39 protein-coding genes and 2 pseudogenes are annotated in these 48,229 nt (G+C 50.4%); 8 read left to right on the forward strand and 33 right to left on the reverse strand.

Annotation, left to right across the window (positions count from 1 at the left end; genetic code table 11):
* Together B5D58_RS06420 and B5D58_RS06425 are read right to left on the reverse strand one after the other, a co-directional pair.
* Positions 1-272: transposase (locus B5D58_RS06420; protein WP_143779551.1), on the reverse strand; the 272-nt coding region annotated here is incomplete at its 3' end.
* A gap of 179 nt (positions 273-451) precedes the next feature.
* A complete protein-coding gene (locus B5D58_RS06425; protein WP_011111809.1) occupies positions 452-1,474 on the reverse strand; it encodes an Rpn family recombination-promoting nuclease/putative transposase in 1,023 nt (340 codons plus the stop codon).
* 122 nt (positions 1,475-1,596) lie between these two features.
* On the opposite strand from B5D58_RS06425, the gene B5D58_RS06430 reads away from it, so the two are divergent.
* Positions 1,597-1,860 carry an AbrB/MazE/SpoVT family DNA-binding domain-containing protein gene (locus B5D58_RS06430; RefSeq protein WP_011111810.1) on the forward strand — a complete coding sequence of 88 codons (264 nt, stop codon included), beginning with the start codon at positions 1,597-1,599 and terminating at the stop codon, positions 1,858-1,860.
* Between the two features lie 61 nt (positions 1,861-1,921).
* Entirely contained in the window at positions 1,922-2,314 is a 393-nt protein-coding gene (locus tag B5D58_RS06435) for a type II toxin-antitoxin system VapC family toxin (RefSeq protein WP_234989022.1), read from the forward strand.
* An 87-nt stretch (positions 2,315-2,401) separates the two neighbouring features.
* On the opposite strand, the gene B5D58_RS06440 is transcribed toward B5D58_RS06435, so the two are convergent.
* Positions 2,402-3,148 carry a head GIN domain-containing protein gene (locus B5D58_RS06440; protein WP_158297463.1) on the reverse strand — a complete coding sequence of 249 codons (747 nt, stop codon included), beginning with the start codon at positions 3,146-3,148 and terminating at the stop codon, positions 2,402-2,404.
* 526 nt (positions 3,149-3,674) lie between these two features.
* Between B5D58_RS06440 and B5D58_RS06445 the strand changes: the two genes are divergently transcribed.
* The gene (locus B5D58_RS06445; RefSeq protein ID WP_011111813.1) at positions 3,675-4,253 is read left to right on the forward strand and encodes a carbonic anhydrase; all 579 of its coding nucleotides are present in this window, start codon (positions 3,675-3,677) and stop codon (positions 4,251-4,253) included.
* A gap of 236 nt (positions 4,254-4,489) precedes the next feature.
* Here B5D58_RS06445 and B5D58_RS06450 read toward each other — a convergent pair whose 3' ends face one another.
* From B5D58_RS06450 to B5D58_RS06485, 8 genes are all read right to left on the reverse strand, one after another.
* A complete protein-coding gene (locus B5D58_RS06450) occupies positions 4,490-5,746 on the reverse strand; it encodes a putative Na+/H+ antiporter (RefSeq protein WP_011111814.1) in 1,257 nt (418 codons plus the stop codon).
* Positions 5,747-5,801: 55 nt separating this feature from the next.
* A protein-coding gene (gene prfB / locus B5D58_RS06455; protein ID WP_143023722.1) for a peptide chain release factor 2 occupies positions 5,802-6,906 on the reverse strand; the annotation gives its coding sequence in 2 pieces (ribosomal slippage) (positions 5,802-6,824 and positions 6,826-6,906; 1,104 coding nt in all).
* A 39-nt stretch (positions 6,907-6,945) separates the two neighbouring features.
* The gene (locus B5D58_RS06460; RefSeq protein ID WP_234989023.1) at positions 6,946-8,073 is read right to left on the reverse strand and encodes a DUF1207 domain-containing protein; all 1,128 of its coding nucleotides are present in this window, start codon (positions 8,071-8,073) and stop codon (positions 6,946-6,948) included.
* Between the two features lie 157 nt (positions 8,074-8,230).
* A complete protein-coding gene (locus tag B5D58_RS06465; RefSeq protein ID WP_011111817.1) occupies positions 8,231-9,037 on the reverse strand; it encodes a tellurite resistance TerB family protein in 807 nt (268 codons plus the stop codon).
* A gap of 264 nt (positions 9,038-9,301) precedes the next feature.
* Positions 9,302-10,516 carry a catalase family protein gene (locus tag B5D58_RS06470; RefSeq protein ID WP_011111818.1) on the reverse strand — a complete coding sequence of 405 codons (1,215 nt, stop codon included), beginning with the start codon at positions 10,514-10,516 and terminating at the stop codon, positions 9,302-9,304.
* The gene (locus tag B5D58_RS06475) at positions 10,513-12,072 is read right to left on the reverse strand and encodes a Dyp-type peroxidase (RefSeq protein ID WP_234989024.1); all 1,560 of its coding nucleotides are present in this window, start codon (positions 12,070-12,072) and stop codon (positions 10,513-10,515) included. The genes B5D58_RS06470 and B5D58_RS06475 overlap by 4 nt, the downstream gene beginning before the upstream one ends.
* Entirely contained in the window at positions 12,054-13,358 is a 1,305-nt protein-coding gene (locus tag B5D58_RS06480; RefSeq protein ID WP_011111820.1) for a hypothetical protein, read from the reverse strand. The genes B5D58_RS06475 and B5D58_RS06480 overlap by 19 nt, the downstream gene beginning before the upstream one ends.
* A gap of 33 nt (positions 13,359-13,391) precedes the next feature.
* Complete coding sequence (locus B5D58_RS06485) at positions 13,392-13,847, reverse strand: hypothetical protein (RefSeq protein ID WP_011111821.1); 456 nt, start codon at positions 13,845-13,847, stop codon at positions 13,392-13,394.
* A gap of 383 nt (positions 13,848-14,230) precedes the next feature.
* Between B5D58_RS06485 and B5D58_RS06495 the strand changes: the two genes are divergently transcribed.
* Positions 14,231-16,900 (forward strand): c-type cytochrome, encoded by a 2,670-nt coding sequence (locus B5D58_RS06495; protein WP_011111822.1) that lies wholly within the window; start codon positions 14,231-14,233, stop codon positions 16,898-16,900.
* A gap of 102 nt (positions 16,901-17,002) precedes the next feature.
* On the forward strand, positions 17,003-18,949 hold the full coding sequence (locus B5D58_RS06500) for a GMC family oxidoreductase (protein WP_173251266.1): 1,947 nt from the start codon (positions 17,003-17,005) through the stop codon (positions 18,947-18,949).
* 87 nt (positions 18,950-19,036) lie between these two features.
* Here B5D58_RS06500 and B5D58_RS06505 read toward each other — a convergent pair whose 3' ends face one another.
* The 19 genes and pseudogenes from B5D58_RS06505 to B5D58_RS06600 all read right to left on the reverse strand — a co-directional run bounded on the left by B5D58_RS06505 (position 19,037) and on the right by B5D58_RS06600 (position 44,821).
* Entirely contained in the window at positions 19,037-21,898 is a 2,862-nt protein-coding gene (locus B5D58_RS06505) for a peroxidase family protein (RefSeq protein ID WP_011111824.1), read from the reverse strand.
* 55 nt (positions 21,899-21,953) lie between these two features.
* Complete coding sequence (locus B5D58_RS06510; protein ID WP_143023721.1) at positions 21,954-23,621, reverse strand: lipoxygenase family protein; 1,668 nt, start codon at positions 23,619-23,621, stop codon at positions 21,954-21,956.
* Between the two features lie 65 nt (positions 23,622-23,686).
* Positions 23,687-25,288 (reverse strand): peroxidase family protein, encoded by a 1,602-nt coding sequence (locus B5D58_RS06515; RefSeq protein WP_011111826.1) that lies wholly within the window; start codon positions 25,286-25,288, stop codon positions 23,687-23,689.
* A 170-nt stretch (positions 25,289-25,458) separates the two neighbouring features.
* A complete protein-coding gene (locus B5D58_RS06520) occupies positions 25,459-26,961 on the reverse strand; it encodes a tyrosinase family protein (RefSeq protein WP_011111827.1) in 1,503 nt (500 codons plus the stop codon).
* A gap of 32 nt (positions 26,962-26,993) precedes the next feature.
* Complete coding sequence (locus B5D58_RS06525; RefSeq protein WP_011111828.1) at positions 26,994-27,209, reverse strand: hypothetical protein; 216 nt, start codon at positions 27,207-27,209, stop codon at positions 26,994-26,996.
* Entirely contained in the window at positions 27,206-27,751 is a 546-nt protein-coding gene (locus B5D58_RS06530) for a hypothetical protein (protein WP_041356718.1), read from the reverse strand. Before B5D58_RS06530 ends, B5D58_RS06525 begins: the two co-directional genes overlap by 4 nt.
* Positions 27,752-27,806: 55 nt before the next feature.
* Positions 27,807-28,565 (reverse strand): hypothetical protein, encoded by a 759-nt coding sequence (locus B5D58_RS06535; protein ID WP_041357155.1) that lies wholly within the window; start codon positions 28,563-28,565, stop codon positions 27,807-27,809.
* A gap of 181 nt (positions 28,566-28,746) precedes the next feature.
* Entirely contained in the window at positions 28,747-29,454 is a 708-nt protein-coding gene (locus B5D58_RS13865) for a SpvB/TcaC N-terminal domain-containing protein (RefSeq protein WP_011111831.1), read from the reverse strand.
* Positions 29,455-29,972: 518 nt separating this feature from the next.
* The gene (locus B5D58_RS06550; protein ID WP_011111833.1) at positions 29,973-31,331 is read right to left on the reverse strand and encodes a KamA family radical SAM protein; all 1,359 of its coding nucleotides are present in this window, start codon (positions 31,329-31,331) and stop codon (positions 29,973-29,975) included.
* Between the two features lie 528 nt (positions 31,332-31,859).
* Positions 31,860-31,961, reverse strand: a complete 102-nt coding sequence (locus tag B5D58_RS14435; protein ID WP_412458334.1) for a FitA-like ribbon-helix-helix domain-containing protein — start codon at positions 31,959-31,961, stop codon at positions 31,860-31,862.
* Between the two features lie 180 nt (positions 31,962-32,141).
* Positions 32,142-32,357: pseudogene (locus B5D58_RS14070) on the reverse strand (IS630 family transposase); the annotation flags it as partial.
* 25 nt (positions 32,358-32,382) lie between these two features.
* Positions 32,383-37,524, reverse strand: a complete 5,142-nt coding sequence (locus B5D58_RS06565; RefSeq protein ID WP_011111835.1) for a hybrid sensor histidine kinase/response regulator — start codon at positions 37,522-37,524, stop codon at positions 32,383-32,385.
* 73 nt (positions 37,525-37,597) lie between these two features.
* The gene (locus B5D58_RS06570; protein ID WP_011111836.1) at positions 37,598-39,658 is read right to left on the reverse strand and encodes a methyl-accepting chemotaxis protein; all 2,061 of its coding nucleotides are present in this window, start codon (positions 39,656-39,658) and stop codon (positions 37,598-37,600) included.
* Between the two features lie 330 nt (positions 39,659-39,988).
* Positions 39,989-40,633, reverse strand: a complete 645-nt coding sequence (locus tag B5D58_RS06575; RefSeq protein WP_011111837.1) for a PulJ/GspJ family protein — start codon at positions 40,631-40,633, stop codon at positions 39,989-39,991.
* Positions 40,634-40,635: 2 nt separating this feature from the next.
* Entirely contained in the window at positions 40,636-41,016 is a 381-nt protein-coding gene (locus tag B5D58_RS06580) for a prepilin-type N-terminal cleavage/methylation domain-containing protein (protein ID WP_011111838.1), read from the reverse strand.
* A 4-nt stretch (positions 41,017-41,020) separates the two neighbouring features.
* Entirely contained in the window at positions 41,021-41,464 is a 444-nt protein-coding gene (locus B5D58_RS06585) for a prepilin-type N-terminal cleavage/methylation domain-containing protein (protein WP_041356725.1), read from the reverse strand.
* Positions 41,424-41,819 (reverse strand): type II secretion system major pseudopilin GspG, encoded by a 396-nt coding sequence (gspG, locus tag B5D58_RS06590; RefSeq protein ID WP_011111840.1) that lies wholly within the window; start codon positions 41,817-41,819, stop codon positions 41,424-41,426. Before gspG ends, B5D58_RS06585 begins: the two co-directional genes overlap by 41 nt.
* A gap of 54 nt (positions 41,820-41,873) precedes the next feature.
* Positions 41,874-43,094 carry a type II secretion system F family protein gene (locus B5D58_RS06595; protein WP_011111841.1) on the reverse strand — a complete coding sequence of 407 codons (1,221 nt, stop codon included), beginning with the start codon at positions 43,092-43,094 and terminating at the stop codon, positions 41,874-41,876.
* Positions 43,091-44,821, reverse strand: a complete 1,731-nt coding sequence (locus B5D58_RS06600; protein WP_011111842.1) for a GspE/PulE family protein — start codon at positions 44,819-44,821, stop codon at positions 43,091-43,093. The genes B5D58_RS06595 and B5D58_RS06600 overlap by 4 nt, the downstream gene beginning before the upstream one ends.
* A 343-nt stretch (positions 44,822-45,164) precedes the next feature.
* Between B5D58_RS06600 and B5D58_RS06605 the strand changes: the two genes are divergently transcribed.
* Together B5D58_RS06605 and B5D58_RS06610 are read left to right on the forward strand one after the other, a co-directional pair.
* Complete coding sequence (locus B5D58_RS06605; RefSeq protein WP_041356728.1) at positions 45,165-45,386, forward strand: ribbon-helix-helix protein, CopG family; 222 nt, start codon at positions 45,165-45,167, stop codon at positions 45,384-45,386.
* 60 nt (positions 45,387-45,446) lie between these two features.
* Positions 45,447-45,644: pseudogene (locus tag B5D58_RS06610) on the forward strand (IS5/IS1182 family transposase); the annotation flags it as partial.
* 14 nt (positions 45,645-45,658) lie between these two features.
* On the opposite strand, the gene B5D58_RS06615 reads toward B5D58_RS06610, so the two are convergent.
* The 3 genes from B5D58_RS06615 to B5D58_RS06625 form a co-directional block, all read right to left on the reverse strand.
* Positions 45,659-46,000: a hypothetical protein gene (locus tag B5D58_RS06615; protein WP_041356729.1), complete on the reverse strand. Its 342-nt coding sequence runs from the start codon at positions 45,998-46,000 to the stop codon at positions 45,659-45,661.
* Entirely contained in the window at positions 46,001-47,056 is a 1,056-nt protein-coding gene (locus B5D58_RS13950) for an RHS repeat-associated core domain-containing protein (RefSeq protein WP_011111843.1), read from the reverse strand. It abuts the gene before it with no gap.
* Between the two features lie 71 nt (positions 47,057-47,127).
* Complete coding sequence (locus B5D58_RS06625) at positions 47,128-47,763, reverse strand: DUF416 family protein (protein WP_011111844.1); 636 nt, start codon at positions 47,761-47,763, stop codon at positions 47,128-47,130.
* A gap of 187 nt (positions 47,764-47,950) precedes the next feature.
* Here B5D58_RS06625 and B5D58_RS06630 point away from each other — a divergent pair.
* Positions 47,951-48,229: transposase (locus B5D58_RS06630; RefSeq protein WP_143779552.1), on the forward strand; the 279-nt coding region annotated here is incomplete at its 3' end.

Consider the following 48,229-nt stretch of genomic DNA (forward strand, 5'->3'; position numbering starts at 1 on the left):
ATATATTGATTGTCCGGGTCTTCGGTCAAAACATCGAATATCTTTTCCCAAATACCGGCCTGTGCCCACCGCGTAAAGCGTTTGTGAGCAGTTTTCCATTTGCCATACCGCTCCGGCAGGTCATGCCAGTGCGCGCCGGAGCGTAAAACCCATAAAACACCATTTATGAACAATAGATTATCAGCACCATGTCGGCCACGATCCCCAATTTTCCCCGGTATAAACGGCTCTATTCGACACCATTGCTCCCTGTTCAATTCATAGCGTTTCATACATTCCTCACTGAAAATGTTAGACCTCTTTCAGTAAAGCAAAAATTATAGATGTTGAGAATCCGTAAATGTCGATTTGTCCTAGCGTTTTTTCCTGAATATATTCCGGGCTCAGAATAGAGCCCGGAGAACTTCTTCCTGCAAAATCCAGCAAGGAACCCCGCCACTTCCTGAACGGTTCATGCTTCAAACACTTCTTCGACCGTTTGTGCCGTCAGTATCTGTTCTCCCCAGGTCAGCAAGGTTTGCGAGTCCGCTGCCCTGATTCGGGTACGTATCGTCTCATTGATCGGACCAAAACGCCGTTCCAGCAGGCGCAGCAGAAACTCGGCTTCACCTTGCTGCAACCCTTCTTCGCGTCCCTCTTGTCGCCCCTCTTGTCGCCCCTGCTGCAATCCCTGTTGCAATCCCTTTTGTAATCCTTCCTCTATGCCTTGTTGTTTCCAGTCTTTGGTCCATTCCTTGACACGTTCTGCCAGCATGCTGTGTACCTCCTGTAAATCCTGAATTTCATCAAATCTAACCTTCGGCATTCTGCCAGGCAGAAATACCCGTTTTAACCAGACAGTAAATGTCCGCCGTAATCCGCTTTGTTGTGGTGATTGCAACCAGGCGATCAACGCCTGCAACACCTGTTGGACATCTTCCGGCGTACGACTGTTCTCCAGCCGAAATAATGCTGCTGTCAGATTGCGCAGGGTGGCCAGTTCATGATCATGATAGCTGCCTTCATCCAGCAGCAGATAATGTAGCTGTGGCCGATAGCGTTCCAATCCACCCGGGATCGGGATGATCAGTTCACTGATGTCTACCGGTGCCTGCCAGCGGTTATCACCATTGTATAGCACGACCGGCAGCACTGGCGGCAGTTGCTCACCCTTATGGATCGATTCACTTCTGATCAAATCCTGATACAGTAAACCGACGTAGGTCATGATCCGCACTGCCATGAACCAGTCTACCGTGGACTGGAATTCGAGCAGCAGGTAGACATACAGCCAGTCTTTTCCCCAGCGTATGCGCCAGATGATGTCGTCTTCCCGTTCCCGTAAATCGTCACTAATATAGCTACCGCTGACTTTCTCTAATGTAGAAAAATCCAGTTCATTGACCCATTCTTCCCGAACGAAGCCACGCAGCAGATCAGCTACCATCTCGGCATGTGAAAACAATGCTTTGTAACTGTGATCGTGATCCATCATCAGGTAAGTGTAGCAAAGACAGGAAGAAATTATCCTCAGAGTTGATGGTTCCCACGCTGGAGCGCCACTGCCATTAAGAGTAGAATTCTAACTAGGAATTCTTACTTTTTGGGAACCTGGATATGCAAGTTACTGACAAAGGACAAGTTACGATCCCCAAACGCCTGCGCGATGCTGCCGGCTTTCTGCCCGGCAGCCAGGTCACCTTCTCGTTGGAAGGAGGAAAGATCATCATCAGCAAGACCGGCATGGGAACTGACGACCGACGTAAGTCGCTGCGCGCTGCTGCCGCAAAGGTACGCAAAAGCCTGGATGAGCCATTCAAGCAGATGAACAGCGACGACATCATGGCGTTCCTGCGCCCGGATGGCGACGATTGTGCATGACTTGTCCAAATATGACGGCTCGGCGGGTTTCTTAGTCGATACCAATATTTGGATCGACTGCATGGACACCGATAGCCGGTGGCACGACTGGTCCGTGGATCAGCTTCAGATCTGTAGCGAGCAGGCGCCACTGCACATCAATCTGATGATCTACACTGAGTTGCTTATCCCGGGACCAGACATAGATGCTCTGGACACGATGCTTGATATCTACGATACCCTGCGCAGTCCCTTACCATGGTCGTGTGCCGGGCTGGCGGCGAAAGCCTATCTGAACTATCGCCGTCGGGGTGGCACTCGACTCGTACCGTTGCCGGATTTCTACATTGGCACCCATGCGGCTGTTGCCAATCTAAGTGTGCTCAGTCGGGACGTAAAACCTTATCACAACTATTTTCGGCGCTTGCGCTGCGTCGGTCCAGATGAAACAGCCGAGCAGCATACAGACGGATAGAAATAACCAATCAACATACAAGCAAGTACGACATATATGCCCTATTTGCATCATACAAATGACTACAGACAATAAGGGAAATCTTATTTACCGATAGCTGACGCGTGAAACCCCTCGCGTGTTGACTGATCTTTGAGACGGATTGCAGTAAACCTTGAAATGCACGGCACCAGCAAGTGATCCTGCCACTGATTTTTTAGCGCATACAGCTATGTTACCTGCGCCTGTAGCATCAATTTCAACATTATCTACTGTGAAATCTCTTGCTGTTGTATTACCTGCCCCGGATAGATTTAACTTAAGCGTGCTTGCCTGACCTTCGATATTTATACTGCCGGCACCACTTTTTCTGACAGATAAGCCATCAGGAAAGTCACCATAAATATTTGTGCTACCCGCCCCGGAGATTTTGAGTTTTTGAAGTGAGATACTTTCTACAATTACATTGAGGTTATCATTTCCTGGGCCTGGCCTGCGGATGATTAATTCTCCATCGGATGAATTGACCTCAACAGATTCCACATAATTGCTATCTCCGGAAATTATGACTCTGTTTTCACTACTGGTTTTTATTTCAGTATTGAACGCACCCGATAAAACCAGTGATGTATACGGTTCAGGTGAATAGGATTTACTGACTGCTATGCCAGCTGGTGTCATTGCGTTTTGTTCATTATTACTCGAACAATTTACACTTGAATATGAAACACTGTTTCCTGAACGGGAATAGGCGGATGCAGAGCCACTCTCAGCGCAGCTAACACTGGTTGAAGTATCAGCAACGCTTACGTTGATGCAGAGCAACAGCATTATTGAAACGGTTGCTTTCTTCAAGATCTGATTCCGCATAAAAATTTTCCGTATGCTCTAAGGAACCTCTGCACGCATCCTCCATGAGCCGCATTGCAGGCAAAATCATGATGATCGCAAGGAGCGCAACGAAGATCGTAGTTATTCTACGATGCCGAGGCGCGTGACACGGCGAGCGCGTGATTTTGCCACAACCCTTCAGGGCACTGGTTTTGCAGACGGACTGCAGCGTTGAGTTCGTTGTGAAAGGAGTAGCCATTCACTGCCTCACTCGCCTTGCATTCCATCCGCAAAACACAGTGTGCGACCATGTGGGATGTGTGCAGAGGTTCCCTAACCCGATCAAGCTACGATTTTACCGCTACACAGTAGCGCAGTAGGATGTAGTGAGGTACAAACCGCATCCTACTAATTTATATATATTTTTTACCAACCCCGATATATTCCATATAAATATAAATTACAGCTGATTAGCCATAATAACAAAGAGGTTGAAAATAGATTTAAAAAATATCTATGATTAGCAGTTACAAAATTTTATGGAGAGAAAATGAAAAAACAGTCTTGTTCACACACAACCGAAGATGTTCCGTTTCCACAAGCCAATCGGAGGAAATTTCTTCAGCTCGCTGCGCTTGGTAGTAGCATAGGTTTATTTTCAGTGGTATCAGGGATATCGGAAGCCCGTGCAGAAAAAAAAGCAGGTACATTACTTTTAAGTTGTATGGATTACCGCCTGATGGATGAAATTGAACGCTACATGCTCCGTCGAGGGTTGTACCACAACTATGACCATATTGTATTGGCCGGTGCTTCACTGGGTGCTGTTACAGATAAATATCCTGCCTGGAGCAGGACCTTCTGGGATCATCTCGACCTGGCGGTCAATCTGCACGAGATACACACCGTTATGGTGATGGATCATCGTGACTGTGGTGCATATAAGATATTACTTGGAGAAGATTACTCCAAGGATACAGATAGAGAAACGGCAGAACACACTATAAAACTCACACAGCTCAAAGATATGATCAATAAAAAATATCCAAAAATAGAGGTTGAAACACTGTTGATGGGGCTGAATGGTGAAGTAGAAGCTATTCCAACTGCTGTAGCAAAACAGGGGTAAGGAGAATATCTGATATTCAATTTGGTTCAGGTTTTTATTGTTCCAAATCTCTTTTACCACTGAATCCAGCATAGTAGGATACGGTGAGGTACGAACCCGCATCCTACTGTGTTGATCACATTTTTCGAAACAACACACTATTTCCCAGAAGCTAATAGCAGCACACGCCAGCGCACCCTGCGCTTTTCCACTGTCCAGAGCTTGTTTGTTGGGCAGCCATCGTTAATCGCGTTTGATTACAGCAACCGGAATGCCAGTGCCGCAATGAAGGTGGGGATTGCTGCAGTTAGCAACAGCCTGAAGGGGTGCACCGCCTCATCATCGAAATGATTACGCAGGATAGCTATACCCGCCGGGTTGGGTGCATTCGCAATGAGAGTCAGGCCACCTCCTGTCACTGCACCACTGACGAGGGCATATTTGAGATCGTCGGATAATCCTTCGACCAGCGAACCCAGATAGGTCAGTGCTGCGTTGTCGGTCACTGCGGTCAGCAGGGTTGCACCGAGGAACATCTGGTCGCTGGTCATGCTCATCAGCAGCGGTTGCAACCACCACTGCTGCTGGCCGCCCAACACTACCAGCCCCGCCAGAAAAAAGGCAACCAGCAGACCTTCACGCAGAATCAGTCGATCCTGATATTGCTGATAGGCGTGGGTAATTCCCAGAAAAAACAGGAACAGCCCCATGAACATGGCCGGGTGATGAGAGAACATCACGATGCCCGCCAGAAATGCCAGATGCACCCCGGCCAGCACAGGCGGTACAGCCTCATGACGATTGTTCTCGGTTACCGGCAGCAATCGCAGTTCTTCACGGAACAGCAACGTGACACACAGCGCATTCGCCACTACGGCGATGGCTGCCTTCCAGCCGAAAGTCGTCAGCATGAAAGCCGTATCCCAATTCCATTTACTTGCCACCATCAGAACGGGGGGTGCGGCAAAATGTGTCAATGTACCGCCGATGGAAATATTGACGAACAGTACAGCCAGGATGGCGTACTTCATGTGTGCAGAGATCCCTTTCGCGAAAATATGTTCGGCCAGGATCAGTGCAGCCAGTGTCATGGCAGCAGGCTCGGTAATGAACGAACCGAGCAGAGGAATCAATGTCAGGATGGTAAAGCAGAATCCCATACTGCCCGGCAGGGGAATGAGGCGAGTGGCCAAATGAACCGCAGCCATCGCTGTCTGCAGGATCGGGCGGGTACCTGCAATCACCATGATGGCAAAAACGAACATCGGTTCGGTGAAATTGCGGGAATCAACGTAATGTATCGCTGCGGCTTCACCTTCGATGGTGAACAGAGCTACCACCAGCACCAGTGCCCAGAAGCCAAACACCACCTCCACTTCACCCAGCAGATGCCACAGCCCGGCATGTGCAGGTTGGATATACGCCAGTCGCTTGAAGAATCCGGTGCTAAAAGTGTGCAGGATGGCAAGGGCAAATAACCCTGCACCCATCAGTTCGATGAGGGTCGGTGTCATGTTTTATCCTGGAATATCAGCCCGTACCCTCCGTGCTTTGCCAGCAGGTGAAAGGTCATACCCCCTGCTTGAGACTTGCTTCGATGAATGTATCCAGATCACCATCGAGTACAGCCTGGGTATTGCCGATCTCGATATTGGTGCGCAAATCCTTGATACGGGACTGATCCAGCACATAAGAGCGAATCTGGTGACCCCAGGCGATATCGGTTTTGGAATCTTCGATGGCCTGTTTGGTCTCGTTGCGTTTTCTCAGTTCTGCTTCATACAAACGGGATTTCAGTACTGTCATGGCATCAGCACGGTTGCGGTGCTGGGAGCGGCCACTCTGGCATTGAACGACGATACCGGTTGGAATATGCGTGATCCGGACAGCTGAATCTGTTTTATTGATATGCTGCCCGCCCGCGCCTGAGGCACGAAAGGTATCTACCCGCAAATCGGCTGGATTGATGTCGATTTCGATACTGTCATCCACTTCCGGATAGACAAACACGCTGGCAAAGGAAGTATGCCGCCGGTTACCGGAATCAAATGGTGATTTACGCACCAGCCGGTGCACACCCGTTTCTGTGCGCAGATAGCCATAGGCATATTCACCGCTTATCTTGAGCGTGGCACTCTTGATACCGGCTACGTCGCCAGGAGATTCTTCCAGCAGTTCCACTCCCAGTCCGCGCCGTTCACAGTAGCGCAGGTACATTCTTTCCAGCATCGATGCCCAGTCCTGTGCTTCAGTTCCACCCGAACCGGACTGGATATCGACAAAACAGTTATTAGGATCCATCGGATCGGAAAACATCCGGCGAAACTCCATCCCGGCCAGTGTCTGATCGAGTTCCGTGACATCATCGGCAATGCTTTGCAGGGTTTCTTTGTCGTTTTCTTCCTGGGCGATCTGCAGCAGTTCATGCGTATCCCGCAATTGACGATCGACCGATTGCAGAGTATGTACGATGTTTTCGAGAGATTTTTTCTCACGCCCCATTTCCTGGGCGCGATCCGGATCATTCCAGATGGCGGGATCTTCAGACTGGCGTTCCAGCTCCGTCAGCCGTATTTGCTTGGCATCGAAGTCAAAGATACCTCCGCAAATCAAGACTTCTTTGCTTCATGCCTTCCAGCTGTTCGGTCATTGCATTGATTTGTTCGGCTTCCATGACAGTATCCTACCCAAAGCGGTTGATTATACTGTAAGTCTAGTAATGATAGTGTGCGCCGATACCGAGATATTCCACCTTTTCCCTGAAGAACTGGCCGGTAGGGGAATATCCGTTGAAGTATTCAAGCAGAAATTGAAGTTTCCTGTTGAAGGCCTGAAAATTATCGAACTGAATACCGGCTCTGGCAGATATATCAGCATTCCAGTTATTCTGTTCGTAATTCTTGATATCCACGGCAAAAACCGGCCGTACCAATGCAAACTCCATTTGCCACGGACTTCTGAACTCTATACCGTATTGCGCTGACCAGGGCTTGATCGCCGACGGTTCTTTGCGAAAAACCCCACCACCCCCGCCATAAACACGTATTCCATACGGGAATTCATAGGAAAGTCTGAGATCGGCGGCCTCATAACTAAGATTGATACGCTCTATATCAGTGAGTTTTCTCAACAGGAATTCATCGCCAAGATGAGAACTCTGATGATAAATACGGGCAAAAGCGGAAGCATTACCTGCCCGTACGCTGGTATAGATTCCTCCGATAAAATCGGTATTGATGAGATCAGTTGAGGAAGCACCCAGGTTGAAATCACTGAATATACCGGCCTGGAGCCCGACCTCCCACTGCACGATCGATTGCCCGATATTGGCACGGTAAAATGGTATCGTTTCACCGAAGCTGACAGAGCCATTATGATTACCGTCTACATTTCTTCCCACATAATTACGGTAGGCAGCCGAGAAATGATTCCAGCGTGGGTCAGCCAGTAATGGCTTGAATAAATGACCTTCCGGCAGGGGGCCAGTTGCCAGCATCGTTGAGCGTGTTGCCAAAGCGCCTTTATCGACAATCGCCTCATCTGGCTCCGGAGAAGCAAGTGAAGGTTGCTGTGCGGTATATTCCACTATTTCCACTCTGGTAACACCGGGAATCTCCGAGAACAGCTGCGTAATCCTGGTACGGTCTTCTGCCGGCAATTTGTCAGCTGGCAGCGTAATATTGCCATTCCGCACGGTTAATGAAGGGAGATCGATCCCGAACTGAAATTTCAGAATGGCTGCAGCATAACCAGCGATATAGGAATCATCTGATGCCGGTGTCGCAGCACTTACAGGGAAAGTACAGAATATTGCGGCTATGATAATTGACAGAAATCGCACAATATCACCTTGGCAGGAAGAATTTTTGATCCTGATAACAGGCAGGCGTAACGGGATATTCGGGTATCCCCTGCTCTCTGTTAAAACCGGATAAAAAATAACACTCTTCTTTTCCAGCCAGGTGTTTGAAAGACTGCCTGGCTGAAAAGTACACAACTCAGCTTATTTCAGGAGCACCGGTCAGTTGATGCAGCCGGGCAACCGCTGCCGCATCCAGACCCAGCAGTTTTGCCAGCTCGCGAAGGTAGTTCTCTTCCTTTTCGGTATCGACATTGATCGCCAGCAATGAGGCACTGTAAACCTCGGCTGCAACGACCTGATTCGGCACCTCGGCTACCAGCGCAGCCATATCCGCAGGACGACGTAATTCCTCGTCTACCAGTTGTCGTTCGGCCTCGGTAACACCATCCTCACCCACCTTGCCCAGAATACGCGCGTTCTCCTGTTCATCAATGATACCATCCGCCTTTGCGGCAGCAATCATCGCACGCACGATCAAACGCTGGGTATCCGGGTCATCAATTGCTTCCATGGCATATCGATCGATATCAGCTGCACTGGCTGAAGTATTGCCGGCAGCCAGGTGTCCTTTCAGCGCATTCAGTGCCAGAGAACCGAGGATTGCCATAGCACTGCCGCCAAGTGCTCCTTTGCTTGCTTTGACACCCCCACTCAACAATGCTCCTGCGAGCGCACCAATGCCGGTCAGTTGACTTCCAGTCAGCTTACCTGTTTGTTTGCTGCCAAAGAAACCGCGTATCAGATTGAGCAAACCACCGCTGGTCGATGCAGAGTCACGCCCGCTACCATTATCATTGTCATTCAGTAAATTTCCGAGAAACTGCTCCAGTTTGCCACCAGCCCCGTCCAGTTCCAGTGAACCGAGAGCCTGATCCAGGCGCGAACGACTTTGTCCTGAAATACCCTGTTGCAGAAACTGACCGATAATGTTTGCAAAACTCATAGTTATATACTCCTTGTGGTTGGCCCTACGTGTATGAAAACGATCAATTACACCGACGGCCACCATTTAGTTTTGCCTGTACCACGATGATGGTCAGTCGACCTTCAACTGCTGTTACGATGGATGATAAATGAGTAAAAATGACTTCTGTTTCTATTTTCTTTTACCGGACGATACTTCAAAGCCAGTCTGATTGGCAAGAATTTTCTCTCTAAGCCAAAGCATCCGAAATCACCTTATGATCAGGCATTCGACAGGGTGCAATTAATCAAATACTTCATCTCCTGTCGGTTCAAGGTGAGTGGTTTCATTCATCTCCTGACGGAATCGGGATAATTCATAATACATTCTAAAACGCGCCCGGTTGATATTACCCAACGGCCGGTGTTCAGGAAGGCAATGCCAGGGATTCATTTTCAGACGCTTGGCAAACTCGAACTGCGCATCCGAATCGAATTTCTGTCTGGGAATATGGATGGTAGCAGCAGGAATGAATGAAGAAAGCTTTTCCGGCCAGCGCACTGAGCTGTCCTCGATAGGCATCAAATGGGGATCAGTTTGTACCTGGATCATGAGATCAAACTCGACATCTTTTTCATTGAGCGTCTTGATCATGTTCTCCCGTAAATAGTTGAACGGTGGTGTGCCAAAAGGCAAGCCAGGAATATGCCTTTCAACCTCTTTCGTTTTTGGCACAAATGAATACATCATTGCCTGGCCTTCACCCAGCAGATAAGGTGTACAGCTCCAGTAGCGCTGTCCCAGCGGATTGTACTGAGTTGCTGTCCACAGGCTCTGCATGAAAAAATCGAGCAAGTGAGAATCTTTCGGATTGAGAAAGTAATAAAGTGTCATATCCACCAGACTCCAGTATTGCAACTTGGCATTTTCCCGCGTGTTGGGCGTAACGAATGTCGCCCCTCCGCTGGTTGCAATGAAGTCTTGCGTCAATTTTTCTTCACTCATCAGTTTCTCGCCCGGCACCCCCATGATTTTCATTGCCATACTCATAAACCCGACATCATTAATATCAGCAGGCACATTCGGGCCCGGTCCGGAATAGCGGATATATGCCGGATAACTGCGCGGATTGGCAAAAATACCTTTGCGGCAATGCTCCGGCAGATCATCCCGGATAGTAATGGTGGCACGCACGATACCGTGTGTTTTGGTATTACCCCCTCGTTCATAACCTCCCGGTTTGAAGCGCCCGCGCATCTGATCCATCATGAGATCGATAATTTTGTTCAGGCTTTCTTCTTCGTCGGGATCAAATCTTTCTTCCGCCAGTTCAAGATCAGAATCCTTGTTCTTGCGTCGCCGATTAATCAGAAACTGGATCAATCTTGAGCCAGGTTCGCGAAAAAGATAATCCCACTGCGGTCGAAACCAGGGTTCCAATCGACGCTCGATGCGCAGCAACAAAATCAGGAAATTATGAATCGCTTTGAGTACCCGGTTTTTGATTGTCATGTTCATGATGAACCGCCGTTTCCGTTAGCAGGTAAAGCTGAAATGTATTTGAGTGCACGCAACCCGGGCATGAAAAAATATCCGCCACCCAGTACAGTCGTAAACTGCGGTAAATGACAGGTTTTTTGCATCGATCCGGATGAAGTGGGGCGATTGAAATGATCCGTGCTGTTACCGTTTATCATCGGTTCACGATTTCCCAGCAAGGGATCCGGCTCCTCCTGCAAGCCACCAAATTTGCCATTCACAATCCAGGCATTCTGGACAAATTCAAACTGTCGCCCTATGTTGGCTACCAGGCAGATGAACTGCAAACCACGTTCAGCAGCAGGTGCATCCGGTTTGACAGCGTCCCCCGGTGCAAGGACAGGGCCATAGCTGCGACCACGCCGCAACAAACGGTGAAAACGAGAAGAAGCAATGAGATCTTCCTCCGGTTTTTGTCCAAACCCCAGGATTTTAACCAACCGGTTTATCAGTGCGATCGCACCGGTACCCGTTACAGCCGTCGGCAAATCGCCTGTCCGGGGATTGGCCCTGCGCACATGAGCACTGACTGGGCAATGATTCCCTTTCGGATCGAGGTCATAGGTAAAATGATTGCCATGATCCTTGGGCAAAATTCCCGGAATGTGCTCCGCAATCAAGGGCGTACCATTCCGTTCTCTGCCCACCATCGATGCGGCAAGCCGCTCCCGCTTCTCCGGGATGGAATCCGATACCTTGTCGAGAAATTGCCAGAAACCGGGAACATTCTGCTCCAGTTGCCGAAGTACCAGATACGTTCCATTGCGGCCAAAATCTTTCCGTGCAGGATCATCTTTGGCATCCGGCAGATTCACGGCAAACCGGTCTTTTTGAAGGTCGATCAACGGTCGTGCAGTGTATTGCCCATATTCATTGGGATAACCAAGCACCATTTCGCCGGCAGCCAGTAAATTGGTGTAGCGGTCATTTGCATGTGAATCCGTATCATGCCGATCTGCCCAGTCAATCGCGGGCTGACTGATCCCATCCTCAAACCCGAAAGGATCAGTTCGCCCCATGTCCGAGGTGGGCAGATACTGCAGCAGCTGAAATGCCTGTGAGAAATACTCGCCTTCTACCGTTGCTTTCCAGGCATCAAGCCCCCCCTTTCTGGCATAAAGCAATAACAAGATATGCGGTACGTCTGCACCCTCCCCCCATTTCCAGTACTTCGGCGCATTGTGTCCAATATCACCGAGCCGACGAGAGCAGTTTTCATTTCTGGTCATGCCATGAACGAATTCATCGGAAAAACCATCAATAATGGATTCATCAATGCCCAATGCACGCAAACCCTGCACGGAAAAAGCGATCTGCAGTGCCGTATCAGGCGGTGGATGAATTGCAATGGCACTGCTGACCGGCGCTGTGCTCAACCATTGTCTGGCGGCACTGGCATCCGCAATTTTCAGCAACATGAAGCAGGTATCAGCCAGCTTTCCGTATCCAAAACGCAGCAATCCCTGTACATCATCGAATTCAAAATTGCCGGATTCTTTCATGTATATACCCCCTCTCAGATCAGGCTGAGCCATTCACGGATTTCCGCATCATCCGACTGGCGAATTTCCACGCCTTGCCGAATACGGCTGTTGCGCACCAGATCAACGGCGGTCAGTCCCGGATAAGCCTTGTACCAGACCTCGGTAGGTATCTGATGCCGCCTTTGCGTGTATTTGAATGCGTGCTCACGCTGCGCGCCTTCCTTAATCATCCACCTTGTCGTCGGGTAGCCGACAGCATTGCTAAAGGTCAGGTTCAGCCCCCAGCCAACCTTGTTGATGAAATCATCCATATAGCTTTCGTGGCTGCCATCGTAATTACTGGCAAAGAAAACGCGATGGTTGTTATCCATGAATACCCAGCGGGCGAAATGGATCGTTTTGATGCGCGCAAGAAAGCCGTGATTGTAAACATGCCTGGCAAACCAGTCGGTCAGCAGGAGGATGAATTTAAAGGTCAACAGGCGGAACAACCCTGGTTTTACATCCCCAAACACGCTGTATTGATTGCTGACATCCCAATCTTCCTGTTCGGAAAGCGCTTCGATATGTGAGTAGGCAGGCCGGATGAAGAGTTCAGGATCAGAGCGCTCCCGCTTTCTCAACCATAATGCAAAGAAGGGAGCAATCACCAATAGCAATGGAGAGAAAAGCAACAGGACCAGCGGCACGCCGATTTTATGCAGCAGATTACGGGTTCTCCATTCACTCGGCGTTGGCTCCGGCGGGGAAAGCACAAGCCTGCCTTTATACTTTTCCATTTCGACATGTGACAAAAGCTTTTGCCGTAGAGTATGAATATTTTCCCGCCCGACCTCTGCAACAATTTTCTGTAAACAGTCAGACAGGCTGTGATGTAGCGCTGCTTCTTCATGGATCTGCCTGACGGTTCGACCCACCCAGTTAACGTAATTGGCGCCGGGGCTGACATTACGCATCTTCATCCACTCCAGCAAATTCTGATTTCCCGTAGAGAAATCATCACAGTGGGAGAAGATTTTTGTCAGCCCCGATTCTGCACGTTCCACGAGCTCTGCCAGGAAAGTGTGCATATCCCCGTCGATGTCACCCAGGAAAGCAAGCATGGGCCGCCATGGCCGTGGTTTTACACCGAACTCTTTAATCTCTTGTAGCGTTTTTGCTTCTATGATCACAAACCGTGCAAAATGCAAGCGATCCAGTTTCCCGAATGGAATCAGGTCATTATCAGGATCAGCATGCCCGGGGATTGTATTCATCGAAGCGAGCAAGGTACGCAAATCCTGCAGTTGCCCAACACGTACCGTCGCAGCAATCATGAAGGCAGATTGAGGTGTCATGGTCTTCTATCCCGAAAACAGTTGGACAGCGCGTTATTGGGTGTCGCTTTGCGTCAGGGCAAAATCCAGGACGCGCGTTTTGCCCCACCAGACTTTTCCAAGATAAACACCAGGCTCAACCTCGCGAATCTCATCGCGAATCACTTTGGCAACGAATGAAGTTTTAGAGTAATCAATGACGATGGTGTCTTGCCCGTCGAGCCAACTCTTATCGCGATACACCTTTGCAACGATAAACGTCAAACCAAACGGCGTAATCTTGTTGACAAGGACACCCGCCTGACCGCCTGGACAAAATAAATCAAATACCTTGCCCTGCCAGGCAAAAAGGCGTGCAAAAGCAGCCACTGTTTTTGAAAAGAATGATCCCGCCAGAATTGCCGTGCCGCGTGTATCGCCTGCCGGAATATTTCCCGGCGTGGCATGACGATAGATTTCATCCAGTTCTTCACGTGATTTCCCCAACCAAGCTCTGACCGTATTATTCATTTCAGTTACTCCTCATGGTTATACCAAAAACAAATAAACAGAATCGTCTGACAACACGTGATCCGAAACAGGATGATCCAGGACAAGCACCTTACCTATTCAACAAGCTGAACCCCCCTCGCAGAAAAGAATCAATCTGTATCGAATTCAAAGACCACACTCACAATAACTTTATTCCTGGTTTACCCAATATGCAATTGTTTGATCACCTCAAAACAGAAAAACAGGATTATGCTGAATAACTATTGGCTATCTAATTTTCTCTAAAATTAATTCAAACATAGTAATACCCTCAGTAGAAAAAGGGATATATTATGAAAGCATACTGCAGTAATGGCTTCAAACTTTAGCTTGCCCTGATCAACATTTAACTGGAGATCATCATGAAAACATGTAGAAATATCTTTTATTTCACCGGGATCAGCTTGGTTTTACTTCTTGCAGGATGTTCAGATGATTTATCTCTGAAAATTGCAGCCGAATGTATCAAAGGTAATCACATCCAGTCCGGATCGGTTCTGGATGAAGCACAGTGTGTAAACAGATCTGCAGAGAGCTTTCCGGGAGCGGATGAAGATTATTTCAAGGATATGGATTATGGAATCAGCCAGACTCCTGATAAGGTAGTCGCTGCCCTTGAGCCCTTCGTGCCCGGCGTTTCACAGAATCCGGACGAGGCTGTCAAATCGATAGTCAGAGGCCGAAACAACTGGATCGTCTGGACGGGTGGCAACGACAAGTTCTGGGATTATATGAGCGTGAAGAGCTTTGGCAGCTTCGATCTGCTGAAAGTGCTGTCGAATCATCCCAGGCTTGTGAAAAATCCGGGATACAGCCGCGACAACCGATGGCACTGGTTTGGTCTGGTCAATGAACCGTGTTTCATAAAAAATACCGACGCGCAAGGCAAACTGGTCGGGCGTGAAGATCGTTTCGGCCTATATCTGGATGTACGAGATCCGACCTGTCCTGCTGATCCGTTTGAAAATGAGGAAAAATATCCAGGCGTCAAAATTGGTGCGCGTGGCAAAACCGTGCCAGTGGGGTCTTATTATGGTTATGCGACTGGTATTGTAGGTCTGCGCCTGTTTCCCAATCCCGATTTCAATGAAGCCGCAAAAAAACGCTGGGATGCCGAAAAATATTATTCTGATCCGAATTACTACAATAATCCCAAACTGGTCAAACCGTACCGGGTGGGAATGGCTTGCAGTTTCTGTCACGTAGGACCCAACCCGACCAACCCGCCTGAAGATCCGGAAAATCCGCAGTGGGCCAATCTCAATTCCAATCCCGGGGCACAGTATTTCTGGTTCGACCGGGTATTCGCGTACGAGGCCGATAAAACCAGTTTCGCCTACCAGCATCTCCATACCAACCGGCCGGGTGCTTTGGATACCTCACTCATCTCCACCGACTACATCAACAATCCGCGTACCATGAACGCTGTTTACAGCCTTCCTGCACGGATGCTGAATACCTTACGCTGGGGTGAAGAAAAATTGAACGGTGGCGAGCGGGATAACAAGCAGTTCAATCATTTCGACGAAATCCCTGCCGACAGCCCGCTCAGAGCCTTTTTCAAAGATCCGGATACGGTACTGACGCCGCGTGTGCTCAAAGATGGTGCGGATTCGGTCGGTGCACTGGGCGCATTGAATCGTGTTTTCATCAATATCGGTTTGTTCAGTGAAGAATGGCTACAGCACATCAATCCCCTGGTAGGAGGAAAGCCGTTTACACCTTTCCCGATCAAAATAGCCGAACAGAATTCCAGCTACTGGCGGGCAACCGAGCAGCAGACGCTGGATGGCGCCTTGTTTTTTCTGGTTGCCACCCCTCCGGATCATTTGAAGGATGCTCCCGGGGGTAAACATTACCTGACCGATGATGAAGAAACTCTGGAACATGGTAAGAAGGTATTTGCCGAGCATTGTGCTGCTTGCCATTCGAGTAAATTACCGGACGAGGCAAACAAGTTTTTCCCTGATAAAGGGTGTGTCGGCCCTGATTACTTGAAGTGCTGGAATCAGTATTGGCACTGGACCAACTCACCCGAATTCAAGGAGAAAATGACAAAGCTGGTCATGGAAGAAGATTTTCTCAAAGAGAATTTCCTGTCCACGGAGTTACGCATCCCGGTAACTCTGCTGGAAACCAATATTTGTGCGTCGATCGCGACCAATGCCATCCAGGGAGATACCTGGGACAATTTTTCTTCGACTTCCTACAAAAATTTGCCTTCGGTAGGAAAAGCACTGATCCATCATCCAGTTACACGCAAACCTGCAGATCACGTCATGCCAGACGGGGGACGTGGTTATATTCGTCCACCTTCCCTTTCGAGCATTTGGTCTACAGCACCATTTTTACTGAACAATACGGTCGGGAAATTTTATCCCTCGGGTTCAGTGGAAGATCGTATGAAATCTTTCGAGATCAGTATCGAGCAGCTGCTATGGCCCGAAAAACGCTACTGCGATCAGAAAGATCTGTACTACTACGGACAGGATAAAGAAGGAAAAGGCTCCTATGCCTATGATTCGGAAGCAGCAGGCAGTTGCGAAGGAAAAACCTATCTGACCCGATCCGGCAAAGAAGTACCGGGTATTATCGACCGGACGACAGAAAGGAGTGAGCTAAAAGTACCGAAAGGTTACCTGCCATGGTATGTCAGAATTCTCCCTATTGGTGATGGGTTGGAGCTTGGTCCATTCCCTGAAGGCATTCCTGTGAATCTGGTTTCCAATACCAATATGGAAATGAACTGGGGGCAGCGGCTTTCTCTTTCGTGGGATCTTGCAAGGGCTATCGGGTGGGATATCTTTGATTTGTGGAAAGCCCAGGAACATCCTGAAAGCATGACTGATGAAGAGCTGCGCAAAATATTGAGCGGGATAGTCGATCCTTTACTGGGCGTTAACAAATGTCCGGATTTTGTCGTTAACCGCGGGCATTATTTCGGCACAGACTACCTCCCGGCAGAAGAAGGCAGAACAGCGCTCGATGATAACGATAAACGTGCTTTGATCGAGTTTCTCAAGACCATGTAATTCTGTAACGGCGGGTAATCCAACATGCAGCCGGAATATCCGCCGTATTTCTCAGTTTACAGATCACGACGCTCTACCCGTTTTCTGCTCCAGGAGATATCTATGATTGAGCCTGCCTCCCCGGAAAATAATCAGATCGATAGTGATAGTGACGAAAAGTTTGACTATGTCGTCATCGGCTCCGGTGCAGGAGGTGGGCCAGTCGCCTGCAAACTGGCTCTGGCAGGATTTCGTGTGCTGTTGCTGGAAGCCGGAGGAGATGATGAGCCCTGTGATTACAGGGTTCCGGCATTTCATGCACGTGCTTCGGAAAATGAAGCGCTTCGCTGGGATTACTTTGTTCATCATTATGGCGACAAAGTCCGGCAGGAATATGATTGCAAGTTCAGCAAAGAAAAGAATGGTGTGCTTTACCCTCGCTCGGGCACATTAGGCGGATGTACCGCACATAATGCCATGGTTCTGATGTATCCCCACAATAGTGACTGGGATTACATTGCCAAACTGATGAATGATCCCAGTTGGCATAGCAGAAATATGCACAAATACTTCCGCCGTCTGGAACGCTGCGAATATGTTCCAAGATGGAAAATCTGGAGTCGCCATGGATTTGACGGCTGGTTGCCAACCAATCCAGCTAACCGCTGGATGCTGTTGAAGGACAAAGTCCTGACAAAACTGACGATCGCCGCAGTGAAAGAATCCCGGCGCATGATGCATCCGCTCAAACGTTTTTTTCTGGGGATTCTGAAATTTATCATTCGCTTCGATCCCAATGACTGGCGTTTGATTCGCAGGATTCCTGAAGGACTGTGCAAAATTCCGATGACGATCCAACACGGCAAGCGGGCAGGTACCAGAGAGTACATCCTGCGGGTTCGGGAACAATGCCCTGACAAATTGATAGTAAGAACCCACTCATTGGTCCAGCGGATCCTGCTCGACGAACATAACAGAGCTTACGGCGTGGTGTATCGTGTGGGCGCTCATCAATATCGCGCTGACCCCCGGCACGAAGAATCAGTTGTCTCCGAAGCCAAAACAGTTTGTGCAAAACGTGAAATCATCATTGCTGCGGGTGCTTTCAATACGCCTCAACTGCTCATGCTATCCGGGATTGGTCCGCGGGAAGAACTGGAAAAACATGAGATCGAGGTAAAAGTAGAACTGCCAGGTGTCGGAAAAAATTTACAGGATCGCTATGAAATCGGCGTGGTAACGAGACTCAAAGAAAACATTCCCCTGATCAAAGGAATGAAATTACGCCCGCCAGAACCTGGAGAAGAGCCAGATCCGCAATACGCGCTGTGGCTCCAGGAAAAAGGACCTTACACCACGAACGGTGCAACGATTGCGCTCATCAAGCGCTCTTCTGCCAAACATCCAGATGACGATCCGGATCTGTTGATTTTTGGATTGCTCGGTAATTTCAGCGGCTACTATCCAGGCTATGCTCGTGATATTACCCGAGATAACAGTCGCTATCCTAATGCGCTATGTAATAAGAATGGCGACCACTCTGATACCTGCAAAGAAAATATCTTTACCTGGGCCATTCTCAAGGCACACGCAAGCAACACGGGATATGTCACCTTACGATCCAGCGATCCGCGCGATGTGCCTGACATCAACTTCAACTACTTTCCTGAAAATGAGGATGACAGCAGTAGCAAGAAGGATCTGGATTCAGTAGTAGAGGGCGTGGAAACCGTTCGCAATATTCTCGAAGATTGCGGGGATCTGGTTGATGAAGAAATTCTACCGGGTGCAAACGTCAGCAGCCGAGATGAAATCCGTCAGTTCATCAAGGATCAGGCCTGGGGGCACCATGCTTCCTGCACCTGCAAAATGGGACCGCGAAGCGATGAAATGGCCGTCGTCGACAGCCGGTTCCGTGTTTACGGAACCACTGGCCTGCGGATTGTCGATGCTTCAATCTTTCCCAGAATACCGGGTTTTTTTATTGTATCCGCCATCTACATGATCAGTGAAAAGGCCGGTGAAGTCATTATTGAAGATGTAAGGAGTAAACTTGGAAACCACAGCTGATCACTTATCAGCTTCTGTAAACCCTGAGCATTTCGAGTTCGATTTTAACGCCGCAATGCACCCTTCAGTGAGATATTGAACGGGTTCTTACCGAGTAAATACTTCATCCCCCTCGGCACCGCGCCGGGGTTTCCATTGAGTGCTGTAGTATTCTCCGCGATCTCGCGCCCAGGGATCGAACAGGTTGACCACACCCTGAAGCTCATCCGCCAGCTCGGGCAACGTTCTCAACAGGACTCGCTTCAGCGGAGAAACCGGTTGCCGGTGACCATTGTACGTCCCCTCTTCCATTATTTCCGGGCCCGGCCCATTGTGCATTACCCACTCCACTCCCAGAATGCTATAGAACTCCGGGCGAAAACTCGAAGTAAAAAACCGGTCGCTGAAGAGTCTGCGTGAAGCATTGAGAACGAACACGACGAACTGGGTTTCTGAAATGGCAAAACCGTGCGGCCGTTTGAATTCCGCCAGCCAGCCGACGACCGTATCGACATCCTCGATATTGTCTACAAGACTGCCGTCGGGATGCCCCAGACAATCGTTAATGGGTGATTTGTCGTCATTCAGCTGGGCGTTTGTGATCAGTCTGGATGCATCGCACCGGTGCTGTCCGTATACCTCACGTAATGTCCGCACGAGCTGCTCCTGTTCGCGACGAACAGACGAATCTCCGGGCACGCGCGGATCGATGAAATCATCGAAGCTGGTCAATTGCTTCAACCCGTACTGCCGACGAAACTCGTTATAGCGCGGAATGCCCCGCTCCCGGTCGCGAATGAGATCGAGTGCAGCAATGTCGATTTGCCGGGTGGATGATTGCAGATGAGGGATCTTCAGGTTTTGCAAAAACCGCGGATGATTCTGGAGCGTCAACGCACCTGCCCGCTGACGACCCATGCTGAGCGCCCAGTTTGCCAGGCCTTTCTGCCGCATCGCCCCGGTGGCTTTACCGCGAAAGGTATCGATGACAGGTATTTTTTGCCGAATGATATTCGGATTGTTATGCCATTCACGGTATTCGATCAAATCCGGCAACAAAGGATGCAGTCGATATACCGTGACGAACTCTTCAGGAAAACTGAAAGGAGAACCAAAATGGTTGACTCCGCCATTGATATCTTCGTTGCGGGTGAGTGTCCAGATATCCTTTCTGTTGCGATCGACCAGGGAATAGAGCGGCGCGCCTTCATAGCGATGATTGCCTAACCCGAAAATACCTGCTCCACCAGCGAAAGCGGCATGAAGACTGTTGCTGATACCTTCGGTATCGTCCAGCTGGCGGATAATTTCTCTCAGTACCTCGGATACCGCCGCATGTTCGTGAAATAACCCATGCCAGTTGGCGTTCATCCCCCGATACAGCGGCTCGTTGTACAGCAGCTGCGTCGTCCACTCAAGGGTATGGATCTTGGCGATCTCGGCGGCAATCACCAGTCGGGCTACATTGAATAATTCGCCTGCCGTGACATCCCGGTAACGAATGATCATCTCAGGGTGCGCCGGGTTCCTCAAGCCGCTGTCAGCATCAGGTGTTTTGGCTGCCTGCTTGCGGAATTCCTCAACAAAAGCATTGTGCTCTCTGGCAAAGACATTATGAAAAAAACTCAATCCAATGGACCAGTTGTCCGGAAAAGCGGCTGCTTCCTGACCTGACCATGCCGGATCGATCGGATCATCCACTTCAAAGGTCGGCAAGTATCCGGATTCATCGCCTCTATCCACGCTTTCTCTTACATGAATCAGCGCTAATTTGGCAGCATCCTCGGGATCCCGTTTCACCCGCTGACTGGAGCGCTCGTCATAGCCATAAAGCTGTGAGGCATCCCACCAGGCTGTCACATGATTACGTGTCGTTTTCGGCGCGCGTGTGCGATAAAGGTGGCCGTCGTGCATGAACGATGCGGGCGGTGTGTCATCATCGATCGGTGCAACATGGATTCTGTCACCCGGCCGGCAGCCCAGCTGGCGGGCTTCCTTCGCTGCCAAAGGCTGTTCGATGTTGTCAATTCGCTGAGTTATACAACCCACCGTCATCCACGCTGACTGGTCAGATTCCTCTTCCACATGAGAAAACCAGTCATGGGTCATGAACTGAATCCAGAAAGCTGCCAGCACATTCAGGGCCGGTGCTTTTTTGTAATCACATGCGAATTTCTCAAGATCGCCAGATAACTCGTCGTCGTTCCGGCATTTATCAGGCTGTGACTGCGTGCGCGTAAACAATTTCCGGCTGATGACCTGCGGATCGGGTTTCAGCAAACCCAATCGATCTCCATGACGATTCCTGGCCATCTCATCGAGGCCCAGATCAGGAAAGGTCGTATCGAACTGGACATTGCGCGCAAAGATCTGATGAGTCGAGCCCATCAACGGATTGTAGATATCGTTACAGATACCGGTAACAGTACGAAAACGAATCAATTCGCCACTGCAAACCTGATGTTCCTGATTATGCTCAACGTCCTTGTAACGAGGATGAGTTGGCGGTAACTGCATTTCCGGCCAGACTTGTAAAACAGGGCCTGCCCTGCCATCACGGCCTGTCACATAAGCCTGGTAAGTACCGCTATTGTCAAAGAGATTGAATTTGATCAGCTCGATCCGCTGCAACTCCAGTTCATAAAGCGCACTGTTGATGCCACGTTCATTCGGACCGAAAAACGAGCTGGCCAATGGCGAAGAAGATAATGACAAGCTGTCACCTGTTCCCCAGAAATTTGGCCAATCCAGCCAGGGATTCCGGTTGAGCGCCACAGCATGATCTCCACCAAGACAATGCGCCCGTCTCCCGGTGACCTTACCGAGAAACCGCTGTTCTCTCGTCTTGGCAACGTGCTGAATGTCACCTTGCATGAGCACAGAGAGACAGGATATTTCAGGTTCCAAAGCATCACATCCGCTCAAAAGCAGTAATCCTGTCAGTACGATAACTATCGGAAAGTGGCTCATCTGAAATCCAGAAGCTCTACCAGGCTATTAGAAATTCATACGAATCCCGCGAGAATCAAACCGTTACCCCATTCGGGATGATTCTTGGATTCATCCGGTCATAGGGAACAGGTCGGCTGCTGTTTCTTTGATCGATTCGTCCTTCTATTTCCTGGAGCCGTTTTCTGAAGCGCTCTATGACATCACGTGCTGCCGGGTCAAATTGCCGCAACGGATACTGGCCGATACGATTGACAGTAAAATTTGTCTGGAAATAAGTCCAGGTTTGCGAATATGCCGCCCGGAATGCGGGTTGAAACTTCAACAGCCCGTCTGCATCCATTTCCGCACCTTTCCCCACCGGGGGAGGTGCATAAGCCGAATGAGGCATATTGGGAACAAAACCCGGATATTTGTACTGGTTGAAATGAATGCACGAATGGAATGCCGTACATAGAAAAATGACATGGCCAATAGTCTCGGCCAGTTCCTGTCTGGATGCAAACCTGGCGGGAAACCCGGGAATTCTGCCGCGATCCCGGGCGCCGATATCATGCGCCCAGGCCTGAATCTCGCAATCTTCAGCCACATCCCCATCCGATTGATAGCAGACATCGATATATTCTGTGGCGAAGTGCTGGATTGCATTCCATAACAACACACCATCATCACGATACGGATAAAAGAGATCAGGGTTATCGACTTCCCGGCTGGCAATATCGTTAGGGAAGGCCGATGCCCTGAAGTCAAAACTTGTCATACCATTGGCCATGCACTGAGTCGTCGCATCATAATCTCCGGCAAACAGCTCACCATACCGGCCGGGGCGCCCTTTTCGATCCCGCAGGAAGGTGTGCTGATGATTGACGTTGAGTGTATGTCGAAGATGCGGATTCAACAGCACACAGAGCGGATGAGATTTATAAAGCTGCCGGCGTGAGGCCATGATAATGGCTTCCATCACATAATGAATGCGGGTGGCATGGGTAACCAGTATATGGTGATTACCATCTGCGACCTGGGCAAACGTTTTGGCTGCCAGCCACAGATTGCCATCGTTTGGAGTATAAATGGGATTGTCAGGCCCGGCATCCTGATACAGCTGGATGGCAATCGGCCGCAATATGCCATCTGCTTGCAGAAACAGCACCACAATCGGGGTTGTGACATATTGTTTACGGCCGCCATCGATTTGTCCGGGATTGCGCTGCAATATCTCCAGATCTGCATAATCCAGGATATACACACGCTTTTGCGTAATTGCAGTCGCATAGTCAGTTTCATCAACATACTTTGCAAAAACACGCTGGATTTCAGATTCCGGTAATTTCTGTGGCAGCGGATGCTGAGAAGTCACGGCGCGCAATACGACAGGATTTACCCCGATGACACGTTGCAGGCCAAATATCAGATCCTGCTGAAAGTTATCGACCAGTGCCGGATTCGGAGGGCTAAACGGATAAAAAATATAGTCGCGGTAGCTTTCCATCGGTTTGCCAAGCAAATAGCGCATATACGTCACCAGCAGACTCGGCAGACTTGGAATCAGCTGCAGCAAATTGATCCCGCCACGCAGCCAGTATCCAGGCCCTGGTATCTCCCGACATGGCAGTTTGCGTACCACAGCAATCGTATTGGCATACTCGTAGGCATATTGATACTGCGCCTGTCTTCGCAGCAGATAATTTTTCCTATTCTCTACCGTGCGTCTGTTTTCTTCCTGTTGTGGCAGCTTGTTCATCATGTGACGCTCCTTTAAAAGGATAAAATTCATCCAGTTCCCGGATTACTTCACTGCGACATCCTCATTCAAGCAACAGCAGAGGTTCTGAAACTTGCAATAACCGTATCGCTGTCCCTGACATTACGTTTAACGATATCTGCAAGCAGACTGGTTTCTTCGATGATCGATTGCCCGACGGACGAGAAGGTCTTTTCATTATGTACGTAGCCCGATACCAGTGGATTGGTCAGAGCATGGGTAAATGCATCGTAACCCACCATCCGCACCATCAGGCGCCCCAGACTAAACCCTTCATCGTGATCTTCCGCAAAGATACCGACCTGCCACTCCAGGTCATCGATGCGATCGTTATACAGTTCCTTCAACTCCCGTTGCAGCGCCGGATCTGCTGTCAATTCCTCAAAACTTCTCAAACGCGGCATGCTGAATGCCTGGCGGTAATCATTGAATGAGCGCAGTTTGGCCTGACGCCCCATCTCTACGCTGCGTTCCATGACACTCCGGTTATCCGCACCCACAGGCAATGGATCAAAAAAGAACTGAGGCGTGTTGTACAAACCGACACGGCCGGCTTTTTGCTGCGAGGCTGCTGATATCATGGTTCCAATACCATATTGGTGTGTGACCAGCGCGGTATTGTTGCGAAACTCATCGAGCGTGTATCGCTGATCACCGACAAAGTAGTATTCCGGCACCATCGAATGCCACCTGTAGAGCAGATTGAATTCCAGAGAAATCCAGTTGGTGCGATACCAGCGCTGCCTTTCCGCCATCCCCGGTGTAGGATCGAGCGTAAAACCAAATTGTGTAAAATGCGAAACATAATCCTGCAACACCACTTTAATCAGCAGCACGATCATGATGTTTCTGGCTGTCTGGAACAGACGTTCATCATCCCAGGTGGGATGCGCTTCTTTGAGCACGTCACAGATCCGATTGTGTTCACGCAACATGATAGTATTCATGAGGGTATAGCCAATCGATGAATTACCATGTTCCAGCCCGGTGGCAAACATACGCTTCAACCGTTCTTCCGGGACATTGTCAAAAACAAATTCCAGAACAGCGCGGGGATGCAGATTCTCAAATTCCCTGTCAGCAAACACCCAATTATCTGCAGTCGTTTCTTCTACATTGAAAAGGTAAGGAGGAAAAATTTCTCCATCGATGACCTGATATTTCAGCTTGCCATCCTTTTTCAACCGCAGCAAATGCGTGATGTCTTCACGCAAGCCATAGATCTGGCACAGATCGATTTCGTGATTTGATGTATTTTTCCGGCGATCGAAAAAATCTGTCCGCAGAAAACTATCGGTGAACCATTGAGCGAAAAAAGAAAACAGGATGCTGGTATCAACTGACGGGATTTCCCTGTTTTCTTTTCTGCGCCACAGATTGACAACACTTTTCAGATCCGGAAGATTCTGTTCTCCTTCCGCTTCCGGCAGATGTCGTCCGGTGAATGTCCGGTCTGTCAATGCCTGCCATGTGGTATAGGGAGCGGCCATGGAGAATGGCCTGGGACGGGGGTTTGTGGCATAGGCCTGCCAATTGATAAAAGTATCGCTGATCCAGCGCCGCAACCACGTTATGCGCGAGGCGACTCGACTGATCCATGGGAATCGGTTCACAAGCCGAAAAATGATCTGAAAAAAGAATTCATTCATAGCGCATCCCCTTTTTGTCAGTGATAACTTACATTTCCTTCAGCTGCTGGAACTTTGGTCTTAGTGTGTATGCGGCTGCCTGGTAGCTGTTTTTTCTCCCTTTCTCAAAGTGCACTCAAAAATGAAAAGTGCGATTCATCAAATCCTGTTCTCAAGACAAAGCAATCAGCTCATCCCTGCGTCACCCGAACAGAATAAGCACCTGTCCCGGATGGCGAGTAGTGTCTTACACGAACGAAATATTCACCCGGAGAAAGTTGACGGCGGATCAGCGCGTTGAAGGAGATGCCTGAATCATCGTTGCTGGCGATTTCCGGTATCTGGCTGTTCGGGCCATGCAAGCTCATGAAGGTATCCGTTGTCCCATTCGTCTGGATGGTATAAAAATCTCCCGTAGTAACATTAAACCGGTACACATCGCTTTCATTCGCTGCAGAAATCGATGCATCGATGCCCACACCATTCACGATGAGCTCGGGGATCGGAACCGGGCCGGGACCAGGGCCTGGAGTGGCACTGACTGCGCGCACGCCAACCGCATAATTTCCCGTACTGTTCGGGCTGTACAGACGAACGCGCAGAAAATAAGTACCTGCAGACAGATTGCGGTTGATTTGTGCATTGAAACCCTCGCCTGCATCATCATCTGATGCCACTTCAAAATTCGGATCATTGGGGCCGAACAGAGTCATGAACGTATCGGATGATCCGAGGGTATACATCGTATGAGCACCGAAGGCCGGGACTTCGAAACGGAAAACATCGGTTTCTCCCGGCACGCCGATAGCAGCTGCTATCGGATCGGCTCCAACGACAATGAGCGGTATTTCCGGCTGAGGTTGCGGCTGAGGAGCAGCATCATCATATACGATACCCAGCGCTGCACTGTCCAGCACATCGATAGGACGCGACCCGACCTGTCCTGAAGGGGTACTACCCATTGGATCAGTCAGATTTTGACCAAAAGGGCCGCCACTGGCTGGTAAATAACCTTGATTCGGGAAGCGCAGTTGCCATTCATGCCAGATTTTATCCACCATACAATGGTGCATGAAAAACACCGGATCATTCGGGGAAGTCATCGGCAGCATGGACCCCCCCACCCAGACATGACCACGGTTGTGCAGATTGGGGCCAATCCAGCCTTCCAGCTGATTACGGAAACTTGGATTGCTGTTCATGTTCCACGGCGATGTATCATAGGGCGTAACGGCCATGACTTGATTGATTGCCGCTTGTGTGGGTAAGGTTGGCAAGCCGTTCTGACCGAAAGCGCGCATCAGCGGACCTGCTGGCAATCCGCTGGAATTGATGACAGTCCATTGCCCGGAGCGGAATGGACCGGTACGGACAACACCACCGGCATCTCCATTGCCACCCAGCAAATCATCATTCCACATGGAGGCATTGGCGCTACCTGATGGCCAGTTCCAGTAAGGTATCCCGAGATTCGGGTTACCCGAAACGCGCTGCAGTTCCAGTTCGAGATCATAAATAAAGCGGCGGTGCCACGGCAAAAAAGCAGAGCATCGGTGAATTGCACTCATATTGGCGTTCGCATGTCTGAGCACGAATCGATCATAGATGCCTTCGGCCTTCAACACGCGAATGGCAGCAACGAATTCTGCCCGTTCTGCAGCAGTCAGTGTATTTGCATCTTTTCTGATAGCCATGAGAATTTCCTCCATGTTTTTATCTGCAGGAATTACTCTTTCACACCGGAGAATTCAACGGTGTCCCGGATGATCGCCCGCGCCAGATCCAGTAATGAATCATATTGGGTATAAGGCAGATATCTCGAAGACCACTTGTTTTTTACTGCATCATGTACGTAACTGATTTCCTTTCCATTGATTGTGAGGCTGGTATCGTCTTCTATATCGATCGTACCGCCTTCAAAAACTTCTGTATGGTGTGTCATTTGTAAACTCCTTTCTGGATGAATGACAATCGATCTGCTTTTACTGCAGTCCTTGCTGCGTCATCGATCACCGTGCATTGCAGGTTTGCGGTAACGATGACATTTTCCATCTCGCGTCCACGTGCACGAATTACAGCAGATATATCAATAAAGTACCCGTCCAGCCCGTCATAATTCAGATGTGCAAACCCCAGCGTCCCGGGAAAATCTGATAGCGCATTCTTCATGCCCGTGGTCCTTGTGGTCAGCAATTCGAGGCTCATTGCTTTTTCGAAAAAGGATGCTGCAAAGTCTCCCGATTTTGTTACATTCTCGACCATGAAGCAGCCCTCGTAGCGTGCCTTTAATTTGAAAGTACCCTCTTTCGATAGAGTCAATATTCCGGAATGAAGCGTTGGGACCCCGGTACAGCCATTCATACTGGCTGACGTAATGGAACACGTCATATTTTCCAGATGGAAGGGCTCCCTCGATATTGCCGTGGTACTTTTTCCAGCCAGCAATACCAGGATTCCCGTCAGGATCACAGCAGCCTGTTTCATCGCATCTTTCCCTGATAGCCCACACGCAGAGACAACCCAACGCTTCATTTTTACGCTATTTCACACAGATACCCGCGCAGTCGGCACCTCCCTTGGCAGGATCACAGTCATCCGAGGGATCATCCACACACTTCATACCTTCGGGGCAGGGAAAACCGGCAATCCCTCCACACATTTGTTTAGGCTTCTGACCATCGTATGCAGCGCTTCCTTTGGGCGGATAATCAACACGTTTTCCCTCTCCACGCCCGGGCAGCTCGGTGGTACCCAGCTTCACGATATCGTGTATCCTTTTCGATTGAACAGTTTCGACATCGATCGATTGAACTTCTCCCTCCACGGGTCGTGCGGTATATACCCCTACCACATCCAGTGGAACAGGACTTTTCACTACCAGAAACCCCTCCAGAAATGCAAAATCTACGCATACCCCATTAATCGGGCAAAAGTAGCCGGCAATGTCAAAGCAATTTACTCCGACAGCACCATCCGGTTGCAGTGTAATTCCCTTGAACGGCGTAACATTGAAAGGGCCTGGTTCGGAGCCCATCTGAGTGGAAAGTGCCACCTTGGCGGCAACCGTGATTTTCTTGCTGGCAGGATTGTGAATATTGATGATAGTACGGTATATGCCTTTCGCCAGAGTACCGTCCTGGTGTGGCAGTAATAACGAACACGCCACTTTTGCAGCATACTGATATTCGGTTTTGATTGTCTCGTATTTTGCTGTTTCTGCCTGAGTACCGATTGGATTAAACAAAAGCCATAACCCGAGAACAATTGAAAAGAGTTTGATCACATTCGATTGTTTCATGATAGCCACCTCACCGAGTGTTGTGCCCTCTACAGATACCATGTTCCTGATGTGTATCGCATCCGCACCGGGCTAATAACAGGCCCACTTCATCTTGCCCAACCCGGGAGACAGAGTGGCCTCTCACGTTACCTGCAAAATATTTTTACCTCCATTTTTCTAAAAAACACATAAAAAGATGTCACTGACCCTGCCCGGCAATACATATCCCCGCACAATCTGCTCCCCCGTGTTCGGGATCGCAGGTATCACCCGGATCATCAACACATGCCAGGCCATCCGGACACCTGATTCCTGCAATTCCTCCGCAAGCCTGGGGTTCTGCTGTTTTACATTCACCCTCATGATCGATAGAAACACCTGCCGCAGCCGCTCCACAGGCATTACCATAAGTTTTTCCGTCACAACCGCAAACCGGATTGAACTCTCTCGTGCAGATTGTTGGCCTGGTTTTACAGACACCTTGCGCATCAGCAACTTTGCACTGGCCGATGCCCAAATCACAGTACTGCTCGGCAGGACAGGCCAATCCCTGGATCGTGCCGCAAACTTGTGGTTGTAATTGAGGTTGTGGGGGGTTGCCTTCCTCACAACCCGCTACGACCAGAGAAACAGAAAGCACGATCAACCAGGTGATCAATGCATTCAGATATCGTGGCAATTCCTTCCTGGTCTTGCGCGTGATCGATGGTGGCGACAGACCCCGGCCAGAACTGAACGCCCCATTGCCGGCACCGAAATCGGAAGAAAAGTAAAGTTGTGGATTAAAACCAGAACAGCCTGATCCGGGTAAACCCAGGGCAGAAGTAAATTGCGTGGGGGACCGCTTTCCTGCCAAAACACACGCATTTCGAGCTTGAGTTCCGGCCTGATTTTTCTGCTGTTTCATGTGTTCCTCCTTCTCCTGGAGAGCTTTGGAACGGATCCCTTGTTAGACAGGAAACTGTTTTCAGGTTTTCAGAATAGTGGTGTATTACTATCCCCCTCTGAAATAATCTACACCTTTTATTTTGAGATGGTAAGCAAATATTGCATTGTCATTGCCATGTGCGATTCTTTGTTGCCATGTTTTTGTCCAGGCATCTGAGCACAATCTACATTGATGTCGCAGATTGGAACACAAAAAATTACCTCGGTAAGATCAGCAATGAAGCAGTTGAAAAGATCGAGCTGATACTGAAATCTGGAATTGCAGGAATGGGCAAACCGGAGATGCATCCGATAACGATTGGAATCAAATGCAATCAGAAAACAACAAAACAAAACCGTCGAATAACTCTTCAAAATCAAATCATTTTATGTAACGTAGGTTATACAGTTTTCGCAATCAGGATTCATCCCGCTGAAAAAAAGCCCCTAGCCACTTCTATTACTATGAGCTTTCTCTCCTACCGGACAAATAGTCGGTTACACCCCCTGCATGGCGTTGTATTCATCAGTGAAGAAAAACTTTTCCTCACCAAAAGCCGGTTTGAGGTCATCAAACCAGGTGGCCTCGGGATCGTATTTGGCAAAGAAAATGCGCTGTACCCAGTCGGGGTTGCGGCCCTGGATAAAGCGCAAGATAAAGATTTTCTCGCCATTCAGCTCAACGATGCCCTGGATTTCCACCTTACCGGGACCGGCACTCATGGACGGGCCGCGTACCGTGCGTGCCAGTCCTGATACTTGCTGGATGGCTTCACGGTAAATCTGGTAGGTGCGTTCCAGCGGTACTTCAAAGTAGCGTTTGGCACCGGTATCGCGCTCGACAAACATATAGTAGGGAATGATGCCCATGCCCACCTGCGTGCGCCACATTTTTGCCCAGACGGCCGGATCGTCATTGATGTTGCGCACAATCGGAGCCTGGGCGCGGATCACCACGCCTGCCGCACGGATGCGCCTGACCGCCTCACGCACAATGGGTGTATCCATTTCACGCCAGTGATTGAAGTGCGCCATCAGGGCCACGTGCTTGCCTGCTTTTACCAGCCGCTCCAGCAGCGCCAGCAGCTCGTGCGCATCCTCGTCGGTGACATAGCGCTGCGGCCAGAAGGTCAGCGACTTGGTGCCAATGCGAATGTTCTGCACATGTTCCAGCGCCGGGCGCAGCATGGCTTCCAGATAAGCTTTCAGGTGGTGGGTTTTCATCACCATGGGATCACCACCGGTCATCAGCAGATCGGTAACATCCTTGTGGCCAGCCAGATACTTGTGCAGGTTGCCGGCTTCATTGCTGGCAAAGCGCAGCTCCTTGTCGCCGATAAACTGCGCCCAGCGGAAGCAGAAGGTGCAATAGCTATGACACACCTGCCCCTGGCTGGGGAAGAACAGCACGGTTTCGCGGTATTTGTGCTGTGTGCCCGGCAGAGGCTCGCCGTGAAAAACCGGCACATTCATTTCCTGCTGTCCGGCAGGATGGGGGTTCAGTTTGCTGCGAATATCGACAGCAATCGCCTGGATCTCGCTGCGTTGCGCATCGCGACGCAATGCTTCGGCCATACGCTCGAAATCCTCCGGTTCCAGCATGTTGCGCTGGGGGAAGGTGAGCTGGAAAACAGGATCTGCCGGTATGTTGTTCCAGTCAATCAGTTCGTCAATCACATATTGGTTGACACGAAACGGCAGAACATTGGCCACTACATGCATTTCGAAACGCTGCTCTTTCGTGAACCTCTCCAGCGGCCTGATTTTGTCCAGTTGCCGCTCGGTATATACCTGGAACCGAGTATTTTGAGTCAATGCTTCATGACCCGGAGCCATTATTTTTATAGCATGATTCATGGGTTTCTCCACTCTACGCAAGTGCCCCTGAAGCCTTGATGCGGCACTCGCTTGGATTGGGTCCCCGCAGGGAAGACAATTACCCGGGACGGCCGGGCAATAAAAAGCAACATCGACAACCCGGGTTGCCGCAATCGCCTGATACATGGAATCAATTCCACAAAGCTCGGAAAGTATCCGAAAAGGCATCTTTCCTGAGAAAGGACGGGAAGGGTAAATTATTTTTTGTCTTGACTCAAATTTTTCTGCACTATTTTTCCTGTCAGACCGATATCATACAGCCTGGTTTTTATCGAGTTGATATCTCCTCTCCTCCCTCTCACCTATGGCCCGCCTTATCGAGGACGATCATTCAAACCTCATCGGTTTGGCCGGAGTCTTGCCGCGGAGCTGGTTGATTTGCTCCGCTTCGGCGTCACAGTCAACCCTCCTGCTTCGCGGGCGATGGATGTTAGCAGAGAACCGAATTTCAGACGGCTCTCAGGTTTTACTGTCTGCTCCAGGATATAACGGATTTCAGCTTCGGCACTATGCGTGCATGGCAGCACGAATCCGAATCACGCGACGTACCACGTCCGGGACATTGCGAATGGTGATGGATGGCATCGTGTTCATCCTGCCGCAATACATGCAAATGCAGCGTTATATATCAATGAAAAGCATCGCTGCTATTTTGATATATGAGCAGCAATTACTTACACGAGCCCATGAACAACTTCAGCAAGATCTATATCGCACCTGGCAAATCAGGTAAGACTATGGTTCAGCAAAACTGGCGAAAGGGGATAATCCGCCTGGGGCATTCTGCATTTAAGTACGTTCGTACCCTGAATTCAGGAAGTAATTTCTGCATTCATATGCTGAGAAGAGCGGCAGTATGCTGCCGATTGTTTTTCACAAAGCATCGAATGACCTTGCCATGGCCTTTCTCAAAAGGTCCTTGAATTTCGCAAAGACCTGTTCGATAGGATTGCGGTCTGGAGAATACGGTGACAGGTAAAGGATACGAGCGCCTCTGGCTTCAATGAGTTGTTCTTTGATCGAATCCATCTCACCCTTTGATCAGGCGTTCGATATGGTACAGCAACTCTTCCTCCTGATAAGGCTTGCCCATGAATTCATTCACACCCAGTTCTTCCGCCACCTTACGGTGCTTGTCCGCAGTGCGTGAAGAAATGATGATGATCGGGAGGGTATGCAGTTGCGGGTTGTCACGCACCGCCCGAATCAGCTCAAAACCATCCATGTGCGGCATTTCGATATCGACCAGCATGATCGCGGGTGTCGTTTCACGCAGCAGCTGCAGTGCTCCCACACCATCCTTGGCAATCAGGATTTCATAGCCCTGCCGCTCCAGCAGGCGACTGGTGACTTTGCGTACCGTCAGTGAATCATCGACGATCATCACGACCGGTGCAATAGCAGAAGGATGGATATCCGAGGCATTGACCGGTGCAACCGGCCCTGCAGACAGCAGCTCCTGCACCTGCTCGCGCTGCAGCAGCCTGATCGGGTCGATGATCAGCACAACACTGCCATCCCCCGTGATGGTGGCGCCTTCGATGCCTGGTGCACGAGACAGTTGCGGACCGACGTTCTTGACCACCACCTCGCACTGGCCGACCAGTGCATCGGCATGAACAGCCAGTCGTTCATGCCCTGCCTGTAACAACACGATACGGTTATGGCGCCGGATTTCAGGAAAAGTATGCGGCACACCCAGCAGATGCGGCAGATAGATCAGCGGGAAGCGATCATCATTCCATGTCAGATGATGTTCCCGGTAAGCCATACCCAGTGTTTCTGAATTCATTTCCAGCACATGTACCACGTTCGCAGCCGGAATGGCATAGGTGCTGTCGGCTGCTCTGACCATCAGCGCCTGCGTTACCGCCAGGGTCACCGGCAGACGCAGCGTAAAGGTGACACCCCGGTTCTTTTCCGAGGTCACGGTAATATTGCCGCCAATCTCGCCCAGCTCGTTTCTGACGATATCGAGGCCGACTCCCCGCCCTGCCATATCCGTCACATTATCCAGCGTGGAAAATCCATGTGTGAAGATCAGCGGATACCACTGTTCATCATTCTGTGCATTTTCCGGATCATCCAGGCCAAGCTGGTGTGCTTTGTCACGGATACGCCCGGCATCCAGCCCGATACCATCATCCCGCAATACCATGACGATTTCGCTGCCTTCCTGATGCAGATCGAGTGTGATCTGCCCGGTTTCCACCTTGCCGGCCTGCAGGCGTTCTTGCGGTGTCTCGATGCCATGCACCAGCGCGTTACGCAGTAAATGTTCCAGTGGAGAGCCTATTTTATCGATCACACTCCGGTCGAGTTCGATATCCTCTCCCTGAATCGTCAGGCTGGCCTGTTTGCCGGTATCTTTTGCCGCCTGTCTGACCACACGGTAGAGACGCTCAGAATAATGTCTGAATGGAACGGTACGAATATGGACCAGATCCTGCTGTAAACGGCGATTCAGATGTGCCTGCTGATCCACTGCCATATCAGCAGCCCGCCGCATTTCACGCAGGCTTTTATGGATGGTGACCACATCGTCCATACTTTCTGCCATCAGCCGGGTCAATTCCTGGAAACGTGTGAAATGATCCAGCTCCAGCGGGTCGAAATCAGCCTCATCGGTTACCGAAGGCAGCGCGCCGGAGGGAATCCGGGTTTCAGCCAGCAACTCGATTTCACGCAACTGACCACGCATACGATCCACACTTTCACCCAGATCCTGCAGAGACTGCTCCAGATCATACAACTGCGCTTCGATGCGGGAACGGATGAGGCTCGACTCTCCCGATTCGTTGATCAGGCGATCTATCAGCTCCGCATCGACCCGCAGAACTGTTTTGCGCACAGGCTGATCGTCCTCTGCAATTACGGGGAAAACGGGAAGATCCGGTCGTATCCCGGTTTCCTCAATCGGCGAAACAGGCTGCGGCACGGGTTGTAGGGAGGATCTCAACTGTTCGATATCATCCAGGATGGTATCGAATCGGCTTTCAAGCCGATCGAGCAGTGCTGCTGGCACAGCCTGGTCGTATGTAGACTCGATATCGCTTTCCATCTGGTGCGCCTGATCACTTACCTGCAGTGCGCCAGCAATGCGAGCACTGCCTTTCAGTGTATGTAATGCACGCAATACCGCCTTGCGTGCAGCCACCTGCTCAGGCTGTCTGCGCCATGCCCGCAGATTCGTTCCAATTTCGGATTGCAGTTCCTGTGCTTCTTCGAGAAACACTTCCAGCAATTCCCGATCCACACCAGTGGATTCAGCCTCGGTTTCAGTCGACTGAACTGGTGAAACCGGCAACGTAACAGCAGATTCCTGTAACAGGACAGGAGCGATTTCCGCCAGAATTTCACTCGCCTGCAGCTCGGCAGATTCAGGTTTGATACATTCAGATTCAGCCGGCTCCGTTTCAGGCATTTGAGCCGACACTTCTTCCAGAAGACGTGCCAGCTCGTTCGTCGTTTCTTCCCCTGCCTGTAATGTTTCAATCGAGGGATACTGATGATTGCGGATGGCCGTCACCATGTCATCCAGCAAATTTACGGCCGCCGTCATGTGAGGCAGTATCTGTGGTCCCGGCATACCTGAAGTCATCAGCAGGCGATTGAACCAGCGTTCCAGCACTTGTCCGGTCTGTGCGATGAAATCCAGCTCCAGTGCGCGTGCGGTGCTGGTCAGAGTATGCGCCGCCAGCATCGACTCATGGGAAATCGACAGAATGGTATTACCTTCGGACAACCCAAGCGCCTGCTTGAGAGTATCAACATGGGTGCTGGCTTCCTTGATGAAAATGCTGAACAGCTCGGCCGGTACTTCGATCTTCCCGATTTGCACCATCGTTTCGGTTACAGACTCAGCTTCCGCAGCAGAGGGAGATACAACGGGTTCCACGGTCCATTCAAGACTCGTTTCCTGCTCAGGCACGGCAGACAGAGGGAGTACAGGAATCGTAGCGTCCATGGCCGTCTGTTCTTCCGTGCCGTACATCATTTCCCTGATCCGATCGAGCAAGTGCTGCGCCCTGATTTCTGCGGTACCGTTCTTTTTCAGGCTGGCACACCAGTTGCAGAACTGTCTGTGGCTTTCCGCCAGCAAATCCAGAAGTTCACCGGTTGCCGGTTTCTGCTCACTCAACCAGCGGTTCATGAGTTGCTCGATACGCCATGCCACTTCGCTCAACGCTTCCAGTTTCACCATGCGGCCACTACCCTTGAGAGTATGAAAGTCGCGGCGAATGGCGGTCAGTGCAGCCAGATCCAGATGATCGCCGTAACAGGCTTCCAGGTGTGCTGCGATACTTGCCAGCACATCAGTGGATTCATCGAGAAAAATCGCCAGCAGTTCGGGGTCGTACAGCTGATCCGTGGCGGCTTCAGATGGCATTTCAGGAGCCGTGAGTGCCGGTTCGGCAGAGATTGCCGGAATATCTGTTGACAGAGATTGCCCGGCCAGCTTCTGATTGAACTGATTGATCGTCGCAGTAAGAATTTCCTCGGAATCCGACTGGGCATTTCTGAGTGCTTCGATATAAAAACCGAGGCCACTCAGCGCATCGGCCAGCAGAATCTGTTCGGCCTGATCCAGTGGCCGATTCGGATCAGTCAGTTTTTCAACGAGATCGCGACATGAATCGAGCAGTGTACCGGCCCGATCCAGTCCGAGCATGAGCAATACCCCGCTGATCTGGTTGAACAGTTCCGGCAGAACCGGCAGATCGTTCCGTATTTCCGGTTCAAAAAAGAAGCGATCGAGGATATCTTCGACTTGAGCCAGGTTGGTGAGCACTTCCTGCGCCACCTGCTTGAGCAGCTTCTTCTCCTGGGCGAGGTGCCCTGCCTGATCCGGGCTGGGCAGATCGGGCAAATCGTCTTCATTTCCCTTTCCGGTGGTCACCGCACGGATGCGGGTAGCAAGCACCTCGACCTGGGCCGGAAATTCCGGTGACAACCGATGGAAATTGTCGATGGCATTCTCGGTCAGCAACAGGGATGAAGCAATGTCGAGCGCAATCCCCTCATTCATGCTCTGCGGGCGAATACGCAAATAGGACAAGGCGCCATGGATGACACCCGCCAGTTTCTCCAGCGGTGGACAATTCACCCGTGCAGCCTGGGTTCTGAACCGTTCGACGAGTGCCAGCAGTGAGGAGAGATTTTCCTGATCCTCGGCGTTGAATCTGCGCCACCGGTCGTTGATGTCCTCCAGCAGAACACGCATATTCTGCAGATCCGAAGCAGTTGCCTCTTCGTCCAGGATGGATTCGTCGAGATGCTCCCGGTTGTCTATCGTGGACAGAGGAATCTGCCAGTCATAAACGCGCCCGATTTCCTGCAGACGCTCACTCACCGGCTGGCTGCGAGCTACCCGATAAAGCAGTTCTCTCGTCAGACGATCAGCAACGGTATGCGATTCCTTGTTCAGATGCCTGATTTCCTGCTCGATCTTGCCGCATAATCTGCGGGCCGATTTATCGGCGGCCTGTACCTGATGAAGCAAACTGTCCAGAAACCCCGAAGAGATCCACCAGAATTTTCGCTGCTCGATGGGAGCGGGCAGTTTCTCGACCGAACGCACAGCTTCTACCATTTTCTGCAGACTGTGTCTGTCTTCCGCATTTTTCAGCCAGCTCAACAGACCTGACTGGAATTGTGCACGCGCCTGTTTGGCGGCCTCCTGCCGGGAGGAATCATCCAGATCCGGCTCCACCGGCTGTAACGGTAACGATTCGCGCACATCCGGGAAAAACAGATCACTTTCGGAAATTTCTTCCAGCCCCTGTATCTGCATGATTTTCCGGTAGACCGGGAACAGTCTGACCGGGTTATCCGTCTCACCATCGATCAGCGCATCCAGATAACGATAAATGGAACGGATTGCCTGCCGGGTGACGGTCAGCACTTCCGTATCCGGCTCGGTACGCCGTTCCTGCAAGGCAGTGAGCAACGCTTCCACATTATGACCGACGAACGCAACGCCATTCAGCTCCAGCATTTCCAGCATGCCATTCAGCTGATGCATGTAGTAGCGGCATTCTTCGATCTGTCTGGTATCGTCGGTATCCGTGGCATAGGAATCAAAATGACGATGGATCAGGGTAAAAATCTGCTCGATGGCTTCTCTGATCCCCATGACGGATGAGATGTTTATCCTGGTTGCAGTGTTCATGATGCGGCCTTATTGAGTCCTGAGGTTGATAACATTTCTGCTTTGTTGGAGCGTGAGTGTGCAGGTTACGCTGTCACACCTTGAAACTGGCGACGGATGATTTCAAGTCAGTGACATGTTCGGTGATCTGTTTGATGGAATCAGCATTCTGCTGGGTACCGCGGGAGGTTTGACGGGTAATGGACAAAATATCCTCCATACTTTTGGCTACCTTGTTGGAAACACGGGTTTGCTTGTGTGTCGCTTCGGTAATTCGAATCACCAGTTGCGCCAGGCGCTTCGACACCGTTTCGATTTCTTCCAGAGCACTTCCCGTGGTATTGGCGCGCCTTGCACCTTCAACCACCCCTGCCGTACTGCGCTCCATCGCAATGATGGTGTCCTGCGCATCCCCCCGGATGTTGCGAATCAGCGTACTGATCTGCCGGGTTGCTTCGGCCGAGTGTTCGGCCAGTCGCTGTATTTCCTGAGCAATGACAGAGAACCCTTTTCCGGCATCACCCGCTGCCGTTGCCTGGATAGAAGCATTCAGCGCCAGGATATTGGTCTGCTCGGTAATATCTGAAATCAAGGTGACGATCTCACCGATCTCCTGGGAGCTTTCTCCCAGCCGCTTGATCCGTTTGGAGGTTTCCTGGATGTAAACCCGGATTTCGTTCATACCGGCCATGGCATCCTGAACGGCATTGGCACCACTCTCTGCTGCATGCAGCGTTTGTCTGGCCACATCCGCGCATTCTTCCGCCGAGCCGGATACTGCCTCCAGCGATTCGGCGATTCCCAGTACGGCAACCGTGGCATCTTCGATTTTGCCTGCCTGTTCCCGGGTGGCATCCAGCAAATCGGATGAAATACTCTCTGCCTGGTGGGAAGCGCTCATTACCTGAGAACTGGCGTGATTCACTTTCCTGACCAGTTCCTGCAATGCCTCGATGGTCAGGTTGATCGAATCGGCAATCGTGCCGGTAATATCTTCGGTGACGGACATCCGGGCAGTCAGATCGCCTCCTGCCGGTATCTCCATTTCATCGAGCAGACGCAGTATCGCCTTCTGGGTGGTTTCGACATTTTGTTCACCCTGGTGGATATGCTTGCGCAAACTGGTGGAAAACAGATGAATGAATACCAGACCGCTGATGATGGTCAGTACGGCCGTCAGATAAAACAGCACGGTTGTGAGCATGCCTGCATTATTGTTGTGCTCAGTGATTGCCTGTTCGATCTGGCTGACCAGTGTCGACAAGCTGTCGCTGGCTGAGAAAGTCTCATGTATTGCATGCCAGGCGCCGGTTACTTCCGGTGTCAGTCTCTGAGCAACACGCAAAAGATCTTCCAGTGCATTGAACTGGACACGAATCTGGGACAGTGTCCCGGAAGAAAGCTGATTGCCCTGCACAGTCGAATACAGCCAATCCCGCCCTTTTATCAACGTTTGGATCATCCCGGTTATCTGTTCAGATTCAACTGACTGCTGATCCGCCGTGCTGGAAACCTGGAACCCGCCCTCTATCAGAGAACGGACACTGCCGGTAATGAACTGGACAAGAATTTTTACGGTTTCGACTGCTACTGCCTGGTTGGATGCGTGCCCTGTCTGTGTCAGTTCGACAGAGAATTCCTGCAACTTTTTTTGCAAACCATGATTGACCAGATCCACCCGTTTCAGAATTTCTGCCAGACTGACCAGAGCCTCCCGGCTTTCCAGAATCTGACGAGCCCGATTCTCCTTGATGTGCAATGTGTTCCGGAATGTCTTGAACAAATCTGCTGGCAGTAGTTCAGCTATGGCCGGGAGAGTTTCCCGCTGATATTCCCCCCCGTATTGCAGCAAGGTTGCGTAATGATTCAACTGGTCGAGGTTATTGCGCAGTTGCACAAAAGCCTGCTCGTTACCGCGCAGCGCCTCCGGAGAAACAATGGTCAGGTGCTGGATATTGGCATGAATACGTCCGACTATTTCAAGCGAAGCAGTATGAGTGCGTGCCTGTTGAGTATCGATGCGCAGCATGATCAGAGCAATCGACAGAAACAGAACGGACAATACTCCGGAAAACCACGACTGGCGGAAGATCTGAAGATATCTGGTTACGGGGAGCAGTACAGTCATATTGTTGGCATTGTTATAACCTGTCATACGCTGGAAATAAACCTCATCTTTAATGGAACTTCTGTCAGAACCACTCCCCCGGCATTCCAGCGAATTCCTGAAAAGCCGATATTATGATGACATAATTCCAGTGCGATAGGATAGTCGCAGCCTTTCGGGTACAAAAATCGGAAGAAATTCGTAAAACTCTTCTTTATCGTGCTTTTGAAACGAAGTGTTTCTATTCTGAAAAGCTGGTTGTGTCATCATCTAATGAAAACAGACAGGACGATGGGTTGCTATTAGCCAGATGAATAAATGGAGAAGATGGCAACAGTCAATTTGCCTCACATGTTCCCTGAAAAAATAATCAGTTCTTCAACGGCAGCTCAAGGATTGAAGATCAAGTTGGCAATTCGCTCCCGCATCGATCCTTGTACGAACAGATAATGATTCCGCTCCAGTTTGTCCAACATAATCTGCCTTGGTCCAGCGTAATGTCACGAGTTCAGGATGTTGTTCAGGTTCTTCAGGTTGTGTATGAAAGCCTCGTGAAGTGTGGTAAAGATACTGCAGCGAGGCACTTTTCAGATCCTTGAAGAGAATAAGCCGGGATTTCGGAATAGTGAACGATGAGCCTGCTTCCGATTTCCACTGTTCAAATACGATCATAAAATTTCCACTATCCGATGGCTCAATGACGATTCTTGTATTCATGCTTCCCCATTGAGAGCGGCCATCGACTGGAACAGCGGCAAATTCGAATACCGATTCGGTCGCGACGATCCGATATCGTTTGTCCGAGGTGACGGGTGGAATGAGGTTCGACAGAGCCTCTCTCACGACTGCAATCGCACGTTGTTCAGTCATCACCTGATCGGCAGCCTGCCTGGATTGCTCCACCCCTCGCTGAATCAGTGAGAATACTTCAGATGTCAGATAGACGAGTCCGCTGCCAATGATCATTGCGATGAGCAGTTCCAGCAGGGTGAAACCTTTTTCTGCCTTACAGGTGCCATGCATCCTCAACGAATCGCTCCGACACTATAAGCCTCAAGCGATACCAATGGTTGACCTCCCTGGAAGAAAACATCGACATGTACACGGCGAAGTGAAAATGGCCCTGCCGTGCCGGCAGAGCGATCTTTCTTTTCCGATGGCTCGATGGTTGCCGTCCACGAGAAGGGTCCATCCTGTCCTTCGAAATGGCCCTCCATTTCTGTGGCGATGACAGCGTGTGCCTCCATCTGATTCTGTGCAACCAATAGTGCTTCTGCACGTAAGGTATCTGCCTTGATTCGATCGAGATTCGTCACGATCGAAGGTAATAGCACACCAAAGAACAATGCCGCCACAGCGAGCGTTATCAGGGTCTCGAGCAGACTGAAACCACGTTGTACCGCCATACAGCTACTCGAGCCTCGAAGTCCCGGTCAACGTATCAATATGAATTCGTATGCGTGCCACTCCAGATACAAGCTCAATTATTCCCCCGCTGGATGATCCGTCGGTAAAGAAAGTGATACCCTCTGTACGTCCGACTTCTCCCGAACAAGTTACCATCCAATCAGTACTTCGGCTTGAGGTAACAGGTGTCGTTCTGTCGGAGGGAGCTGCCAAGGATTCACATGGAATAAATACAGCAGTACCGCTTCGCATCGCACTCAGCCGCGCCTTTCTCAAACGGTGCTCGATACGCTCCGATACAGTCTGCAAATGTCGATCATCCCCGGGTAAGGCTTGAGCGCCGATGAGAGAAAGCAACCCAAGCAACACGATTACCACCAGAAGTTCGAGCAGTGTTACACCGCGCTCACTGTTTATCCCAATTGCCGATATCGGTATCCTCGCCACTGCCCCCTTCCTTATCATCCGCGCCCAGCGAAAAAACATCTACAGGTCCATGTTTACCGGGTAACCGATATCGGTACGAACGTCCCCATGGATCAACCAAATGCTGTTGCTTTCGCACATAAGGGCCACGCCATCTGTTTACTCCCGGTGGAGCCTCCCACAGCGCCCGGAGCCCGTGCTCCATGTCCGGATAGCTTCCGGTATCGATCCGGTAGTAGTTGAGTGCAGTCGTGATGGTTTCCACCTGAAGAGCAGCCGTATCGGATTTCGCGCCGGAAAACATATTCATGACCTGAGGCGTGACTACGGCTGTCAACAACCCCATGATGACAAGCACAACCAGAAGTTCAAGCAATGTGACCCTGATTCACCCTTGGATTTAATTGAACAGAACAATAGAAATATTTCATTATGATCTCAATGCAAGTTGGTTGATACTGAGTATTCCGAGCATGACGCCACCCACGACAAGGCCAACGACGATACCGAGAAATGCAATCGCTAACGGGTTGACGAGAGCAAGCATTCGTTCGAGCTGCTCGGATGTATCTCGCTCGAGAAGCTGAGCCGCGCGTAAGGTTGTCTTTCCGAGCTCCCCGGTGTGCTCTCCTACTTCTATCAGCGCACATGTTTCATCCGGGATAACGTAGATAGCCCCAAGCGTCGTGCCAATCGTACCGCCTTCGCGCAGTTTTCGTGACGCCCCTTCCAGTGCAACACGAAGACGCCTTGAACCCGCAGCCTGGGCGGCCAGCAGCACAGCCTCCGAAGCTTCCACACCACTTTGGAAAAGCATCCCAAGCACGTTGAGTACGCGAGAGACGTTCAACTGGTCAATGATCCGGACAGGTGGAAGCCGCATAATCGAAGCAGCGACCCAATCCCCAAAGCGTACCGATCTGCGATACAGCAAGAACCCGATCGCCAGGATTGCACCCATCCAGAGCAAAGATGTGATTGCATGATTTACTGCGAGATCCGAGAGCCACAGCACAAAACGAGTCATCCCCGGCAAACGGTGCTCCTCGCCCGCAAAAATCGGCTCAAAACCCGGGATCACCACGGTAAGTACGATCAAAAGCGCAATCATCACGGTAACCAGTACGATTACCGGATAGGTCAGTGCATTTGCAATCTCAGCCCGGGTGCTGGCTTGCCGCTGCAAGTAACGCCCTGCTGTTTCCAAACCTTCGGCCAGTCTGCCACCACTTTCCGCAGCTCTGATCATCGATGGCAGATACCGGGGCATGCCCACCTCGATATCCAGGGCATCTGAGAGCGGGCCGCCTGCCTGAATGCGTGGTAACAAGTGTCGAGCCATCCTGGCAGAGGGTCGGTTTCCTTTTTGCCGCGAAACGACTTGCAACGCTTGCTCGATATTGAGGCCCGACCCCACCATCGTGCCGATCTGCTCACAAAAGAGCGCCACATCACGTATAGGTATCCGTCGGTTCAAAGTCACGGGCCGGCTCAGCAGATCATTCAAGCTGCCATCCTGCTCAATGATCCGAATCGGCGTCAGATTTTCACCAATCAATTGAACAGTAAGTTGGCGTTCGTCATCTGCTTCCCGGGTAAAAATACGGGAACCCCCTTCCGGCGTAATGGCCCTCACCGTGAATCGTGTCACTGTCCGACCTCTTCGACGACACTCAACACTTCCTCCAGTGTCGTTTCCCCTTGTATTACCCTATCCAGGCCATGAGACCATAAGGTCGGCGTGTTCTTTCGCCTGGTGATCCCCAGCAGTACCTCCTCTGCGTGTGGTTGCCGGATTGCTGCCTGCTCCTCCAGGCCGATTGGAAGAGCTTCAAAGATCGGTAATCTGCCTGTATACCCGCGTCCGCGGCACGCTGGGCACCCCATAGCCACGGGTAACTGACATGTCTCAGCCTTATGACCAGACACCGATGCCAATGCATGACGTTCATCCCCTGTCGGTTCGCGTGTCGTGCAACATTCTGGACAAATCCGGCGAACCAGCCGTTGTGCACCTGCAAAAACCAGTGTCGACGCCAAAAGATAATCCTCGACCCCGAGATCGAGCAATCGAGTTATGGCCCCGGCTGCCGTATTGGTGTGTAAGGTGGCGAGTACCAGATGCCCCGTCAGAGCCGAACGGATGGCAATATCCGCGGTCTCCTGATCGCGAATTTCGCCGATCATGATCACATCCGGATCGTTGCGGAGTACCGATCGCAGGGCGGCCCCGTATGTCAACCCGATCTCCGGTTTGACCTGCAACTGAGATACCCCGGGAAGCGTGTATTCAACCGGATCCTCAACCGTCACGATCTTTCGTTCCGGACTCCGGATCGCGTTCAAGGCGGCATAAAGAGTTGTCGTTTTGCCACTACCTGTCGGACCGGTGATCAAGACGATACCGTGAGGACGATCGAGGGCTGCGCGCAGTGCCTGCAAGCCAGACGGATCGAGGCCCAGGCTCTCCAGTTCAGGCGACACCGAATGCTGCCCGAGCAGGCGCAATACCATGGATTCGCCATGGAGTGTCGGAAAGGTGGCAACACGTAAATCAAGACTGACTCCTCGCGTCGTAAAGCGGATACGTCCATCCTGTGGCAAACGTCTTTCTGCAATGTCGAGCCGCGCCATGAGTTTCAGTCTCGAGACCACTGATCGCGACCAGCGATTCGACAGCACATCGACTTCCTGCAGAACACCATCGATCCGGTATCGCACGACCAGCGAATCAGTCATCGGTTCGAGGTGAACATCCGATGCACCGGCATCCATGGCCTGAGTGAGTAGCTGGTGCGCCATACGTATGGCCGGCGCCTCCGAGTCATGATCCGAAAGCTTGTCGATATCATCCCCGGTACTGGAAGCGCCCGGCGTAACGTTGTCGGTACCTGCAGAAATATCAGCTATTCCTGCCTGGAGATACTCGTCGATATCCGACTCCAACGCAGCAACCGGTTCCACATCCTTGCCCAGGGCAAAGCGTATACCCGTAATCGCTACACTATCCTGCGGATTAGCCATGGCCAGCCTGACATACGTCTCGGATACCATAACCGGACATACCCGGTGTTTTCGCAAGAAAGCCAGATTGAGATCATTCGGAATATGGGGAGGTTGCGGATACTCGGCACGGGTCAATACGGCGACACCGAGTATATCTGCAAAAGTCCGCGCCATATCGCGTTCGGATACGACACCCAGTCGCGTCGCTGCAGTAGAAAACGCAATGCCATGTGCCAGTGCTGCCGCCTGTACGCGTTCGATTCCCTCGTCTGTGATGAGTCCGCGTTGCTGAAGTATTTCGATCAGTGCAGAAGTTGTACTGGAAAGGTACTCGGGTAGGTTTGATAAAGCCTGATTGGCTCGCATGCTCATCGTGAATATCGCAGTGCTACCTTGTGCTGAACAAGTCTGGCCTGACCATTGATATGATATTTCTTGCTGAGACTTGCACTGCTACCCCTATGCCAATTATGTGATCGAATTATATCAAAAGAGTGTATTGATTCTGGTCACCAGTGTGATCTGTCCCGGACATCCAGCACCATCGTAAATCAGACTGTTGCTCAAGCGGATTGGCACGCTTAGCTTGTATCAGCGTACATATCGCCCGGGCGACGCGATTGTTGTCATAAGCAGAAATTTAAGAAACTTGTTCACGCACTAAATAAGCGCTATATTTACGCATAAATGACGCTTATTTATCAACAGGAAAAATATGGCAAACGATAAAGAAACAATCCGCCTCAGCTTGAGCGTATCACCCGAGCTAAACGAACGGTTGGAACAGCTGGCTTCTTCTGGGCATACAACTAAAACTGAGATTTTACGCAAAGCCATTGCGCTGTATGACGTGGTCGCTGAAGCCAAATCAGAGAAAAAAAGACTGGGTATTCTTGATCAAAACAAACAATTACTCACTGAAATCGTAGGCATTTAGTGAGTGAACAGAGCAATGAGAGGCACAACGACTCCCAGATCAATCTGGGACTAAACAGCTGTTATCCCGCCAAAAAAGAATCGAAAAATACCAAGACCTTACGATAAAGAACTGTATAAGCTGAGGCATCTCGTCGAAAATGCTTTTCTTCATCTCAAAAGATGGTGTGGTATCGCTACAAGATACGCCAAAAACACCTCTTCTTTCCTTGCTGTCGTACAAATTAGATGTATCGCCCTCTGGGCTGATATCTTGTGACTAAACATAAGCAATTATCCCTCAGATGGAAAAAAAAGCTCTGCACTTGAGGAAATGAAGCTCGCTTGAAAAAGCAATGAAAGTCGTTCTTTAGGCACTCCATAAAGTCTAACGTATACCTCCTTAACTTCATTACGATCATCAAAAAATATTGTGGCCTTCATAGTATCTCCCTCATAGGTAGACATCCCCAAGGAATTCTCAACAAATTTTAGCTCCAACACTTCTAGCAAGAATTTCTTCGTATCGCTTGGAAGCCTCTTATCAGTCTTAAATTCCCATCCTGCATCTCCTAAAACTTTCTCATTTGGAACCGGCAATATAAAAGCAGCTTTGTATTGTCCTTTTGGAACCATTTACTTCTCCCAAATTTGAACTGGTATCTGATCAATTCCAGCTCTTTTTGCAGCTTCCACTCGATGGTGACCGTCTTGAATTTCCAGTCTTCCATCTGTACGACGCACAGCATCTATAGGCTTGTTTTGATCAAATCCATTTGTTCTCATATCTTTTTCGAGACGCTTTATTTGAGAGCCAGACATTTCTGAGCGAGTTTGGGTTGGAATTAAATTTGTCGGATTGACTTGTTTTATTGTTGATTCTGCCACTCCTTGTATTGAAGAACCAATTCTTCCCGCATTTCTGATTTCGGAGACGCCTGGGATCAGTATCGCAACCCGTTCCCAACCGGAGAGAGAATCACCGGTTATGGGTGTTCTGCCTGCTACTGCACTGTAGAGATCGGTATAGAAGCCGGCAGGTGTAAATCCTATCCCGATTTCTGTGAGCGTACCGGCATTCTCCCTTCCCCAGGAGCCCAGTTTACCCAGCAGCATACTGGCAGCAGCTGCACTCAGCCCCGACGGATCATTGAAGTTGATGGGGTTGTTGCCAACGTATGCATACAGATTGAGATCATCCGCGATGCCAATCGGATCGGTCTGCAGGAACCGGCCCAGTGCAGGTGAGTAGAACCGTGCCTTGTAGTAGTACAGATTGAGTGAACCGAGGAACTGCTGGCCGGTGTAGCGGAAGCGGATGCCGGTAGCGATGTTGGGTTCACCGTACGGGCCGTAGCTGTGGATGGCGGTGCTGGTGCCAGCACTGTTGGCTGTGCCGATGACACTGCCCAGCTGGTCCTGGTACAGCCAGGTTTTGTTGGTCGTGGTGGTGCCTTCATACCACACCAGCGGTTCATCTACGCCGGGGCCGTGCACGTAGCGGCGCAACAGTGTGCCACCGCTGTTGTATTCAGCCACGAGATCGACACCGTCATAGGTCAGGCCGGTGATGGTGCCCGCCAGGGTGGTCTGGCGCAGACGCCCTGCGCCATCGTACGCGAGGCTGTTGCTCGAGCCGGTTTTATTGGCACTGATCAGCTGGTTGTCGAGGTCGTAGGTGTAGGTCCACACCCCGTCGCCGCTCAGGTTGCCGTTGACGGCATACGTCGGAACACGGCTAACGCCGCTTCCGACTTATGAGCTTAGGTAGCCTCAGAAAATAGGTCGTTCGATTCGGACTTGGATCGTTCCATAATAATCTTTATAGTCTTTTTTAGGGATTCAGAATCCCGCTTCGAATTAATGATTTCGTTCAAGTCACGAAGCTGCCTACTTAGCTCATTGCTAACTATGGGGTGATCTAAAATAAATTTTTCTCCATCAGTAGCATTAGTATTCACGTTATAGGTATTTACTACAAAATTATCTACCGCTTCATAGACGCGCTTTGCAGCCCATATAGCCTCTTGAGGACATCCAGAAGCCAACGACCTCAGAGAATAAATAATCGCCGCCGCAGCGTCTTCGGCATAGGGCGTACCACTTTCCCAGGCATCCTCCTCAGAAGGTAACACAGCCATGCAGCGCTCCAGCAAACCATTGAGAATGATTGCATCGTGGTTTCCCGCTATCACAGCGTTCCAAACATAGGAAATGGCTTCGGAGTAAGCATCGAGATCGACTTTTTTTGACTTGGCCACCCTTGCATATTCAACATAACAAGTAAAAATCCTCTGCGCGCATGAGGCTGCAAAAGCACTTTGCGCTTCTATAGGAAGCTGGTCTAGGATTTCCTTCAATTTGGATTCTGAAAATTCAATGCCTTTCATAACACCCATTTTAGCTGTCCGTGGTTTCTTGATATATGAGTAGCTTAAAAAACATCCCGGAACCAGAGCGAGTCCGGTTCCGGGAAATTATTTTGCGAAAGATTTAAGGAGTGTCACTACTTCAAGCTACTACCTAAAATTCCACCTGAATCGCCCCGGGTTTTGAGGAGGCTCCAACTTTTGAGAGAATGGAGCCATGAGCAATCAAACAAAGTTTTCCCCTGAAGTTCGTGAACGATCTGTTCGTCTGGTACAGGAACATCGAGGCGAATATCCATCGCTATGGGCGGCGGTTGAATCAATTGCACCCAAGATTGGCTGTGTGCCCTCCACGTTGCTGGAATGGGTTAAACGTAGCGAAATTAACAATGGCGCACGCGAAGGTCTGACAAGCAGTGAACGTGATCGCCTCAAGGCGTTGGAGCGTGAGAACAGGGAACTGCGCCGAGCCAATGAGATATTGAAAACAGCCAGT

This window comes from Nitrosomonas europaea, from assembly GCF_900167395.1.
In the GTDB taxonomy this organism is placed as follows: domain Bacteria; phylum Pseudomonadota; class Gammaproteobacteria; order Burkholderiales; family Nitrosomonadaceae; genus Nitrosomonas; species Nitrosomonas europaea.

Coding starts and splice junctions, on each gene's coding strand:
- B5D58_RS06425 (WP_011111809.1), bottom strand. CDS start 1,474: ATGATGGATCACGATCACAGTTACAAAGCATTGTTTTCACATGCCGAG.
- B5D58_RS06430 (WP_011111810.1), top strand. CDS start 1,597: ATGCAAGTTACTGACAAAGGACAAGTTACGATCCCCAAACGCCTGCGC.
- B5D58_RS06435 (WP_234989022.1), top strand. CDS start 1,922: ATGGACACCGATAGCCGGTGGCACGACTGGTCCGTGGATCAGCTTCAG.
- B5D58_RS06445 (WP_011111813.1), top strand. CDS start 3,675: ATGAAAAAACAGTCTTGTTCACACACAACCGAAGATGTTCCGTTTCCA.
- B5D58_RS06450 (WP_011111814.1), bottom strand. CDS start 5,746: ATGACACCGACCCTCATCGAACTGATGGGTGCAGGGTTATTTGCCCTT.
- B5D58_RS06465 (WP_011111817.1), bottom strand. CDS start 9,037: ATGAGTTTTGCAAACATTATCGGTCAGTTTCTGCAACAGGGTATTTCA.
- B5D58_RS06470 (WP_011111818.1), bottom strand. CDS start 10,516: ATGAACATGACAATCAAAAACCGGGTACTCAAAGCGATTCATAATTTC.
- B5D58_RS06475 (WP_234989024.1), bottom strand. CDS start 12,072: ATGGCTCAGCCTGATCTGAGAGGGGGTATATACATGAAAGAATCCGGC.
- B5D58_RS06480 (WP_011111820.1), bottom strand. CDS start 13,358: ATGACACCTCAATCTGCCTTCATGATTGCTGCGACGGTACGTGTTGGG.
- B5D58_RS06485 (WP_011111821.1), bottom strand. CDS start 13,847: ATGAATAATACGGTCAGAGCTTGGTTGGGGAAATCACGTGAAGAACTG.
- B5D58_RS06495 (WP_011111822.1), top strand. CDS start 14,231: ATGAAAACATGTAGAAATATCTTTTATTTCACCGGGATCAGCTTGGTT.
- B5D58_RS06500 (WP_173251266.1), top strand. CDS start 17,003: ATGATTGAGCCTGCCTCCCCGGAAAATAATCAGATCGATAGTGATAGT.
- B5D58_RS06505 (WP_011111824.1), bottom strand. CDS start 21,898: ATGAGCCACTTTCCGATAGTTATCGTACTGACAGGATTACTGCTTTTG.
- B5D58_RS06510 (WP_143023721.1), bottom strand. CDS start 23,621: ATGATGAACAAGCTGCCACAACAGGAAGAAAACAGACGCACGGTAGAG.
- B5D58_RS06515 (WP_011111826.1), bottom strand. CDS start 25,288: ATGAATGAATTCTTTTTTCAGATCATTTTTCGGCTTGTGAACCGATTC.
- B5D58_RS06520 (WP_011111827.1), bottom strand. CDS start 26,961: ATGGCTATCAGAAAAGATGCAAATACACTGACTGCTGCAGAACGGGCA.
- B5D58_RS06525 (WP_011111828.1), bottom strand. CDS start 27,209: ATGACACACCATACAGAAGTTTTTGAAGGCGGTACGATCGATATAGAA.
- B5D58_RS06530 (WP_041356718.1), bottom strand. CDS start 27,751: ATGAAACAGGCTGCTGTGATCCTGACGGGAATCCTGGTATTGCTGGCT.
- B5D58_RS06535 (WP_041357155.1), bottom strand. CDS start 28,565: ATGAAACAATCGAATGTGATCAAACTCTTTTCAATTGTTCTCGGGTTA.
- B5D58_RS13865 (WP_011111831.1), bottom strand. CDS start 29,454: ATGAAACAGCAGAAAAATCAGGCCGGAACTCAAGCTCGAAATGCGTGT.
- B5D58_RS06550 (WP_011111833.1), bottom strand. CDS start 31,331: ATGAATCATGCTATAAAAATAATGGCTCCGGGTCATGAAGCATTGACT.
- B5D58_RS14435 (WP_412458334.1), bottom strand. CDS start 31,961: ATGTATTGCGGCAGGATGAACACGATGCCATCCATCACCATTCGCAAT.
- B5D58_RS06565 (WP_011111835.1), bottom strand. CDS start 37,524: ATGAACACTGCAACCAGGATAAACATCTCATCCGTCATGGGGATCAGA.
- B5D58_RS06570 (WP_011111836.1), bottom strand. CDS start 39,658: ATGACAGGTTATAACAATGCCAACAATATGACTGTACTGCTCCCCGTA.
- B5D58_RS06575 (WP_011111837.1), bottom strand. CDS start 40,633: ATGCATGGCACCTGTAAGGCAGAAAAAGGTTTCACCCTGCTGGAACTG.
- B5D58_RS06580 (WP_011111838.1), bottom strand. CDS start 41,016: ATGGCGGTACAACGTGGTTTCAGTCTGCTCGAGACCCTGATAACGCTC.
- B5D58_RS06600 (WP_011111842.1), bottom strand. CDS start 44,821: ATGAGCATGCGAGCCAATCAGGCTTTATCAAACCTACCCGAGTACCTT.
- B5D58_RS06605 (WP_041356728.1), top strand. CDS start 45,165: ATGGCAAACGATAAAGAAACAATCCGCCTCAGCTTGAGCGTATCACCC.
- B5D58_RS06615 (WP_041356729.1), bottom strand. CDS start 46,000: ATGGTTCCAAAAGGACAATACAAAGCTGCTTTTATATTGCCGGTTCCA.
- B5D58_RS06625 (WP_011111844.1), bottom strand. CDS start 47,763: ATGGGTGTTATGAAAGGCATTGAATTTTCAGAATCCAAATTGAAGGAA.